This window comes from Nostoc sp. (assembly GCF_036917135.1).
Lineage (GTDB): Bacteria > Cyanobacteriota > Cyanobacteriia > Cyanobacteriales > Nostocaceae > Nostoc.
This window is the reverse complement of record NZ_JBALEA010000033.1, coordinates 1-57,671: the sequence shown is the minus strand read 5'-3', so window position 1 is coordinate 57,671 and position 57,671 is coordinate 1. Positions and strand designations below refer to the sequence as shown.

At 41.6% G+C, this 57,671-nt stretch carries 47 protein-coding genes (1 of these 47 running past the window's edge); 21 read left to right on the top strand and 26 right to left on the bottom strand.

The window, feature by feature from the left end:
* The 3 genes in view from V7K50_RS10025 to V7K50_RS10015 are tightly spaced (at most 53 nt apart) and all read left to right on the top strand, a layout consistent with a single transcriptional unit that may run on beyond the window.
* Positions 1-1,125 carry the 3' portion of an McrB family protein gene (locus tag V7K50_RS10025; protein WP_334959559.1) on the top strand. 453 nt of this gene lie to the left of the window's left edge, so the window shows 1,125 of its 1,578 coding nt (coding positions 454-1,578); its start codon lies beyond the left edge, outside the window; the stop codon is at positions 1,123-1,125.
* Entirely contained in the window at positions 1,116-2,315 is a 1,200-nt protein-coding gene (locus tag V7K50_RS10020; RefSeq protein WP_334959557.1) for an McrC family protein, read from the top strand. The genes V7K50_RS10025 and V7K50_RS10020 overlap by 10 nt, the downstream gene beginning before the upstream one ends.
* A gap of 53 nt (positions 2,316-2,368) precedes the next feature.
* Positions 2,369-2,521 (top strand): hypothetical protein, encoded by a 153-nt coding sequence (locus tag V7K50_RS10015; RefSeq protein ID WP_334802156.1) that lies wholly within the window; start codon positions 2,369-2,371, stop codon positions 2,519-2,521.
* Here V7K50_RS10015 and V7K50_RS10010 read toward each other — a convergent pair whose 3' ends face one another.
* Entirely contained in the window at positions 2,522-3,784 is a 1,263-nt protein-coding gene (locus V7K50_RS10010; RefSeq protein ID WP_334959555.1) for an FGGY-family carbohydrate kinase, read from the bottom strand.
* Positions 3,785-3,984: 200 nt separating this feature from the next.
* On the opposite strand from V7K50_RS10010, the gene psaM reads away from it, so the two are divergent.
* Both psaM and V7K50_RS10000 read left to right on the top strand, forming a co-directional pair.
* Positions 3,985-4,074 carry a photosystem I reaction center subunit XII gene (gene psaM, locus V7K50_RS10005; RefSeq protein WP_040630342.1) on the top strand — a complete coding sequence of 30 codons (90 nt, stop codon included), beginning with the start codon at positions 3,985-3,987 and terminating at the stop codon, positions 4,072-4,074.
* 251 nt (positions 4,075-4,325) lie between these two features.
* Entirely contained in the window at positions 4,326-4,736 is a 411-nt protein-coding gene (locus V7K50_RS10000; protein ID WP_334959554.1) for a hypothetical protein, read from the top strand.
* Between the two features lie 226 nt (positions 4,737-4,962).
* Here the strand turns inward: V7K50_RS10000 and V7K50_RS09995 are convergent, their stop codons facing one another.
* Positions 4,963-5,682, bottom strand: coding sequence for a tetratricopeptide repeat protein (locus V7K50_RS09995; protein ID WP_334959552.1), 720 nt, complete (start codon positions 5,680-5,682; stop codon positions 4,963-4,965).
* A 681-nt stretch (positions 5,683-6,363) separates the two neighbouring features.
* Here V7K50_RS09995 and V7K50_RS09990 point away from each other — a divergent pair.
* Positions 6,364-6,828 carry a hypothetical protein gene (locus V7K50_RS09990; RefSeq protein WP_334959550.1) on the top strand — a complete coding sequence of 155 codons (465 nt, stop codon included), beginning with the start codon at positions 6,364-6,366 and terminating at the stop codon, positions 6,826-6,828.
* Between the two features lie 6 nt (positions 6,829-6,834).
* Positions 6,835-7,392 (top strand): glutathione S-transferase family protein, encoded by a 558-nt coding sequence (locus V7K50_RS09985; RefSeq protein ID WP_334959549.1) that lies wholly within the window; start codon positions 6,835-6,837, stop codon positions 7,390-7,392.
* A 70-nt stretch (positions 7,393-7,462) separates the two neighbouring features.
* On the opposite strand, the gene V7K50_RS09980 is transcribed toward V7K50_RS09985, so the two are convergent.
* From V7K50_RS09980 to V7K50_RS09955, 6 genes are all read right to left on the bottom strand, one after another.
* Positions 7,463-7,954, bottom strand: a complete 492-nt coding sequence (locus V7K50_RS09980) for a YajQ family cyclic di-GMP-binding protein (RefSeq protein WP_292765941.1) — start codon at positions 7,952-7,954, stop codon at positions 7,463-7,465.
* 287 nt (positions 7,955-8,241) lie between these two features.
* The gene (locus V7K50_RS09975; RefSeq protein WP_334959547.1) at positions 8,242-8,640 is read right to left on the bottom strand and encodes an MAPEG family protein; all 399 of its coding nucleotides are present in this window, start codon (positions 8,638-8,640) and stop codon (positions 8,242-8,244) included.
* 102 nt (positions 8,641-8,742) lie between these two features.
* Positions 8,743-9,246 carry a DNA recombination-mediator protein A gene (locus V7K50_RS09970; RefSeq protein WP_100902618.1) on the bottom strand — a complete coding sequence of 168 codons (504 nt, stop codon included), beginning with the start codon at positions 9,244-9,246 and terminating at the stop codon, positions 8,743-8,745.
* 84 nt (positions 9,247-9,330) lie between these two features.
* The gene (locus tag V7K50_RS09965) at positions 9,331-10,233 is read right to left on the bottom strand and encodes a helix-turn-helix transcriptional regulator (RefSeq protein WP_334959545.1); all 903 of its coding nucleotides are present in this window, start codon (positions 10,231-10,233) and stop codon (positions 9,331-9,333) included.
* Positions 10,234-10,318: 85 nt separating this feature from the next.
* Complete coding sequence (locus tag V7K50_RS09960) at positions 10,319-11,413, bottom strand: phosphotransacetylase family protein (protein ID WP_334959543.1); 1,095 nt, start codon at positions 11,411-11,413, stop codon at positions 10,319-10,321.
* A gap of 748 nt (positions 11,414-12,161) precedes the next feature.
* Complete coding sequence (locus tag V7K50_RS09955) at positions 12,162-13,361, bottom strand: trypsin-like serine peptidase (RefSeq protein ID WP_334959541.1); 1,200 nt, start codon at positions 13,359-13,361, stop codon at positions 12,162-12,164.
* A 700-nt stretch (positions 13,362-14,061) separates the two neighbouring features.
* Between V7K50_RS09955 and V7K50_RS09950 the strand changes: the two genes are divergently transcribed.
* On the top strand, positions 14,062-15,294 hold the full coding sequence (locus V7K50_RS09950; RefSeq protein ID WP_334959539.1) for a DUF4336 domain-containing protein: 1,233 nt from the start codon (positions 14,062-14,064) through the stop codon (positions 15,292-15,294).
* Between the two features lie 292 nt (positions 15,295-15,586).
* Here the strand turns inward: V7K50_RS09950 and V7K50_RS09945 are convergent, their stop codons facing one another.
* Positions 15,587-16,234: a GNAT family N-acetyltransferase gene (locus tag V7K50_RS09945; protein WP_334959537.1), complete on the bottom strand. Its 648-nt coding sequence runs from the start codon at positions 16,232-16,234 to the stop codon at positions 15,587-15,589.
* Between the two features lie 75 nt (positions 16,235-16,309).
* On the opposite strand from V7K50_RS09945, the gene V7K50_RS09940 reads away from it, so the two are divergent.
* A complete protein-coding gene (locus tag V7K50_RS09940) occupies positions 16,310-16,789 on the top strand; it encodes a GNAT family N-acetyltransferase (RefSeq protein ID WP_334959535.1) in 480 nt (159 codons plus the stop codon).
* On the opposite strand, the gene V7K50_RS09935 is transcribed toward V7K50_RS09940, so the two are convergent.
* Positions 16,786-18,099 (bottom strand): GTPase family protein, encoded by a 1,314-nt coding sequence (locus V7K50_RS09935; RefSeq protein WP_334959533.1) that lies wholly within the window; start codon positions 18,097-18,099, stop codon positions 16,786-16,788. The genes V7K50_RS09940 and V7K50_RS09935 overlap by 4 nt on opposite strands.
* A 111-nt stretch (positions 18,100-18,210) precedes the next feature.
* Here V7K50_RS09935 and V7K50_RS09930 point away from each other — a divergent pair, with 111 nt between their 5' ends.
* Positions 18,211-18,831, top strand: a complete 621-nt coding sequence (locus V7K50_RS09930; protein WP_334959531.1) for a Uma2 family endonuclease — start codon at positions 18,211-18,213, stop codon at positions 18,829-18,831.
* 87 nt (positions 18,832-18,918) lie between these two features.
* Here the strand turns inward: V7K50_RS09930 and V7K50_RS09925 are convergent, their stop codons facing one another.
* The gene (locus V7K50_RS09925) at positions 18,919-21,540 is read right to left on the bottom strand and encodes a PAS domain-containing hybrid sensor histidine kinase/response regulator (RefSeq protein ID WP_334959529.1); all 2,622 of its coding nucleotides are present in this window, start codon (positions 21,538-21,540) and stop codon (positions 18,919-18,921) included.
* A gap of 265 nt (positions 21,541-21,805) precedes the next feature.
* Positions 21,806-22,507, bottom strand: a complete 702-nt coding sequence (locus V7K50_RS09920) for a rhomboid family intramembrane serine protease (protein ID WP_334959527.1) — start codon at positions 22,505-22,507, stop codon at positions 21,806-21,808.
* Between the two features lie 175 nt (positions 22,508-22,682).
* On the opposite strand from V7K50_RS09920, the gene V7K50_RS09915 reads away from it, so the two are divergent.
* From V7K50_RS09915 to V7K50_RS09900, 4 genes are all read left to right on the top strand, one after another.
* On the top strand, positions 22,683-22,940 hold the full coding sequence (locus V7K50_RS09915; protein ID WP_334959525.1) for a hypothetical protein: 258 nt from the start codon (positions 22,683-22,685) through the stop codon (positions 22,938-22,940).
* Between the two features lie 13 nt (positions 22,941-22,953).
* Entirely contained in the window at positions 22,954-25,083 is a 2,130-nt protein-coding gene (locus V7K50_RS09910) for a tetratricopeptide repeat protein (RefSeq protein WP_334959523.1), read from the top strand.
* A 630-nt stretch (positions 25,084-25,713) separates the two neighbouring features.
* A complete protein-coding gene (locus tag V7K50_RS09905) occupies positions 25,714-28,152 on the top strand; it encodes a hybrid sensor histidine kinase/response regulator (RefSeq protein WP_334959521.1) in 2,439 nt (812 codons plus the stop codon).
* A complete protein-coding gene (locus tag V7K50_RS09900; protein ID WP_334959519.1) occupies positions 28,149-29,444 on the top strand; it encodes a sensor histidine kinase in 1,296 nt (431 codons plus the stop codon). Before V7K50_RS09905 ends, V7K50_RS09900 begins: the two co-directional genes overlap by 4 nt.
* A gap of 67 nt (positions 29,445-29,511) precedes the next feature.
* On the opposite strand, the gene V7K50_RS09895 is transcribed toward V7K50_RS09900, so the two are convergent.
* On the bottom strand, positions 29,512-31,305 hold the full coding sequence (locus V7K50_RS09895) for a serine/threonine-protein kinase (protein WP_334959517.1): 1,794 nt from the start codon (positions 31,303-31,305) through the stop codon (positions 29,512-29,514).
* 370 nt (positions 31,306-31,675) lie between these two features.
* Complete coding sequence (locus V7K50_RS09890) at positions 31,676-33,229, bottom strand: YcjF family protein (RefSeq protein WP_334959515.1); 1,554 nt, start codon at positions 33,227-33,229, stop codon at positions 31,676-31,678.
* A 273-nt stretch (positions 33,230-33,502) separates the two neighbouring features.
* Between V7K50_RS09890 and V7K50_RS09885 the strand changes: the two genes are divergently transcribed.
* Entirely contained in the window at positions 33,503-34,939 is a 1,437-nt protein-coding gene (locus tag V7K50_RS09885; RefSeq protein ID WP_334959513.1) for a carotenoid oxygenase family protein, read from the top strand.
* Positions 34,940-35,092: 153 nt separating this feature from the next.
* Here the strand turns inward: V7K50_RS09885 and V7K50_RS09880 are convergent, their stop codons facing one another.
* Both V7K50_RS09880 and V7K50_RS09875 read right to left on the bottom strand, forming a co-directional pair.
* Positions 35,093-35,527, bottom strand: coding sequence for a hypothetical protein (locus tag V7K50_RS09880; RefSeq protein ID WP_334959511.1), 435 nt, complete (start codon positions 35,525-35,527; stop codon positions 35,093-35,095).
* The gene (locus V7K50_RS09875; protein ID WP_334959509.1) at positions 35,524-36,225 is read right to left on the bottom strand and encodes a DUF433 domain-containing protein; all 702 of its coding nucleotides are present in this window, start codon (positions 36,223-36,225) and stop codon (positions 35,524-35,526) included. The genes V7K50_RS09880 and V7K50_RS09875 overlap by 4 nt, the downstream gene beginning before the upstream one ends.
* 171 nt (positions 36,226-36,396) lie before the next feature.
* On the opposite strand from V7K50_RS09875, the gene V7K50_RS09870 reads away from it, so the two are divergent.
* Positions 36,397-37,254: a lysophospholipid acyltransferase family protein gene (locus tag V7K50_RS09870; RefSeq protein WP_334959507.1), complete on the top strand. Its 858-nt coding sequence runs from the start codon at positions 36,397-36,399 to the stop codon at positions 37,252-37,254.
* Positions 37,255-37,315: 61 nt separating this feature from the next.
* On the opposite strand, the gene V7K50_RS09865 is transcribed toward V7K50_RS09870, so the two are convergent.
* From V7K50_RS09865 to V7K50_RS09850, 4 genes are all read right to left on the bottom strand, one after another.
* Positions 37,316-37,576, bottom strand: coding sequence for a MoaD/ThiS family protein (locus V7K50_RS09865; RefSeq protein WP_334802132.1), 261 nt, complete (start codon positions 37,574-37,576; stop codon positions 37,316-37,318).
* Positions 37,577-37,718: 142 nt separating this feature from the next.
* Entirely contained in the window at positions 37,719-38,009 is a 291-nt protein-coding gene (gatC, locus tag V7K50_RS09860) for an Asp-tRNA(Asn)/Glu-tRNA(Gln) amidotransferase subunit GatC (protein WP_334959506.1), read from the bottom strand.
* A gap of 103 nt (positions 38,010-38,112) precedes the next feature.
* Entirely contained in the window at positions 38,113-38,634 is a 522-nt protein-coding gene (locus tag V7K50_RS09855; protein ID WP_334802130.1) for a photosystem I assembly protein Ycf3, read from the bottom strand.
* Between the two features lie 109 nt (positions 38,635-38,743).
* Entirely contained in the window at positions 38,744-39,445 is a 702-nt protein-coding gene (locus V7K50_RS09850; protein WP_334959505.1) for an SOS response-associated peptidase, read from the bottom strand.
* Between the two features lie 186 nt (positions 39,446-39,631).
* Here V7K50_RS09850 and V7K50_RS09845 point away from each other — a divergent pair, with 186 nt between their 5' ends.
* Positions 39,632-40,243, top strand: a complete 612-nt coding sequence (locus V7K50_RS09845) for a glutathione S-transferase family protein (protein ID WP_334959504.1) — start codon at positions 39,632-39,634, stop codon at positions 40,241-40,243.
* Positions 40,244-40,365: 122 nt separating this feature from the next.
* On the opposite strand, the gene V7K50_RS09840 is transcribed toward V7K50_RS09845, so the two are convergent.
* The 4 genes from V7K50_RS09840 to V7K50_RS09825 form a co-directional block, all read right to left on the bottom strand.
* Positions 40,366-40,593 (bottom strand): DUF167 domain-containing protein, encoded by a 228-nt coding sequence (locus V7K50_RS09840; protein ID WP_334959502.1) that lies wholly within the window; start codon positions 40,591-40,593, stop codon positions 40,366-40,368.
* Complete coding sequence (locus V7K50_RS09835; protein WP_334959500.1) at positions 40,571-40,987, bottom strand: ribosomal maturation YjgA family protein; 417 nt, start codon at positions 40,985-40,987, stop codon at positions 40,571-40,573. Before V7K50_RS09835 ends, V7K50_RS09840 begins: the two co-directional genes overlap by 23 nt.
* Before the next feature lie 93 nt (positions 40,988-41,080).
* Entirely contained in the window at positions 41,081-41,632 is a 552-nt protein-coding gene (locus V7K50_RS09830) for a DUF2231 domain-containing protein (RefSeq protein ID WP_334959498.1), read from the bottom strand.
* A gap of 33 nt (positions 41,633-41,665) precedes the next feature.
* Positions 41,666-42,406 (bottom strand): LmeA family phospholipid-binding protein, encoded by a 741-nt coding sequence (locus tag V7K50_RS09825; RefSeq protein WP_334959496.1) that lies wholly within the window; start codon positions 42,404-42,406, stop codon positions 41,666-41,668.
* A 582-nt stretch (positions 42,407-42,988) separates the two neighbouring features.
* Between V7K50_RS09825 and V7K50_RS09820 the strand changes: the two genes are divergently transcribed.
* The 4 genes from V7K50_RS09820 to V7K50_RS09805 all read left to right on the top strand — a co-directional run bounded on the left by V7K50_RS09820 (position 42,989) and on the right by V7K50_RS09805 (position 46,130).
* A complete protein-coding gene (locus V7K50_RS09820; RefSeq protein ID WP_334959494.1) occupies positions 42,989-43,555 on the top strand; it encodes an HD domain-containing protein in 567 nt (188 codons plus the stop codon).
* A 185-nt stretch (positions 43,556-43,740) separates the two neighbouring features.
* On the top strand, positions 43,741-44,277 hold the full coding sequence (locus V7K50_RS09815) for a hypothetical protein (RefSeq protein WP_334959492.1): 537 nt from the start codon (positions 43,741-43,743) through the stop codon (positions 44,275-44,277).
* Positions 44,278-44,313: 36 nt separating this feature from the next.
* Positions 44,314-45,150 carry a CheR family methyltransferase gene (locus V7K50_RS09810; RefSeq protein ID WP_334959490.1) on the top strand — a complete coding sequence of 279 codons (837 nt, stop codon included), beginning with the start codon at positions 44,314-44,316 and terminating at the stop codon, positions 45,148-45,150.
* Positions 45,151-45,350: 200 nt separating this feature from the next.
* Positions 45,351-46,130 (top strand): hypothetical protein, encoded by a 780-nt coding sequence (locus V7K50_RS09805; protein WP_334959488.1) that lies wholly within the window; start codon positions 45,351-45,353, stop codon positions 46,128-46,130.
* Between the two features lie 136 nt (positions 46,131-46,266).
* Here V7K50_RS09805 and truB read toward each other — a convergent pair whose 3' ends face one another.
* Entirely contained in the window at positions 46,267-47,151 is an 885-nt protein-coding gene (gene truB, locus V7K50_RS09800) for a tRNA pseudouridine(55) synthase TruB (RefSeq protein WP_334959486.1), read from the bottom strand.
* A gap of 415 nt (positions 47,152-47,566) precedes the next feature.
* Positions 47,567-57,671, bottom strand: a 10,105-nt coding sequence (locus V7K50_RS09795) for a tandem-95 repeat protein (RefSeq protein ID WP_334959484.1), incomplete at its 5' end; no start/stop codon positions are given.

Genomic DNA, 57,671 nt, shown 5'->3' with positions numbered 1-57,671 from the left:
GTCCTTAACAGCCTTCGACCAGATGAATTCCTTTTGCTCAACAATGAATTGCTGCGAGTAATCAACTATTTTGCTAATACAGACTATAAAGCAAGGCTGATAGATTATCCAGCAGCCAACAGTACAGGACACCAACTGATTAAAGAATTTGCTAAAGTGATGCGCCAACCAGGTGTACCAGCTTTGCGAGATAATGACCTGTTTGATATGTTCTCTCACTGGCTGGTAGAGGTGAAGAAATATGACTTCAGCAATTACAACCTCAAAAATACCACTTATTTGAGTAAAGAAATTAAGTTTCCAGAATATACTTTGTCTCAACTTACTGAAGAAATAGGTCTTAATGAAACAATACTAGAAAGCTGGATACGCACGATTAATCGTAAAGGTCAAGCAATTTTATATGGTTCACCTGGAACAGGAAAAACTTATCTTGCTGAAAAACTTGCCAAATATTTAATTGCAGACGGTGAAGGATTTTCAGAACTGGTTCAATTTCATCCAGCGTACTCTTATGAAGACTTTATTCAAGGTATTCGTCCCCAAAGCCAAAATGGAATATTAGCATATCCACTGGTTCCAGGAAGATTTTTGGAATTTTGTAAAAAAGCTGAGTATCGTAAAGATATTTGTGTTCTAATTATCGATGAAATAAATCGTGCAAATTTAGCTCAAGTTTTTGGTGAATTAATGTACTTGCTTGAGTATCGAGATAGAGAAATTCCATTAGCTGGCGGTAACAGGTTTCGCATCCCAAAAAATGTCCGCATTATTGGCACGATGAATACAGCAGATAGGTCTATTGCCAATATAGATCATGCGCTACGTCGCCGGTTTGCATTTATTGAACTTCGCCCAAATTATGATATCCTGCGACGTTATCACCTAAAAATAGGTTTTCCAGTAGAGGGATTAATTAAGATTTTACAGCAATTAAATCAGGCGATCGCAGATAAAAATTACGAAATTGGTATTTCATTCTTTTTAACAGACAACCTACGTGAAGATATAGAAGATATATGGCGTATGGAAATTGAGCCATATTTAGAAGAGTACTTTTTTAACAAACTAGAAAAAGTAGATGAGTTTCGCTGGGATGAAATAAAAAATCAACTATGGATCTAAACTCAGCAAAACCAAGAATTATTGAACTTACAGAATACGAAAATAAATCATTTCAGCGTGATGAAATACCCGATTCAGCCGGGGTTGAGTTATACGAGAAATACAAAACACAAGTAGATATAGAATTTCCTACCTATAAAACGAGAGAACATTGGAAACTGAAAGCTAAAGGATGGGTAGGTTACATTCCTGTAACTCCTGAATTGCATCTCAAAATAAATCCGAAAGTCCCTATCAAAAACCTCTTCGGAATGCTGGAATATGCCTACAATTTAAAAGGGTTTCGCTTTCTCGAAGGGATGATCGATTGTGAATCTCTAGAGGAATTTTATAATAATCTGGCTCAGATATTATCCCATCAAGTTTTAGAGCGATGCCGCAAAGGATTATATCGTACTTATTTGCCTAAAACACAGCAGTCTTCTTATGTGCGGGGAAGGCTAGATATGCGACAGGTCATTCAAAAGCCGTGGAATGTTAAACTTAAATGCGATTACGAAGAACATACGGCTGATATTAAAGAAAATCAAATCCTGGTATGGACACTTTATATCATTGGTCGTAGCAGTTTATGTTCAGAAAGAGTATCACCAACTGTACGAAAAGCTTATCACGCTCTACAAGGATTAGTAACGCTACAACCTTGTACCGCAGAAGATTGTATTACCAGACAGTACAATCGCCTCAATCCAGACTATGAACTATTACATCATTTATGTCGATTCTTTTTAGAAAATAGTAGTCCCAGTCATGAAAAGGGAAATTACAAAACCCTACCCTTTCTCGTCGAGATGGCACATCTATATGAGCTTTTTGTTGCAGAATGGCTTCAGAAAAACACCCCAGAAGGCTATTTTTTCAAACAGCAACATCCGATAGAAATTAGTCAGAATAGGCACTTCAGTATAGATATATTACTGTGTGATGCTGCTAGTGGTAAAACAATAGCAGTTTTAGATACAAAGTATAAAGCCCCAGAACAGCGAGGAAATACAGATATTCATCAAATGATCAGCTATGCCAACACAACAAAATGCAAGCAAGCCTTTTTGATATACCCCAAAGAATTGACACAGCCACTAGATATTAAAAGCGATCAAATCCGAGTCCACAGCCTCACTTTTTCCCTAGATGATAATCTCGATCGCGCAGGTCAAAACTTCTTAAAAAACCTTTTTATTTTCTTCTAATCTCCTCATAATTCATACCCCTAATTAGTAAAGGGGATAGATGACATTCGCTTGTGGCGAAGCACCCATCCCCGAATAGCTGCCCAGATGATCAACCTGGAATCTATAGTCCGGTATCTAATCATCCAAGTATCGTCCGAGATATATTGATTGTCACTGGGATAGATACTGATTTAGAAGATATCTACCAAAAGATGCGCTGTTGATTAATCCCTTCTTCCATCCCCCATAGCCAACAGCGCCGTCCCATAAGCAGCTTCTGTGTATACTGACGCTACTACAGGAACCTGCAAATGACGCGCCCTAATTTCTGTCCAAGTATGATTCGCCGCACCACCGCCAGCAGTATAAACACGACTCAACTTGTCTGCGCCCTTATGTTGTAATAATTCATAGCCTCGCGCTTCTATGCGGGCAATACTTTCTAACAATCCATGCAGAAATTCCACGGGGTTGTCTGGGCGTGGTTCCAATCGTGGGGGTAAATTGGGATCATTAACGGGAAAGCGATCGCCTACCTTCAACAACGGATAATAATCTAACTCGCTGGCTTTTGATCCATCAATCTCCCGGCTAAAGCTTTCTAACTCAGCCTTTGTGAAAAATTGCTTAAGTACTGCACCCCCAGTATTAGAAGCACCACCAGTCAGCCACAAATCACCCAGGCGATGGCTGTAAATCCCATATCTGGCATCTTCTACACGGGTACGACTTAACAACTTTAGTACCAACGTGGAACCAAGAGAAGTCACCGCTTCACCAGGTAATTTTGCCCCACTAGCGAGAAAAGCAGCAATACTATCAGTTGTACCAGCACATACCAGACAATCACCGCCCAAACCGAACTTATCCGCAATTTCAGGACGCAATTCGGCAATCGGAGTACCAGGAGTTAAAACTTTGGGTAGCTGAATCGGTATTTGCAGCAATTCTAGCCATTCTGGGTATTTTAACTCTTCCACGTCATAACCCAGCTTTAAAGCATTATGGTAATCGCTAATACCCAACTGTCCATGTAGGAGAAACGCCAGCCAATCTGCTTGATGCAGGAAATATTTAGCTTCACTAAAAGAGGATAATTGCCTCATCCACAAAAGTTTGGCGAGGCTGGAAGTGGCACTTAACACGGTATGATTGGCGGGAGCGATACTTCTCAAATGCTCTAGGACAGATGATCCCCGCCCATCGTTATACAGCAATGGTGCATCTGTTGGGTTGCCAGCAGCATCGACCAGTAAGACGGTGGAAGAAGTGCCATTAATGGCGATCGCTTTAATTTTTCGCCGCAACTTTTCAGGTATTTGTTCCACCAGCACAAACAAAGCCTCCTGCCAAATTTTGGGCGTAACGGCGGCTAGTGAGTCTTGGAAGGGATATCGTACCTCAGCTTGAATGTCAGAAGCTTCCTCGTCAATTACCACGCCGCGTGCGCCAGATGTGCCGAAGTCGATACCTAAATACAAATTCATAATTTTTATAAATTTTTTTAATGGAGAATAAATAAAGACTACTGACTAATAATTGCTTTTGTTGCATCTTGTAACAAGATATTCCCCAATTCTGGCAAAACAAGGAAAAGTAGTAAACGAACTGTTCAAAATCTATTCTGGTTAGGAGGTTTTCAGCCATGCCTATCTTAGATACTCTGTACATCGCTCAGATATCTTCCATCTCGGATACTCAAGTCTACATCGCTCTAGTTGTGGCGCTGATCCCAGGAGTTCTCGCTTGGCGGTTAGCCACAGAACTTTACAAATAACGCTCCGATGTGACACAGTTAAAAAGCTAATAATCCTGGCAGTACGGGGTGCAATTTCCAGAACTTGTGGTTTTATGCCATAAGTACCTAGAAACCTTGCACTTACGTAAGCCAGGTTATTTTTTAACTGGTACAACACTTGTAGCTATTTCAAAAAAATGAAGTAATATGACAGCTAAATCAAGCAGTAATTAGCACCAGAGGGCTTTTACAGTGCTTCCCTTCACTACGCGAGGTTATCTTTTAGCATCATGAACGCGATTAAACCATCCAGACCACCGTCACAACCTATACAAAAAAGCCGGGTCACTCCTCGACCAAAGCGGCATCTTCGTCAACGTTCTTACCAGGTGATGGCACTAGAAAGCACTGCCAAAATTGCGGTTAATCTTGTCATTACAGCCGTTTCCGCATCTGCTTTGGCGCAACTTTTGCCTTATCATTGGTTGCAGCAAGCAAAGTTGCAAGAAGTTAGTACTGAAGTCAAGCTGATGGAAGGGCATGTCAATGATTTGCAGACGGAATTTAGCCGTAACTTCGATCCGCAACAAGCTAAAATTATTAGACAACAACAAGGATATCGATTTGATCCGAGTCAGCGTCGGGTAGTGTTGATGAATCCAGATCGCCGAGAAGATGAACAAACAGACTCATCACCCTAAAATAAATGGCGAATTTGGGATTATTTAGGCTTGTTATGATTCTGGCTAAGTATAAACTGGGTGTTAATTTATATTATTGCTAATAAGTAATGGTTAATAGCTAATTTTTGAACAGCTATGTAGTTATCATCTATTAGTCATTAGCGATACAGCGTCACTAAACTCTAATTCAAAATTTAATCAATTATTTTGAATTTTGAATCCTCCAGAAGGACTAATCTACCAATTAGGACGCTGATTCAGACAGCAACTCATTGAGCCAATTTTCGAGTTGTAAACGCAAGCGATAACCAGTAATATCCTTACTGTTGTCAAGAGAGGGCAGTTGAGTGAGGGCGCGACGATAATCTGCGATCGCACAATTCCAGTCGCCCCAAAGATGGTAAGTTCTGCCGCGTTCACCCCAGATATGACCTTCTAGTTGACCGAAAAGCAGTGCTACCTCAAAATTCTCAATTGCCTCCTCATATTGCCCCAAATCACGCCAGGTAATGCCTCGGTTAATCCACGCCCGGATGTGGCAAGGATTTAAATTAATTGCTTGATCGTAGTCGGTAAGTGCTGTTGCTAAATCTCCACAAGCCGCGTAGTAATTTGCCCGATTATTGTAAGCGCTAGCCAAATTTGGATTTAGGTTGAGGGCGGTGTTGTAGTCGTAAAAAGCTTTTTGCCTTTCGCCACCTTGAAAATAAATTAGCCCCCGATTGTTGTAATCAACGGCATTCTGGGGGTGGCGGCAGATTAGTTGGGTTAAAAGTGCGATCGCTTCAGTATAATCTCCTTGTTGAGCTAACTTTAAAGCAAAAGAGCGTAAGTAGTTATTCCCTAAAGTAGATTCGCTGCGATCGTTTGTTCTCTGATCTTGAAGTTTATTTGTAGTATTTAGAACATACTTATATTGCTTACTTTGCTGGTCATCGTCAGCTAAAAATGAGTGAATATTCATCTTTTCCTGCCTGAAATCCCTGTTTTATAAAATAAAAGTCTAGTTTTTTACCGATAGTGGTTTTACCACTGTGTCTATTCTTGAGGTACTCATGGTTACTTGAAAGCCATCTCAAGACTGAATTTAAACTACTCACAGCAGTAGAAATCTACGCCCTAAATAAACAATTGCTCCTTAAACCTAATCATGGATACTTGATCTCGAAGGTGAATTCCAGAAATAGCAGATGTCAATCTCAAAGACTAGTTAAGTAGCGAGAGCGACAAATTGGTAGAATGCCAACAAGCCGTTCGTTAAAGAGGGGATGAGGGATTGGGGACACTTGTCTACGAGAGGCTGCGCCAACGACAAGCTCAGTGCATCGCTGGGGACTGGGGACTGCGGAAAATTCACTTTCCACTCTTCCTCCATGCCCAATACTTCGGCTTCTCTACGAGACGCTACGCGTAGCTTGCTTCCCCGTTCGCGTAGCGTCCCGTAGGGAAGGGGTACGCTCAGTACAAGTGCCCAATACCCGATACAACTCTTGGAGAGGCTGCGCCAACGGCTTCTCTACGAGACGCTACGCGAACGCGGTAGTTGAATCTCGACTTCGCTCGATTACCGCGTAGTCGAAACTCAGTACAAGTGCCCAATGCCCCATTCCCTAGATTAAATTTTTAAGTTCTGAGAAATTTCCCAATGACAACCGCAACTTCTTATCCCAATGCCCCTGATTTAGCAACCGATGATTACATTGTCATCGGCTTGGCAACCTGCTTCGTCAAAGAAGATGGAGAAGTTTATCAAATCGAAGTTATAGAACCAATTCCCTCTGCGGCTTTAGAAGCGCTGTTAAAGGGCATCCCTACCTCCTATAAGCTGGCTCATGCCACAACTTTGGGATCTTTGCTGGATGGCGATTCCCAACTGCTGCCAGATGGCTTTCCAGAGTCGGCTCAGTTTGGAGAGGAATTTGTGCCACGGTCATTTGCAGCAGCTCGTACCTACAAGCGTCGTGAATCTGCAAAATCTTTAATTCCCTTGGGTACAAACTACGGTGATTTTAAGTATTCCATTGAACGCAAGCGGGTGTTAAACGCCGCTAGAGTTGTTACCAAAGAAGACAATGTTAAACAGCATTCTCACACTCACAAAGTTCTTTAAGTAATTATGCTAAAACTTTACGGCGGCGCTCGTAGTCGAGCCTCAATTGTTCATTGGTATTTAGAGGAACTAGGAGTTTCCTACGAATTTGTCAAACTGGATATGCAGGCGGGTGAACACCTCAAGCCTGAATATTTGGCAATTAACCCATTTGGTAAAGTTCCAGCAATTGTTGATGGGGATTTTCAGCTTTGGGAATCTGGGGCAATTTTGCTGTATCTTGCTGATAAGTACGCTAAAACTCCACTTTCACTAGAGGAACGCGCTGTATTTTCCCAATGGGTATTGTTTGCCAATGCTACCCTCGCTACAGGGGTTTTTGTAGAAACAAATCGGGAACGAGAAATGCCCCGCTTGTTGACTCCGTTAAATGAAATTTTCAGTAAGCAACCTTTTTTACTGGGTAATGAGTTCACTGTTGTTGATGTGGCAGTGGGATCTATTCTGACTTACATTCCCATTATGCTAAAGCTAGACCTTAGTTCCTACCCAGAGGTGTTGAACTATATGAAGCAGTTATCTGAGCGTCCGGCATTTCAAAAAACTATTGGCGGAGGAGCTTAAAATAATTCGTAATTTGTAATTCGTAATTCGTAGTTCGTAGTTAAATTTTGAACTACGAATTACGAATCTTTTAACGATAATTTGTAAATTGTAAAGCAACTGGGTAGTCTTCTTGTTTCAGACGTTGCATGACTACTTGTAAGTCATCTTTAGATTTGGCAGAAACCCGCACAGCATCACCTTGAATTGAGGCTTGTACCTTTTTGAATTCGTCCCGAATCAATTTGGAAATTTGCTTGGCAATTTCCTGACTGATGCCTTTTTTGAGTTTGATTTCTTGACGCACCCGATTACCACTGGCTGATTCAACCTTGCCAAAATCAAATATTTTTTGGGATAGGTTACGCTTGGCAGCTTTTTCCCGGAGGATGTCGTGTATAGAATCTAGGGTAAACTCACTGTCAGTGCTAACGTTAATGCTTTCTTCGACTAACTCGACAGTAGTTTGAGTGTCTTTGAGGTCGTAACGACCTTTGATGTCTCGGATTACTTGATCGACAGCGTTAACTAACTCTTGTCGGTCAAAGTCGCTCACAATGTCAAAGGAAAAAGTAGAAGCCATAAAATATTTTGGATTTTAGATTTTAGATTTTAGATTGGGTATGGGGCATTGCATTGGGGCATTGGGCACTTGTACTGAGTTTCCACTACGCGGTAATCGAGCGAAGTCGAGATTCAACTACCGCAAAGCCGTTGGCGCAGCCTCTCCAAGAGTTGTATTGGGCATTATTATTTTCCTCTCTTTTGTCTCCCTCATTTCTTTCCCCAGTCCCTAGTCCCTAGTCCCCAGCGATGCACTGAGCTTGTCGTTGGCGCAGCCTCTCGTAGAGAAGTGTCCCCACTCCCCAATTAACTACTAGTTTGGATAATGCTCAAGAAAAAGAGAGTGCCAGAGCTAAAGATGCCAATGGCAAACATGAGCGATCGCAAAAGGGGTATATTCAAAATATAAAAAATTGAGTATAGCAAACGGGCTACCACAAAGGCGATCGCAGCTACTTGGGCTGTAAAAGAATTTACACCAGTTATGTATGCCATCAATGCGGCGGCGGCAAATATCATAAAGGCTTCAAAGGTGTTCTGATGCGCCCAAGTAGCCCGTTGTGCATAAGGTGGCAATTTATCTAACAGGGCGCGAGGAGTAGAAAGCATTTCAGGGCCAATACGCACACGGGCATAAGCTACCACCAAAAATGGCACATAAATTAGAACGACAGCAGCAGCGATGGAGTACAAAAAAATTATCATTACTTAATTAATCATTAGTTATTAGTCATCGGTCATCAGTCATCAGTCATCAGTCATTAGTCAAATACCAAAGACAAATGACAAAAGACAAATGACAAATGACTAATCAAAGTAGAAAAGCGTCACCACTTTTCTTTGTTCTTCTGCATCCTGACAAGTTTGTAACAGGGTGCGACTGTCGTGAAACGCAAAGCAAATTAGTTGCTGACAACGCGAGACGATCTCTTTGTTGCACAGGTAACTAGCTTCAGCAAGGGACAGAGTATCATTACTGGGATTTTCGACTAGATGCATTACCTGTTCTAGTTGCTGGCGTGATTCCAAAGGCTGGCGTTCCAGGCTTTGGGGTAGAATCACCGTCAACAAATTGGCATCAGCCCGGGTTGCTCCCTTGATGGCCGCGGAATTTGTACCTGTAGCACCAGAAGTAATGATTCGATTACCCGATAAAACTAGGGCATAAGTCATCATTTCAATCAGATTCTGATGCGTAATCGGTACATGACGAGAACCCAGTAAGGCGATTCTTTTAGAACCTGTTTGCTGGATTGTCGCCAGTTCTTGCGCTAATGTATCGAGGTTAATAAGGTCTGTTGATTGGCTCAAAGATGGAGAAAATCAGATTAAACGACCCAGATATTCTACCAAACAGCGTGTAGATACGAGGAAAACTTAAGTTAGACATTGCGACTAATTTTCGATTCTTTGGTTCAGTAACTCCATTACTTGGTAACACCAGGCTAGCCAATGTGTTTCATAACTAATGCCATTTAAGAGAGTCAAGTACTGAAATTTGCCTGTTTCTGGCAGTTCTTGCGGATTCTGAAAGTAAAGCTGTTCTAAGTTATGGTATGTAGACAATTTTTTTTGATGGGCTTTTTGGTGATGTTCTAGCTCTGCCAAGATAATTTGCTTAGGGACAATCGGACCGGCAAAAATTTTAACGAGTAAATCATCTTTAATTGGTGTGGGTTCACAAGGTTGAGCAATCCACTCTTTGAGGTGCTGTTCTCCCAAGTTTGTAACGCTGTAGAGCCTTTTATCTGGCCGTTCGGCTTGAAGAATCAACTCGGAACTGATCCATCCTTGATCTTCTAGCTTCGACAACTCCCGATAAATCTGCTGGTGACTTGCTGACCAGAAAAAGCCTACAGAGCCATCGAATCGTTTGGCTAAATCATACCCACTACAGGGTGCCTCAACCAGAGCCGCTAATATTGCGTGCGCTAATTTGCTACCCTCTGTTTTTGTCGGATTTCTACTTTGATCGGCTTTGTGAAGAAGTGTATTGCTGAATGGCAGTTGTTCGTTGAGCTTTGGCTTGAGTGCATAAATCAACTTGGCCTCAAGAGTTTTCAGAATGGAAGGATCTACGCATTGTAGCCAAGCTAACTTGACATTTCCCAAATCAATAATTTCTTTAAATCTATGATGTGATATCCAACGACGTGCAAGATCCCCAGTCCTGCCTATGTAGAGGATTTCCCCAGAATCAGAAATCGCAAAATAGATGGCTGGACAGTCAGGGAGATCAGCTTTTTTCTCCAATGGAAGGGAGGGTAGTTTTAGGGGATCAATTGCCGTTAAATCCATTTTCTCCTAGTTCCAGTGACTTCCATAGCCATCACTAGATTATGATGTATCTTGTTTGATTACACGAGTTATTACATCCATGAATCTAAGACAATGCGGCTGCGGGAGTTAAACCTAGTTTAGATAACAAGCGGTCAATGTCAAAATGCTCGGACATCAACTGGCGAATATACTGAACCTTAATCGGCTCGTGGACACGGACTTGACCAAAAGTGCGGTCAACAATTCCGACAGTAGTCAGGGTGTCTAAGTCAACAGACAAAATAGGGATTTCTAGCTCTTCAGCGCGACTGAGAATGAACGGTGGCGGTGGTAGTTGCCCGGTGAGAATTAAACATTGGGTAGAAGTTTCTAAAGCCGCTTGCTGAATTTCCACCCGATCGCCCCCTGTCACCACTGCCATATTTCGGCGTTTGCGGAAATATTTCACAGCTGAATTGACATTCATCGCTCCAATTGCCAGACTTTCCACCAACAAATCCATGCGATCGTTACGACAGAGAACATCAGCCTTTAACTGCTTGACTAGTTCGCCAACACTCACACTCCGAAGCAAATCGCTGCTTGGCAGCATTGCTAGCACCGGAATACCCTGCTGTTCCAAAAATGGGTGCAAGATAGTGTCAACCGCTTCTAGTTGGGTGACAGGGATATCATTGATCACAACTCCAATCAAGCGATCGCCTACACGCCGTTTTGCAGCCAATAGAGCCTCAACCGAAAGCAACGATTTATAGCGGCCTACTAACAGCACAGCAGCATCCAAGACTTCAGCCATTTGCAGCAAAGACAAGTCAAACAAATTGCCTTCCGACAAATCACCAGGACCCTCTAGTAATACCAAATCTCCTTGAGACTTATGTAAGTATTGCTGTATTAGGGACTGCTGATAATCGGTTTTGTCTTCCCCCTGCAAGCGCTTTTGCACATTTGGTTCATCCAAAGCCAGCATTGTAGGTGCAATGCGGTTTTCCGGCAAATTGAGGCTAAGAGCGATGAACTGGACATCTTCCTCGATTACGGTTCCGCTAGAGGAATTGAAACACGTACCGAGCGGTTTACCGTAGGTAATATCCAGACCTTTTTGCTGTAGCTGATGAGACAAACCCAGAACAGTTGCAGATTTACCGCTATAATTTTCCGTTGAGCCAATCAGCAAATATTTAGGGGATTTTGGCACACATGCACTCCTAATTTCAAAATTCAGAAGAACCCAGCTAGGTGTTTTCTAATTCTAGTTCCTTCTGGCAAAAGCCTCTCGCTCTCACAAATTAAGGTTTCCCAGAATTACCTTCTGAATAAGCAGGGGTAAGACAGGACAGAGGTTTTCTTTCCTTGTGTCGGCTCTGCTAGCCTGTACGTCTACTCTTCAAGCCTTGTCATTACCAACAACCAAACTAAGGGACTTGCAACTAAAAAAATATCCTATCGCTGTGTAAGCAGGGGGGCAGGGATCTCTTAGCAGGGGGACAAAGAAAATATTATCTGAGTAAGTAAGTGGGCGCAATAAAACCAAACTGCGTGAAGAAAAGTAAACAAGGCTCAAACTCTTTTTCCCCCAGCTAAGTGCCCCCTGCTCCCTGCTTTATCCCAACGATAATTATTTACGCCGACCTACTTAAATTGGATAATTTATTTTCTGGAAGTCCCTAAAAGCTTCATTGCTATGAGCCTAAGACTTAAGTTTCAGGCTTATAGCCTCAGTCCGTTCAAACGGACTCAATTAAGTGAGTTTGAGTTTGCTTGAATTGACTTTTGCTACGCAGCTATCTGTATCAATACTGCGTAGGTTAAGAATATTCGTAGGTTGGGTTGAGGCAATAGACATATCCGCGAATGAGTATCAAATCCTTGTAAAGCAAGCGTAAAAACCTAACTTTCGGATAAGTCTAATGCGTTACCCAACAAATATCTTCGCAAGAATCTGATTAACAGTTACCAGGATTCCAAGCACACGCTGTGTTCAATATAGAGGTGAATCGGCTGTCGAGAATCGAGCTGCCTTGGTAAAGAGGCCCGACAGCAGTGGGTCCGTATGAGGTAAGACCAACAATTTCGTTGAGACTTGTATCTGACCCATTAACTTGTCCATCAGCAGCAACACCAAAATTCTCCACCCAAGGTCCTCCACTAGACCCCTCTGACATATCGGAACCATATATAGCTGTGTTATTGCCTCCACTACCATAACTTCCTGCTGTAATCTGATGCATTTTTTCACCGCTGTCTAGATTACCTGGATATCCCAGCATAGTAACGTGATTCGGCAAAAGATCGAGAGTTTTAGTTCCGAAGTAGCCAACTACACTACCTATTGTCGTGCTAACTCCGTTAAATGACTGGTCTGAGAGTTCGATAATTGCATAGTCGGCAGCATTGGGTTCTGAACCACTACCTGTAATCCAAGTGTTTGTTGTAATAACATGGCTCCAAGACCACTGCCCATATGGGGCAGTACCATCTCTATAAGCAGGAATAAATACGAAGTTACTGTAGAAACCATTGTTCCCTCCACTTCCACTGTGAACGCAGTGACCTGCCGTTAGGATAAGTCTTGGTTTGATGACAGCCGCAGAACACAGAAAATCACCTTCGGAGTTGGAAAAGAAAAGTTTCCCTGATGCTACATACGGATAGGATAAATCTGCTGATAGAGGAACTAGCTCAGAACTGGTAAAACTGGCACTTTTTGTACCCTCATTGTCGGGCTGAATGCTGTTACTTTGGAATTTCCGCTTATTAGGTGTAAATAGCGGCTGTTGATTAATAGGTACTTTGACTCTTGGTGCTGCCCCAGAGCTTGCTTGTGACTTACCTATATGACCTATATCTTGAATTGTTACTCCTGTGACAACGCCCTGAGAGGATCTAGGCAAAGGTAAAGGTTTAGCTTTTCTCATTCTCTCAGGAGTCCAGAAAGTTTGCGTGGTATTAATGCTCTGAGCATTACTTTGGACTTCAGGCTCATTAGGTGTAAATAGGGGCTGTTGATTTATAGGTACTTTGACTGTTGGTGCTGCCCCAGAGCTTGCTTGTTCTGAATTTTCTGCAAACACAGATGTTTGCAAGATGGCTAGAGAAGCAGCCAAAAAAGAGACTTTTAACACAGCAATAGACTTTTGCCTCATAGTAGATTTGCCCTTACTCGCAGGTTAGTTGATATATCTGTAATTCAGGTACTGTAGGGGTTTTTATGCAAACTGTTGATTAAGTTTTTTTAAATTCACACTAGATTTGGTTAATTTTATTGTTATAGCAACCGCCAAGATGGTTAGGACAAACAGTATAATCAGTCAGAATGGAAGATGTTCTTCGTACAGCATCCTAACCAACCTGGCGGCTGCTATAGTTAATAATGTTCTTTTTGAATTCCCATACAAAACTTTCAATTGGGACTTGAATTAAACTCTTATTAGGTTCAAATATTCCTCAGTATTTCTCAATATATATGTACACAATCTTTTATGACAGTAGATACTAAGAGAATATAGAGGATTTATGTAAATAGCAATTTTAACACATTCCTTTGGATGGCATTTATTTTATTTATAGATAATAATTAAGCGTTATTAAATTATTGTTGGGTTAGGTAACAAAAAGTAATTGACTAAAAGTGTAAGTTTGCTCAGGTTTTAAAATTCTATATTTGCTCATGCTTTTTATCGTGAATAAACTGCATCAAAGATATTACGAATTACTAATTACGTTAGCGTAGCGGGGCGTAGCCCATTACGAATTGGTATTATTATCTCAATAATTTGCTAAACTCCAACTTTGGAGATAGCAAATAAAAACAATTTGAGCCGGGAATTTAGAGGGGGTCGCAGAGTGGCTGATGATGAACGCATAGTCAATACACAACAGATTGATCCAAAAGACTTTTTATGGAGATTATGGCCTGTTGTGCCACTCTACCCTTATGGCAGACGGCAGACAATCCGCAAAGAAGTTGTCAAGGGCACAATCTGGAATTTTGACCAGATTCAGGGCATTTTCTACGTTGTTGTGCCGATTCGTATGACTGTGGTTAAGCTGGAAACTGGGGGTCTTCTCGTCTACGCACCTGTTGCACCAACCCCAGAGTGCATCCGGCTTGTAAATGAGTTGGTGGCAAAACAGGGTAATGTTAAGTACATCATTTTGCCAACTATCTCTGGTATAGAACACAAAGTTTTTGTCGGTCCCTTCGCCAGATACTTTCCGACAGCACAGGTGTTTGTGGCTCCCCATCAGTGGAGTTTTCCGCTAAATCTCCCCCTCAGTTGGCTTGGTTTACCGCCAAAACGAACTCAAGTACTACCAGATGATAGTAGCAAAACACCCTTTGCTGATGAGTTTGATTATGCAATGCTCGGCCCCATCGCTCTTGGGACTGGTCGGTTTGCGGAAGTTGCTTTTTTCCACAAGCGATCGCATACTCTTTTAGTAACAGACTCAGTACTTTCGATCTCAGAAGATCCACCTGCGATCGTTCTTTTAGATCCATATCCCTTATTATTCCATGCCAAGGATCATGCTGCTGATATTGTTGCAGACATTGAGGTAAATCGCCGTAAAGGTTGGCAGCGCATCTGTTTATTTGCTTTGTACTTTCAACCAAGGGCACTAGATATACTGCAATGGCGTCAGGTGTTGGAAGATGCCATGAAAGCACCAGAACGCTCAAAGAAAGCTTATTTTGGATTGTACCCCTTTAAATGGCAGTCAGATTGGCAGCGATCGTTTGATGCTCTACGAGGGAATGGGCGTTTGTTTGTCGCACCAATTTTACAAACGTTGATTCTCAACCGCGCACCGCAAGAAACCATTGACTGGGCTGATAAAGTTGCAAGTTGGGACTTTCGGTGGATTATTCCCTGCCACTTTGATTCACCGATTCAAGCCGAACCGCAGCAGTTTCGCCAAGCTTTCTCTTTTTTGTCAAAGCAGCCTGCTGTGAGTGGAGGTTTATTAAGTAGTAGCAGCTACCTTTTGCCAGAGGAGGATTTTAAAGCACTTAGGCAAATCGATGCCGGTTTAAATAAGTTTGGCATTGTGCCAGCTGCAAAGGAGAAGGTGTAGGAGAATTTTTGATATAGCAGGGGACTGGGGACACTTCTCTACGAGAGGCTGCGCCAACGACAAGCTCAGTGCATCGCTGGGGACTGGGTTGAAAGTCTGTTTGTATATAGGTTTTATCATCAGTTAATGTCCTAACCTCCTTGTCCGTTGCTATAACTGCTGTGCTTCAGAAATTGCTATAGCAATCCTGAATTATTCATGAGAAAAAAGATCCCCGACAACTTTTACGAAGTCGGAGATCTGCGGGTTGCGATTCTCAGAAATCAAATATGATTGCTATATGAGTGCAAAACTAGCTGTTATTTAGTTCCATTAATGAAATATTTTCGTGGGAATAAAGCCATTTTTCAAAATTACTTTTACAGCGCGGCCATTCTTTATCTGTCATTGCAAACCAATCGGTATCTCTGTTTTTTCCCCGCACAAACATGTGTTGTCGAAAACGACCTTCATAAATGAATCCCATCCTTGTTGCAGTAGTTCGACTCGCATGATTGAGGGAATTACATTTCCACTCAACTCGACGATAAGAATGGCGATCAAAAAGATGTTGAAGTAGCAAAAACTGTGATTCTGTATTGATTTTACTTTTGTGGACTGCGGGAGTAAACCATACATGACCGATTTCAGCACGACCATGATTTGGTGCGATCGCTAGTAATGCCACACTACCCACCTGAGTATTTGTTAAGTTATCAAAGACTGTCCAAGTCAGAGGGTCGGATTGACTTACGATATTTTCTTCCATCCAGTCTTTCATTGTGGAAGGGCTATCAAATGGCCCGTAAAATAGATAATTCCATATAGCTTCTTTTTCAGAAGTGCCGTGTGAAGCTGCATACAAAGCATCCACATCTCTTTCTAAAATCAACGGCTTGAGTGTTACAAATTGACCCTTGAGTTGAATAAATTCCGGTGGCTGCCAAGTTCGGTTTTCCATGATTTTATTGTTTCCCACACACAGATAATCTCATATCACAGTGACAATACCTTGGCGTAACAGTGAATTAGAATTATGTCTCAAAATCTCGATCAACTCGTAATTTCTCCAGAAGATTACGAAAGCCTTGTATCAAACATCCTTACTAATCGGATGTATCAAGAGCTTACCTCTTTATATGGTGGTACGGCAGATGGAAAATTTCCCCCTCTTGACTTCAGCCAACCCAAATCTGTGTTTGTCATTGCTTGGATTCAAAGTCAGCCCATCGCTTGCGGTGCAGTTGTTCCACTTGCTGAGGAAATCGGCGAAATTAAACGGGTGTTTGTGGAATCGGCTTGGCGTGGACGAGGTGTGGCCAAGATAGTTCTGGCTGACTTAGAAAGACGCGCTCAGATTTTTGGTTATCGCAGTTTACGTGTGGAAACAGGCATTTATCAACCGCCGGCGATTCGGTTATATAAATCTGCGGGTTATCAACCCATAGCAGCCTATGGATGCTATGTGGGAAATCCAGTGAGTGTTTGCTTTGAGAAACAGATTTTTGAGTCTTAACGTTTGATTCCCTTAAACCGTTGTTGCGCCGACTGAAATGCTTCTTGCATCACTAACTGAATTTTTTGGGGATCGGGTTTCTTACCTCCCATTAAATCACCAAAGTAAACGCAAGCTGCTTCTCCTAGTGCCCAAGTATAGGCGGCTGCCCAAGAAGCAGCGATCGCACTCCCAAAACCTGGGATAAATTTAATTAACTCCCGTGCTATAGCTTGGGCTAAAAAACCACCTGCGATCGCACTTACAACGCCTCCCGCCTGAGATGGAGTAACTGTTTGCCCATATAATTTACCCAACAGACCCACCATTGATACTTGCAAGGCAGTGAGTACGGGCATTGTCGCAAATGGCAGAGGTACAGCCGCCAGGGTAGCAGACATAATCGCAAATGGCAAAATATAACGGCGTGCAGCATCTCGGTAAAGGTTGCCAATTTGCTTCCCAGCTTCTTCTCGATCCAATAGCTGATAAATCGCCTGTGCTTCGGCTTGTGGAAGCAGTTCTGCTAAGGAATCTCGCAGTGCTTCTAAGCCATAAAATACCGGAGTGTAGCCATCTTCTTCTAAGGTAAAGTCAATGAGTACAGAGCGGTCAGTTATTCCCGTGAAGGCTTGTTGGATTGCGGCAAATGCGCGGTTGACTTCCTCATAACCTGGCGGATAGGTGGGATGATCGACGGTATCAGCAGGATAAACTTCATGCAAGCACGTAACTACCAGCAGACAGGGAATGTCTGGATACTGCTGGCGCAACTGTTGAGCAATTTGTCGTAGAGTGTCAGTTGCAAAATCATTGATTTTAACAGTCAAAAGCAGGATTCTGGCGGAACGAGTTTCTTGTTGTAAATCGCCAACTAATTCCTGAATAATTGTTTGAGTATCTTGTTTAACATCACCCAGCCCGACAGTATCAGTAAAAATCAGTAACGGCAGGTCATTGGAAGGATAGGCATAGCGCTGGGTGTGTTGCGTGTGGGGGCGAAATCCCTGACCGACAATTTCGGCAGAAACTCCCGTCAATCCCCTGACAATTGAGCTTTTTCCGGCTTGGGGTTTACCAATCAACAGCGCTTCTGTGGTTGGCAGTTCCGCTTGAATTTTCTCTAAAATCTCTGTAACCTGAGTTTCGCTGACGCTAAACCATTCCACAACAGTCTGTGCCACCTGTTCTACGGGTAGGAGTTGCGTTAGAGTTGTTGTTGCTTTGTTCCAGACATCGCCAATGCGATTTTTCCAGGAATTATCGACCGACTTGGTAGTTGTTTCATCGGTCGGTTCACTCAATTGCTGAGAATCATCTTGCTCAGTCATTCCCATGAAAACGGTTAAGAGAATTCAATACATCCTGTCTATATTTATCCTACTGTCAAACTTGGTTTTCCTGAAGTTACAATCTAAGGAATTGGGAGCAGTAGACAATTTATGACTCAAGCCATACCCAAACTAGTAACCTTTGAAGATTTTGCAGCTTGGCGTTCCGAAGGCGGAAGGTACGAATTACATAATGGCGTGATTGTTGAAATGGCGCAACCATTGGGAGACCATGAAGACGTTGTTGGTTTTATCGCCAGAAAACTAACAATAGAATTTGACCGATTAAATTTACCTTATATAATCCCTAAAACTGCACTGGTAAAACCAACTAATTCGGAATCTGGTTACTCTCCAGATGTGCTATTACTCAATCGCGCTAATTTAGTGAATGAGCTGCTATGGAAAAAAGAATCAACTGTTAGCCTTGCAGCATCAATTCCCTTAGTAGTTGAGGTAGTTAGTAGCAACTGGGATGATGACTACTACACAAAACAGGGTAAGTATGAGAGTATTGGAATTCCTGAATACTGGGTTGTAGATTACCTCGGTCTAGGCGCTAAAAAATTCACTGGGAACCCCAAACAGCCAACTATATCGATTTATCAACTAATCGATGGTGAATACCAAGTTACTCAATTTAGAGGCGATGACCGCATTGTGTCACCTACTTTCCCCCAATTAAACCTGATTGCTCAACAGATTTTTCAAGCTGGTAGTCCCCAGGTGTAGCGACGATCGCACACAATTTTTGCAAGTTAATGGTTCTGAAAACCCTTGCTGCGTCTAAATATAACCAATTTTTAAGCATAATTTAGATCATTTAGGCTTAATCAAATTAGCGATCGCCTGCACCAATACATCTGGATCTACTGGTTTAGAAATATGCATTTGAAAACCGGCTGCTAGTGCTTGCTGTTGATTCATTTCACCTGCATAGGCTGTGAGAGCGATCGCTGGTACGCTTCCTCCTTGTTGGGGCGATCGCGATCGCACTTCCCGCATCAGCATATAACCGTCTGTCTTTGGCATTCCAATATCACTAATTAAAACATCTGGTACTGACTCAGACAGTGCTTGTAGCGCTTCCTGTGCTGATGCTACGGCGGTTACTTCTACACCATAGTCTTGCAAAATGAAGGTAATTAAATCTCTAATATCTGGTTCATCGTCTACCACCAAAACTTGAGTGTCCGAAAGCATCGAGGATTCAAGCGCACGAGGTAAAGACTGATTCTCCTCACGCCGAACCTGTTCACTTCTAACCAAAAGCGGTAGCTCAACAGTGAAGGTTGCACCCGATCCTTCTCCAAGACTTTCGGCTTGAACATTTCCCCCATGCATTTCGACAACCCGACGCACGATCGCTAATCCTAAACCTAATCCCCCAAATGTCCTTGTAGTTGTGCCATCAGCTTGGCGAAAGTAATCGAAGACATAAGGTAAAAAGTCTAGCGGAATTCCCTTACCTGTATCGTTGATCTGAATTTGCACCTGATTACCACCTTCCATGAGTCGAATTTCTACTCGTCCTCCTGTTGGTGTAAATTTTACCGCATTAGAAAGCAGGTTCCACACAACTTGCTGGAGCCGATTTGGGTCGCCCATAACTTGTCCCAAACTAGGATCAAATATGGTCTGAATTTGAATTGACTTGGCTTCTGCTGCTAGTTGTACGGTTTCTAGTGCTGCTTCAACTACCATTACCAAGTTCACTGGACAGACATTCAAGTTTAATTTTCCTTGGAGGATGCGAGACACATCCAACAAATCTTCAATTAGCTGGGTTTGTAACTTGGCGTTGCGTTCAATGGTTTCTAAGGCGTGGTTAGTAGTTTTTTCATCAAACTTGCGAGTCCGCAGCATTTTCGACCATCCCAAGACAGGGTTGAGTGGGGTTCGCAGTTCATGGGAGAGAACCGCCAGAAACTCATCTTTAATTTTATTGGCGATTTCGGCTTGTTTGCGTGCTGTCCTTTCGCAATCTAGTAGGCGATCGCATTCTTTCTCAGCCAATTTGCGATCGGTAATATCCAGTACAAAAGCAACACCTTTGTCTTGGGAGCCATTCAGCAAGGCTACCCCCAATACAATTGGTACTCGCTTTCCGTTGCGGTGGATGTACTCTTTCTCGTATATTTTGGAAATTCCTTTGGTTTGAACCTCTAAAATTGCACGCTCGTCTAAATCTTGATACTCAACCGGAGTAAGTTCTCTCCAATTAATTCTACCTAAAATGGCAAACTCATCACGAGTGTAGCCAGTTATTTGAAGAAAGGCATCATTGGCATCAATAACTAACCCATCCACATTCCAAAAAGCAACGCCAATTAGGTTCGATTCAAACAAACGCCGAAATCTGGCTTCACTTTCGCGTAATGATTTTTCTGCCCGTTTGTGTTCGGTAATATCACGACAAACAGTGATTACGCCTTCAATAGTTTGGTCAATATTGCGTAATGGGGAGAGAATGTATTCATAATAATGCAGCCCATCGGCAGTAATATATTTACACTCATCCTTAATCGGCTGCCCAGTTTTCATCACAGCTTTTCGTTGATGATCTACTTGTTCTATTAAGTCTGCTGGTAAATCTAATTCTGGCAAAGTTTTTCCGACAATATCTTGGGGTTTTAAACCTAGTATAGTCGCTCCATCACGACTCACGTATTGATAACAACCTTGGTGATTAAAGATGTATATGTGATCGACTGAAGCGGTGAGAATAGCATTTAAAATGTTTGCCTGTTCTTGGACTTGGGTTGTGAGATCACGAGTACTTTCTTCTGCCTGCTTGCACACAGTAGTTTCCATACAAACGCCGATCATTCGCACCCCTTGCCCGTGTTCGTCATAGATAAATTTTCCCTTGGCAGAAATCCAATGTACACTTTGGTCTGACCGAACTATCCGAAATTCATCATTGTAGTCAGTTTTTTCTGTCAAAGCGTGAGCGATCGCTTCCATGACAGATTGCTTATCTTCAGGATAAACGCACTTATGAAACGTCTCATAAGGGCCGTCTAAACTACTTGGGACTAGACCAAAAAGTGCTTCATAATTTCCAGACCAGATGACTTTATTGGTAACAACATTCCAATCCCACAAGCCCATCTGGGAAACATCTAGAGCTAGTCTCAGCCGTTCTTCACTCTCTCTGAAGACTACTTCTACTTGCTCTCGCTCGGCAATTTCTTGTTGGAGTTGCTTGAAAATTACTGCCGCATCTATTGGGAGATTGATAGCTGCCGATGTATCGTTTTGGATATGAGAATTTTCTACTTCTACTGACAGCTTTCCTTTTAGTTCTGTTAATTCTTCCTCAAGCGCTGCTTGTCTTTGCTGATAAGATATCTCTGATTGCTCAAACTCAGCGACACGCTGCCGTAGAAGTGTTAATTCATCAGTGAGTTGAAAGTTAATTTTATCAACACTTGACATCTTGTACACCGCTCATAACTTAAGAACATTAACTTCAAGAGTACGCATCCCCCAGTTTAATTAGTATAAATTTTTCATCTAAAAAATTAATCCATCAAAAGGCACATACAGCAGATTTCAGGTAAATGAAGTACATATATAAAACCCAAAACCTTGTAGAGACGTAGCAGTGCTACGTCTCTACGTGTATTCGATTAGAGGACAATCTGCTGTAAATAATTCAAAATATGATCACAGTAATTATTCTGGCTATTAATTATATTAGTTATCTCTTCAATTGCATGAAAGCTGCACCAATCAATAATCCCACAACCTGTCCCCAGAAGACAACACCCGATTGATTGACGCCAACAGGAGGAATATTTAAGCTGCCGATACCATAAAATAACTGTTGCACAAACCACCAAAATATATAGAAAAAGGCTGGGAGTTGGATGGGGATATACACGATTATTAGCGGCAAAATGGTGTCAATTTTAGCTTGAGGAAATTTGAGAATGTATGCTCCTAAAATAGCTGCGATCGCACCATTGCCCCCAATCAATGGTACTGTCAAACTTGGTTCTAGCACAATTTGTACTAACCCTGCGATCGCGCCAGTAGCCAGATAAAATCCGAGATAGCGTCCATGCCCGAGAATATTTTCGACAGTCTTCCCAAAAACCCACAAAAATAGCAGATTTCCTAATACTTGACTAAAACTGCCGTGCAGAAATATCGCAAAAAATAGTGAAAAAACTCGCCAAACTACAATTATCCAAGCAGCAGAGTTGTTGAAGAAGAGAGCATTTGTAACTGCTCCACTAATTTGGGCTGGAATCACACCCCAACTATTGATAAAATCACCTAGTTGGCCACTAAATTCTAGTTTAAGTTCCCATAAAAATATAGCTAGGTTAATGCCAATTAGCCAGTAATTAATAATTGGCTTACTCCAACAACGAATATTATCACTAATAGGAATCATATAGATTAGTCATTAGTCATTGGGCACTTGTACTGAGCGACTTGCCTTGAGCGAAGTCGAAAGGAGTCGAAGTATTGGGCATGGGGCACTTGTACTGAGTTTCGACACTTCGGCTACGCTCAGTGCATCGCTACGCTCAACTACCGCGTTCGCGTAGCGTCTCGTAGAGAAGTCGTTGGCGCAGCCTCTCCAAGAGTTGTATTGGGCATTGGGTACTTGTACTGAGTTTCGACACTTCGGCTACGCTCAGTGCATCGCTACGCTCAAGTACCGCGTTCGCGTAGCGTCTCGTAGAGAAGCCGTTGGCGCAGCCTCTCCAAGAGTTGTATTGGGCATTGCTTATTCTCCTCTTGCCTCCTCATCTCCCTCATCCCCCTCATCTCACCACTTCTTAACCTGTGGCAAGATTGAAATCAGATCGCATCGCACTTAACTAGGCAAACGAGATGCTAGGAAACACACTTGTAGGAAGATACCAAATTATTAGTAACTTGGGAGGTGGGGGTTTTGGTGAAACTTTTGTGGCTTGTGATACCCAATTGCCTGGTTCACCTTTATGTGTCGTTAAGAAACTCAAACTCCAGGCAACTGATCCGGTAACTTTGGAGACAGCTAGGCGTTTATTTGATACGGAAGCGCAAGTTCTCTATAAATTAGGAACTCACGATCGCATTCCCCAACTTTTAGCTTATTTTGAGGAAAATGCCGAATTCTATCTCGTACAGGAATTGATCGAAGGTCATGACCTGAGTCAAGAATTAACATCAGGTAAAACCTTAAGTCAAGAGCAAGTAATTGCACTTTTACAAGAACTTTTGACAATTTTAGAATTTGTCCATCAACAGAATGTAATTCATCGTGATGTCAATCCACGAAATATTCTGAGACGACAACCAGATGGCAAATTAATTTTAATTGATTTTGGTGCAGTTAAACAAATTGCGACTCAAGTTATTACTCCCCAAGGTCAAACTATCGCAACAGTAGCTATCGGGACGCCTGGATATATTCCTGGTGAACAAGCTCATGGTACACCAAAATTAAGCAGTGATATCTATGCTGCGGGAATAATTGCGATTCAAGCTCTCACTGGATTATCAGCAGAGGAAATAGTAAAAGATGCTGATACTAATGAAATTATCTGGCATAATCAAGCCACGGTCACGCCAGAATTCGCTCAATTCTTAGATAAAATGGTATGCTACGATTTTCGGCAACGCTATCCTTCGGCAACCGTAGCATTACAAGCGCTGAAAGAATTAACACAACCACCCGCCCAAACCATAGCGTTAACTCCAATTTCTCCACAAAAAAATATAAATAAACCTCAACCTAAAAAAGGTGTATTGGGTAAAGTTTTACTATCGATATTTTTGATTAGTCTTAGCGGAGTAGCATCAATATTTATTTGGAATCACATTAATTCCAAGAATGCCATAGAATTATCTAAACAAGGAAATACTTTTTTTGATTTGCAACGCTATCAAGACGCGCTAGAGGTATATGAAAAAGCCGTTGATATTCGACCAGATTATGCTCAAGGCTGGAATGGTCAAGGCAAAACCCTAAATAAGTTAAAAAAATACAAGGAATCTCTAGCGGCTTATGATAAAGCAATTCAAATTCAGCCAGATTATTTAGATGCTTGGATTGGAAGAGGTTTTGTATTGGGAAATTTACAGCAATATCAAGAAGCGATCGCGTCTTTTGACAAAGCCTTACAATTAAATAATAACAACTCAGAAGTCTGGAATGCTAAGGGTGAAGCTTTCAGTAATTTAAATCAATACGACCAAGCGATTAAATCTTATGAAAAGGCCATTGAACTCAAACCAGACAATTACGAAGCTTGGTACAAAAAAGGATTAGCCCTACAAAATTCTAAGCGATATGAAGAAGCGATCGCAGCATTTGAAAAAGTCGTTGATTTAAAACCAGATTACGAGCAAGCTTGGTATAATTTGGGGAATAATCGAGTTAATATGCAACGATACCAAGATGCATTCACAGCCTATGATAAAGCGGTGCAATACAAAGCTAATTATTATCAAGCTTGGTTATCAAGGGGTAATATTCTCATGAATTTAAGACGTTATCCAGACGCAATTGAATCTTTTAATCAAGTAATAAAATACAATCCCAGAAACTATCAAGCGTGGTATAACTTGGGTTGGTCGCTACATCAAAACCAACGCTATGAAGAAGCAATAAAAATTTATTATAAAGCAGCAACAATTAAGCAAAATGATTATCAACTCTGGTATAATCTAGGAAATTCACAATACATATTGCAGAAATACGAAGATGCGATCGCGTCTTATAATAAGGCAGTTCGTTATAAGCCAGACCATGCCGAAAGCTGGTATAGCAGAGGCAATGCCCTATTAAATTTGAAGCGCTATCAGGACGCGATCGCATCTTACGATCAAGCAATAAAATACAAGTCTAATTACCAACAAGCAATAGATGGCCGCAATCAAGCCCAAATTCAACTGCAAGGCGCAAAACCACAGCCTGTAATTGTACCAACTCTCCCATTTCCTAATCGCACTAATCCACCGCAGACGATGCCCTAATACATTAAAAGACTGAAAATAAAAAAATACTCAACTAATTAATTCTTGTGGGATGGACGACACGAGCGCCCGTAGCCAAAGGCACTAATGTTAAGCTGTTCCACATTTAAATTGCATAAGCTGGGCGGGCAGGATGCCCACCTCACAAGAGCTATATTTTACCCTGAGCGACTCGTGCCGAGCGGAGCCGAGGTAAGCCGAAGGGTTAACTCGATTATGCAAGTTAGATGTTTTTTAGCTTACCCGCCTCACAAGATTGGATAATTTATTTGTTGGAAGCCCCTAATAATTCGTAATTAGGAATTATTAATAACACTTGTTATAGCCAATAATTGGAATTATAGTTAATTTTCAAGAACACTTTGAGATAAAAACTTATAATTCATGGCATTACTATAAATTTCTGGTTTATTTTACCAAAAGCTGTGAGCATCGGTAATTTTTTGGGCAATCTAAAGATAACCTAGAACACCAATTCAGTAATCCTGAAAGAACCTCTCCTCCAACCTCTTGATCTTGGCGTCAGCCTGCCGTTAGGCAAGCCCAGAGGGGAGTTTGGCTCCCCCTTCCCTACTGAATCGATGTTCTAGAATTTCTTCTTACCGAACTATGTGATTAAGGAGCTAACCCTTGATACAACAAAACTCCAGCCTATCGACATCTGACAAAGAAAATCATCACTCACGAAATTTACTGATTCGATTTATTCTTGGTGGCACTACTCTTGTAGTCAGTATTTCTGCTTATTTCAGCTATCAAGCCACTAGAAATATGATGCTCAAAGATTTGAGACAGAGCGCTTTTTTAGAGGTACAGAGAGGGAGTGCTGAAATTGAAGAGTGGTTACATGTTCGGCAAGTGGAGGTACAAACCCTGGCGAATACTTCAACTGTACGTTCCTTAAACTGGTCTGTGGCAGAACCCTATTTAAAGGCAGAAGTTAAGCGGATCAATGAATTTTTCTTGTTCCAAATAGCTAACCCAGATGGTTCATATTCCAATACAAAAGTTGGTCGAGCAAATAAAAATATTCAGGATCGAGACTATTTTCAAAAAGCAATTGCGGGAAAGAGCAACATTTCCGATCCCTTCATTAGCCGTTCTACAGGAATTCCTTTAATTGCGATCTCCACCCCGATTTGGTCAAATTCTGCAAGCAGTAATTCACCGATCGGGGCTTTCCAGGGGAATGTGAGAGTCGATCACATTGCAGAGGTTGTCAACTCCCTGCACTACGGCACAAACAGCTATGCTTTCGCCCTCAATTCCCAAGGACAAGCGATCGTCCATCCTAACTCAACGTTAATGTCAACCGTAGAAAAACCTGCACCCAGCCTGGTGAAAATAGGCGATCGCAATTTAAATGCGATCGCCCAGAGGATGGTAAACAAGCAACAGGGAATTGAGTTAATGGAAATTGACGGCACTAAAAAGTATGTAGCTTATCTGCCGTTGCAAGGCGCTAATTGGTCTGTAGCTTTGGTAATTCCCCGCCAAAATATCGAATCTCGATTGCAATTCCTCGATTTAATCGCCTTAATTGTTGGTGGATTGACAGTCACTATGATTACGGTTTTATGGCAGGTGCAAGCATTTGAACAACGTGAACTTAAAAAATCTAAAGCTGCGGCTGATACAGCCAACCATGCTAAAAGCGAATTTTTAGCAAACATGAGTCATGAACTACGAACGCCCTTGAATGGCATTCTTGGTTGTGCCCAAATTTTGCTGCGTTCCCCAGCTTTACCTAATAAAGAGCAATACCACGTCAATATTATTGAACAATGCGGCTCTCATTTGCTGACTTTAATTAATGACATTTTGGATCTCTCCAAAATTGAAGCGAAAAAGCTAGAACTGCATCCTGATGATGTGCATTTCCCCTCCTTTCTCCAAGGAATTGTCGAAATCTGCCAGATTCGGGCAAAACAAAAGGGCATTTTGTTTGTCTATAAACCTGCGCTCAACTTGCCTACAGGGATTCATGTCGATGTGAAAAGATTGCGTCAGGTACTATTGAATCTGCTGGGAAATGCCATCAAATTTACAGATAAAGGTCAGGTTACTTTCAATATTGAAGTAATCGATCAACCTCCCAGCGATCGCCAGAAATATCGTCTTCGCTGTACCGTAGAAGACACGGGAATTGGTATAACTCCCGCAGAATTGAGCAAAATTTTCTTGCCATTTGAACAAGTAGGTGAGAAAAAGCGCCAAGCTGAAGGCACTGGGCTGGGTTTAGCTATTACTCAGCAGTTAGTACAGATGATGGGTAGCGATATTCACGTTCAGAGTCAGATCGGTCAGGGAAGTAGCTTTTCGTTTGAGTTGGAGATTCCCGAAGCGGCTGACTGGGTACAATCAGCGATGTCTACGACGGGCTACGCCTACGCATCATCAGAGGAACAAATCATTGGCTTTGAGGGTAGCCCCTACACCATCCTGATGGTTGACGATCGCTGGGAAAATCGCACAGTGATTACAAACTTACTACAACCACTGGGTTTTAATGTAGTTGAAGCCAACAACGGTAAAGAAGGTTTAGAAATAGCGATCGCCCTCAAGCCAGACTTAATCATCACAGATTTGCTGATGCCAGAAATGGATGGGTTTGAATTAATTAAACATCTGCGTCACACCCCAGAAATTAAAGATGTATTGATTATCGTCTCTTCCGCCAGTGTCTTTGAAGCCGACAAACATCGCAGTTTACAAGCTGGAGGTAACGCCTTCTTAAGCAAACCTATAAATGTAGATGAATTGTTGCATCAACTAGAAAAATATTTAAATTTGGTATGGATTTATAAGCAATCTCAGCCTGATAGAGAAAAAGCTCAAGAAGCAAGCGAACCTGCTCAATTAACCCCTCCTTCCCCCCAAATCTTGCAGGAACTAGTCACCTTAGCTAGTAAAGGTAACTTCAATGCCATTCTCAAGTGGGCTGATCAACTGGAAGAAACAGACACAACCTTCGCACCATTTGCTAACGAACTACGGCAACTAGCAAGGCAATTTGATGAAGATTTAATCCTCAATTTCTTGACTCAATATGCGGTGGAAACAGTATGAAAACGACTATTGAAGACCAAAATAATTCGATCAATCACATTCCTTCCAGGGGAATTGTTTTAGTCGTTGACGATAACCCTGCCAATTTACAAGTTTTATCCAGCTTTCTGGATCAGTCTAACTTTGAAGTTTGGGCAGCGCGTAGCGGTGAAAAAGCCCTTCAACGATTAGAAAATGATCATTTACCTGATTTAATCTTGCTCGATGTAATGATGCCGGGTATAGATGGTTTTGAAACCTGTAAACAGCTAAAAAGCAATCCTCGTGTTCAAGATATTCCAGTCATTTTTATGACAGCCCTTTCAGAAACTGCTGATAAAGTCAAAGGTTTGCAATTGGGAGCTGTAGACTACATTACCAAACCTTTTCAGCATGAAGAAGTCTTAGTGCGGATCGAAAATCACCTCAAGCTGAGAAATTTGACGAAAGCCTTAATCGCTAAAAATGCCGAATTACAACAGACTCAAACTCAACTTATTCAAGCAGAAAAGGTAGCAGCTTTAGGTCAAATCACAGCAGGAATTGCTCATGAAGTTAATAATCCCATTAATTTTATAGCTGGCAACTTAAATTTTGTTGAAAAGTATGTACAGGAGGTAGTTAGTTTACTGCATCTCTATCAAAAACATCTGCCCGAACCACCAGAGGAAGTTAAAACCGCGATTCAAAAAAGCGATCTCAACTTTTTGTTAGATGATTTATCTAAAATTATTCAATCCATGCAAGTTGGAACAGATCGCGTTACGGAAATTGTGTCATATTTGAACAACTTCTCGCGCCACAGAGAAGCTGGTAAGAAACTAGCTAACTTGCATCAAGGGTTAGAAAGTACATTACTTATTCTCGGACATCGCTTGAAACGAAATGCTCATCGCCCCACCATCCAATTAGTTAAAGAATATGGAGATTTGCCACTTATTGAGTGTTTTCCTGGCGAAATTAATCAGGTGTTTATGAATTTAATTTCTAATGCCATCGATGCAGTTGAAGAAAAATATAAAAATGAAGACTTTGATGCAATTTGTCAACATCCTGGTGTGATTAAAATTAAAACTGAGGCAATTGGAGAGCTAGTTATTTTAAGAGTTGCTGATAATGGCTCAGGTATAAAAAACACAGGATCAACAAAAATATTTGATGCTTTTTACACAACAAAACCTGTTGGTAAAGGAACAGGGCTTGGTCTATCTATTGCTTACCAAATTGTGGTTAATAATCATCATGGCAAGCTCACATACCATTCCAAGGCAGGTGAAGGGATAGAGTTTATCATTGAACTACCCATCCGATAAATCAGAATTTGCAAACTAATTGAAGAAGGGACTGGGGACTAGTCTACGCATTGAAAAATTGCTGTAACTACCGAATATTAACCTCTTGCAGGTAATTTACTCCCTGAAAAGATTCAAGCTTAGTAACTGATTTTTTAGGAATGAATGAATTTATTCTTTTTGCATAAGCTATCTTTTGATAGTCAGTCAGCACACGTTGTTTTTGAGTATACTCATTTAATTTGACTTGAGCTTGAGCATAAACTAGAGTATCTTGGGGAATATTTTTAAGCAATTTTACAGCCCGATCGAAATCACTAATAGATGCTTGTTTGTAAGCTTTCTGTAAAAAGTAAGCTGCTCTAATCTGCCGCTTGCGATTGTATTCAGCTAACTTGTCTTGAACTAAAGCACCCGCATGACTTTCTTGAGGAATTTGACGCAGATATTGTAATGCAGCCGAAAAATCTTTTTCAGAGGCTCTTTCGTAAGCTTTTGCTAATAAATCTTGCGTTTGTGCTTCAATATTGACGTATGCTTTCTGAACTAGTTTATTTGTTTTAGATTGCCAATATGAAATATTTGGAACTTTAGCAGCAGCATGAAGAACATCTGACCATCTGCTCTCATTAAAAGCTGTTTGTGCTATTTCATATTGCTGTGCAGCCACTTGCCATTGCCCTTGCCATTCTTCAATTGTCGCTTGGGCTTCTGGATAAATATTACTGTGGGAGGGAATTGATTTAGCGAGTGCGATCGCTTCTTGCAAATCCCCGGCTTGATATTCTTTGGTGGCTTTAGATAAAGTATCTGTTTCTGAGTATGCAGGCGAAGTATTAACTAAAGAATATATACCAAATCCCATCAATAAAGAATTAGCGGCCAGTCCTACTTTAATTCCTGTTAATAACGGGGATAATTTACCAGATGTAGGATTTTGATAATTCTCACCTTCAATGGCCGCTTCTGGGAAAAATTCCGAATCTTCCTCTAATATTTGTGATGGCTGAGTTTCCCAGATTATTTGTTTGAGTACCCGCAGCACCTCACCCACAGACTGAAAGCGATCTTGGTAATTGTAGCGGATCATTTGGCTGAGAACAGCAGCTAGATAATCGTTAACTGGCGTGTTTTGAGAACGCCAAAAAATTTCATTAGTATTAGGATCAACTTTTAATTGTAATGGTTCTAGCCCTGTTAAAGCCTGGATAGCAATCATACCCAAAGCATAAATATCACTGTTGGGCTGTGTTTGTCCAATAAATTGCTCTGGCGGTATGTAACCTAATGAAGTGACAGGAATTCTATCAATGCACAATTCTGCACATATCCCAAAATCGATAGACTGGATTGAGCCATAGTCAATCATAACTAACTTGCGTAGGGCTTTGCCCTTGCCGGAGGCATCGCTACTACGTCTGATCAAGTTTTCCGGTTTGATATCGCAATGGATTACGCCTTGAGAGTGAACAAATTCTAAAATACCTAAGACATCTATCAGAAATTCTACAACTTCTCTTTCAGTCCACAGACACCCGCACTGTTGATCAATGGGCAATTCCGCAGTCAGCGTATGTCCTTCAATATACTCTTGCACTAAATAAAATCGCTCGTCTTCTTCAAAACAGGCGATAAATTCAGGAATTTGCTCATGGCTTCCTAGAAGTTTGAGGGTTTGGGCTTCAGTCACAAACAGTAACCTCAACATGTCCAAGTAGCCGGATTCGGAACTGCTAACTTTGATCTGTTTAACAACACATTTGGGATTCTCTGGATAATCTACGTCTACAGCAATGTATGTTTGTCCAAATGCCCCTGCACCAAGGCTTTGAACGATTTGGTAACGCCCTTGTAGTAATTTACCGATTATGTGGTATGTCATGACCTGGTTACTCAGTAAGTCCTTTTATTTAGTTTTTCTGACATTCCCTGCTGTTTCCGGAATGCTTTAGAAATAAATAACCAAAGTTTTGATACCTGGAATACAAGTTGAATTTGTTAAGTATTATTACGTAATAAAAGATAATATTTTATTAAAATTCTTAATCTGTCTCAGAAGTTGTTTTAAAAGTGGTTGGCTGTGATTTTAGGCACTTAATGATCCCCCATTTTTAAGCAGGGAACCTGAATCAAAGTCCCTCCTCTAAGAGACTGAAAAAGAAAAAAACATCCCAAATTTTCTTGTGGGATGGGTGTCCGCACCCATCCCATATACAGGGCGAGCAGGATGCCCACCCCACAAGATGGATAATTTATCTATTGACTTCTTCATCGTGTTCAACTACTTCAGATTTATCTTGTAATGGCTTCACTACCCGTGCGATCGCTTCCTGAATAAAAGCTTTAATAAATTCATCTCTGCGATTAATTTGAAACTGTCGCTGTACAACTTCCGTCATTCCCCCATCACCCCAATCTTGATCGTGACGAAAATATTCAATAAAACTTTTACCAGCAATTCGCGTTAAATAAGCTGCTGTCACTCCTTGAATTGCTCTACCAATAATAAAGGTGGCAACATTGAGTTGCAACGCTGTAGATAATAATTGAATTGCTCCCTTAACAATGCCCAAACTCGCAATAGTTTTCGCTAAAGAAAGGGCTAACTCTCGTCCCCGTTCCATATTCAATTCACAGCCGTAGACTCTGCCAATTTCTACAACCATTTGAGCATTAACAGCAGCTGTTGCCAATAAGTCTACAACTGGTATCGGCGTAACTGATACTACACCAGCACCAATCCATTGAAACCGTTCGACGATTTTATCAGCTTGACGGCGACGCTGGCCATCAATGAGTTTTCGCGCCTCGTCTCCCAATCGCAGAGATTGCAAAAGAATATTATCCGCCACCAAATCTTCACCTTCGGCGCGTAAAACAGCAGCTGTGCGCCGCAACAAAGGCACAATATCCGGTTCTGGCTGGAAGGTTTCGCCAGTTTCTAGTTGTGCAGATTGGGGATTAGCTGCGATCGCTACCACATCATTAGTAGCAATAAATCCCCGTACCCGTTGACGCAATCTGGCGAGGATGGCTTCTTTATCTTCATCTGTATATAAATCAGTTTTGTTGAGAACTAGGAGCGATCGCTTCCCAATTTCTGCCAACCCCCGTAGTGGCTCATATTCTGAGCGTCGTAAATCATTATCCACGACAAATAACAGTAAATCTGCTTCCGTCGCCAATTCTCGCGCCATTTGTTCCCGTTCCGTTCCCGCCACCCCTGCTTCTAAAATTCCCGGCGTATCCGTAATTAAAATCTTGCGTTCTAATCCCTTCAACCGCAGACAATAGGTTTCTCCAACCTGGGTTGTACCCATTGGTGCATCCACCTGGCCAACCATGCGTCCCATAATCGCATTTACCAGGGAAGTTTTGCCAGCACTCCCGGTACCAAATACTACTACTTGAATTTCACCCCGTGCTAGGTTGGCTTCAATCTCTCGTGATTTACTTAATAAAGCCTGACGTGCTACTTCATCTTGAATTTGCCCTACCTGTTGCCGCACAGCCTGTAGAGTTGTAGAAGCAGCATCAGATTTAGCAGCAGGAATTTGTGCCGCAGTTGCTCGTTTCGGGTTGCGACGCGATCGCTTTTCCCCAGATCGAATCACTAATACGTAATAAACGAAAGCTGCAACCAAGGCTCCAATGAGGACAATCAGCAGCAACAGCAGCAAATTGCCTAGCAACGGCGAATAGGACAATTGCCAGTAGAGCCGTGATAGGGAATCAATTAGCCATAGGGCTAGCCCCAAAATGACGATCAGACCAACAATCAGCGTTACTATGCGTGACAGAGGCATGGCTGGGAAAGATTAGTAAGTATTCAGTAGGCAGATGCTTCTAATCTTAATAGTTCCAGCATTTTTTACCAGAGTAGTAAGAAGGAGCTTTTGTGAAACCAACAACGCTCACTCCATTTTTTGTGTCTTTAAAAAATTGCAACAATGTTAGGGCTTACACAAAACTACACGCGTTCTGGGGCAATTCATGAATTGCCCCTACTATTGTTAGCGTCAATCCTGAATGTCAGAATGCAATTGTGTACATCCATAATCTATTAGACAAAATTTAATATGCATACTATTACGAAAAAGTCAACGAAAAAAGCCTGGGCGAGTGCGATCGCAGAACCGGCAAAAGAATTTCCCCTTACTCAATTGTCAATTCTTTCTGGCAAAATCCCAGATGGCTTACGTGGCACACTTTACCGCAATGGTGCGGGAAGGCTAGAACGCAGTGGCCATAGTGTGGGGCACTGGTTTGATGGAGATGGGGCAATTCTCGCCGTCCATTTCACCGATGCAGGAGTTAGCGGAGTTTATCGCTATGTGCAAACAACAGAATATCAAGCTGAAACTCAAGCGGATAGGTTTCTTTATGGTGTCTATGGGATGCATCCACCAGGGCCAATCTGGAAGCGGTGGGGCCAACAGGTAAAGAATGCAGCTAATACTTCAGTGTTGGCTTTACCTGATAAACTGTTGGCTTTATGGGAAGCAAGCAATCCATACAGCCTTGATTTGCAAACTTTAGAAACCAAGGGATTGGATGATTTAGGTGCTTTGGATAACGGATTACCTTATTCTGCTCATTACAAGCGCGATTCCCAAACAGGCGAGATTTTTAACTTTGGAATCAGTATCGGAAGTTCTGTACAACTGAATCTCTACAAAAGCGATGCGACGGGCAAAATTATCCAAAAAACTGCTTTTAAGCTAGATCGCTATTCTATAGTGCATGATTTTGTTTTAACTCAAAGGTATCTGGTGTTTTTTATGCCACCGATGCGGCTGAAAATGCTGTCACTTTTGCTAGGTGTGACTACCTTTAGTGAATCTCTGTTCTGGGAACCTCAGCTAGGAACCCAGGTGTTAATTTTTGATCGGGAAAACTTATCCTTAGTTAGTCGTGGCGAAACCGATGCTTGGTTTAATTGGCATTTTGGCAATGGCTATGAAGATCAAGACGGCTCGGTAATTTTGGACATGGTACGATATTCAGATTTTCACCAAACTAATGAGTATCTCCGAGAATTCCCAAGTGGTGAGACGCCCACAGTAACTAAAGGAACATTGTGGCAAGTCCGCCTCAATCCCCAAACTGGCAAAGTGACAGCAATACAGGAAGTTATCAACCGCAAGTGTGAGTTTCCTGTAGTGCAGCGATGGCAAGTTGGGCAACCTTGGCGCTATACTTATCTTTCAATAATGCCCCAAAGAGGGGATACAGACAAAGAATCCTTTGGTGCGATCGCTCGCTTCGACTACAAAACCGAAACCCTCACCGAAGCAGACTTAGGAACAAACCGCTATCCTTCAGAACCCATCCACGCCCAAGATGCCCATAACCCTGAGCAAGGCTGGATTTTAACCGTTGTATACGATGGTAATTCTCATAGTAGTGAAGTTTGGGTATTTGATAGCGATCGCTTGGATGCAGAACCCGTTTGCAAACTAGGATTACCTAGCGTCATTCCCCACAGTTTCCACGGCACTTGGAACCCAGCTTGACAATTCCCAATTCACCTCATAAAAGTCCACGAAAAACCTAATCCCTTTGCCGACGCTTGAAGCTACGGTGTACACACAAATCTATAGCTAGTGTTGATCGCTAGCTATAGCAGAAATGGGTGACGGAGGGTAAGAGCGATCGCAACGATGATTTTATAAAAATCTCTTCAATTCTTCTATTAGCATCTGGTCATCTTTCCACATAGAGACCTTTCCATCTCGATAGATTTTGGCGATGAAGGGGGCAGGATGCTTGCGAATAAATCTTTGGATCGATCCGATCGCTTTTAAAAAAATCTCTGCCATCTCTTCCCCTGTGAGGTTTTGAGAGGCAAACGTAAACAACTTGATTTGAGCGCTTGCAACAGCAATTCTTTCTAAACAGTTATTAATGATTGCGCTATCTTTGGTCAGAACAACCCAGTCTCTTCTGCCAACTTCTGGTAACCAAGCTACATCTTGAGCATTATCGTCAAAGTGGTCATGATGAACTTCAATAGTAAGTCCTGCACTCTTAAGTGTTGATATAATGACTCTGCAACATAGGCATCGATCTATAAAAAAAGTGATGGACTGGGGTTGTCTCATGCAACAGCGAACTTCTCACAACGAATAGCTTCTTCTATCATGAGCCGATCGCAGTCATAATCATAAGCGAGATCGTCAATTGAGTCACCTGCTTGATAGCGTTCTGCTAACACGCGGGTAGCAATTCCTGTGCCAGCAATAACAAGGCGACCAAAAGCGATTCGGGAGTCCATGACGACGAATCGAGGGTTATCTTCCTCGTGAGAGCGAGTAAAGGGATAAAGTTTAATTGCAAGCCCAGTGTCATCGGGTTCAATTCGCTGAAGATGGGCATTCAAAGCGTCTTTCATTTCCGCTTGCCCACGTTTAGAGGCATTAACAAGAGAACCATATCGCTCGATGAAGAGATCAACACCATCAGTACGAAAGCGTTCACCTGCCAAGGGGTGGGATACTTGAAACTGCTCCTCAATGAAATCAAGGGCATCTCGCACCTTGCCTAGGTCAATTTCGTGATGTTTGCGAATTGCTCTTAATACGTGAACTTCAATTAGGTTGGTAAATGAGAGAAGTCGCGGTTTGAGGTTACGAATTGGGATAAGGGGTTTAAAGAAGTTGGAACCTTTTGTGATCGGATAGTGCCGCCCAACTGTCCAAGAGCGAATTGTGCCTGCTGGAATGTGTAAGTAACGAGCGGCATCACTAATGGAGTAGGTCGGAATGTCTCTAGGGTCAATTCCTCCGTAAAGCTCGGTCATAAGCGTGCCTACCAGAGATGTCTATTTTTATTATCGCAAATGATGGACTTTACTGATTATGCGATCGCCAACTTAAAATATTTAGATGAATCGGTTTTTGTGTATGGGGTGAACCAGGTTATACCTAAGAAAGGATTGTTTGAACTTTGCCGATCCTGTTAGAATGCATCGATGTCAAAAAAGCAACATTTCTTAAACAAAAAACCCGGTTGGTCTTTGGATGAGCGAGATCCAAAGTTCATAGAATCTCTGATGCCCGTGTTGAGCTTTTTCTATCACTACTATTTCCGAGTTAAAACTAGTGGCTGGGATAATATTCCACCCCAAGAAAAAGTCCTATTTGTCGGTTCGCACAATGGGGGACTCGCTGCGCCCGATATGGGAATGGTAATGTATGACTGGTTTCGACGATTTGGTGTTGAGCAACCCATTTATGGTTTGATGCATCCCAAAGCTTGGCAAGTTAGCCCACCACTAGCGCAGCTGGCCGCCAAGGCTGGAGCAATCATCGCTCATCCGAAAATGGCTTACACTGCCTTGCACTCTGGAGCTAGTGTACTAGTTTATCCAGGTGGAGCCGAAGATGTCTTTCGACCGCATTATTTACGTAACAAAATCTACTTTGCGGGGCGACGAGGATTTATCAAGTTAGCGTTACGGGAAAATGTGCCCATTGTGCCTGTAATTTCCTGGGGCGCTCACGATACGCTGATTGTGATCGCTGACTGCTATAAAATTGTGCAGCAACTCCACGAGTGGGGGATGCCTTGGCTATTGGGGATTGATCCAGAAGTTTTTCCGATTTATCTCGGACTACCTTGGGGATTAGCAATTGGTCCGTTGCCCAATATTCCATTACCTGTGTCTATGTACACGCGGGTTTGTCAGCCAATTGTATTTGAACGCTACGGCCCTGAAGCAGCCAGCGATCGCTACTATGTCAATGAATGTTATGAATTAGTTGTTAGTCAGATGCAGCAAGAGTTAGATGACTTAGTGAAGCTAACTGCTAATGCCAATTCTCTTTGAGTAGTGATGAGTTAGAAGTTTTGAATCTTTAACTCCTAACTCCTAACTCCTAACTATTTTGCTAGCCGCCGCTAACTGGTGGAATTAACACTACTTCATCGCCATCTTGTAGTAGAGTATCTGGTTCAACAAATATGAGATTAATCCCAAAACGGGTGACATCACGCCATTGGGAGAGTTCAGGGTGTTCAACTATGAGGCGATCGCATACTGCTTTAACTGGCATACTATTAGGAAATTCTAGCACCAGTTCCGAAACCCTAAAGGCTTCTTGATAAGCAGCGAACAATTTCACGGTAACGGTGATTGCAGATTTAGACATACAACATACTTTGGCATTACCAGCAAGTGGTTTAATACTTGACCAGCAACCTTAACTCTTGGGGTTGATTATACATTATTAACTACATGATTTCATCTCATGTCCAAATAATTTAGTTAATGATTTTCACAGTCACTTTTGACTATTCAGCATTGAGGATTTTTGGTACTTTGAAAAATTCGCCTTCCTGTTCAGGCGCATTGTCGAGAATGCTTTGTCGGTCAGGATAGGGTTGCAATTCATCTTCTCGTGTGATATTGCTAACATCAATTGCCCGTGTTGTTGGGGGCACATTAGTGACATCAAGCTCATTTAGTTGTTCGATATAGTCCAGAATACTTCCCAACTGCGTAGTGAATTGTTCCTCTTCTTCTGGAGTCAATTCTAAACGAGCAAGATTAGCTACTCTGTGAACTTGTTCTTGGTCAATCATATTTTTTTACTTAGGAGTGAGAATTTAGGATCTTTAGGGGCAATTCACGAATTGCCCCTACGTGAAAGTGAGGGTTTCGGCTATTGTTTGCGTAAGTCCGGTTCTAGAAGAATACGTCAATTTGCGATCGCCCAGTGGTTTTCAGCCAGTTTTGGGCTTCGATGTAGTTATTGGGAGCCATGCGAATAGCTCGAATCCAATAATCTGCGGCTTGGTCAAAAAGTGCTTCGCCAGCCTCGTTATCTCCAGCTTCTTTTTCCTTTTCGCCTTGGTAGTGGTAAATCACGGCGATGTTATTCAAGGCTTGGGGTAGGCGTGGGTTGAACTCAATTGCCTGGTGATACAATTCTAAAGCCTTGTTGTGGTCGCCATTGCTGGCATAGATTAGCCCCATATTGTAGAAAATATAGCCGCGATCGTTAGTATCTTCCTCTAGTGTTAGAGCTTCTTCATAGTATTCCAATGCTTCAGCATATTCCCCTTCTGCTTGGGCTGACATCCCATCTCGATAATAAACAAACGCTTCTTTAGCTTTTTTGTTGGTTGGCAGGATCTTCAGAATGATATCCGCCATCACTGTAAAGGATTTGTCAACAAAATTATCGTTTTTTTGCGTTCTTGGCATATTTGTCTCTGGGTATTGGGGATTGGGGATTGGGGACTGGGGACTGGGGGCAATAAATAATCAATAGTTTTGCTCCCTCATCTCCCCAATCCTCTAGTTCACTCAATAGCTAATTTAACTGATTTACGGGGGCATTCTTCTCACTGAGGGGTATGATACATTGCGGACTCTTATGCCGAGAGTTGTTTACCAAGGTGCTAACTGGATAGGCAATCATTGCTGACGCTGGATAGGGACTCAATAGCTGCTGTAAGGTTTGGGGCGTTTGCACTTGGCAATCAAGCCATAAATCGTAATCTTGTGGTTTTAAAATCACTGGCATCCGCTCGTGGATAGGTTGGAGTAATTCGTTAGCTGCCGTTGTCAAAATTGTACAAGAGATTATTTCTTCATTAGCAGGCGAGCGCCATCTCTCCCACAAACCTGCAAAGCCAAAAGGTTCCCCATCTTGGAGACGAAAATAAAATGGCTGCTTTTTACCTTGTTGCCGTTGCCACTCATAAAAACCATCAGCTAGCACTAAACAGCGTCGATGCTTAAAAGCCGAACGAAAAGCGGGTTTTTCGGCAACAGTTTCTGCCCTAGCGTTAATCAGCTTTGCCCCCATTGCCGCATCTTTTGCCCATGACGGAATTAACCCCCAATGTAACCGCTTCAATTCACGCTTTTCGCTTTCGGGATTTTGTAACACTGTAGCCACCATTTGCGTAGGTGCAATGTTATATTCTGCTGCTAAATCCGCAACTGGTTCAACATTAAAAACTTGAGCTAAACTTGCTGCCGACTGTTTTAGAGTAAATCTTCCACACATACTTTTATCCTCAACCAATTACTAAATTAAACAAATAAATAATCCTTTTTTTTATTTTCTCAGATGATTTTCTGTAGTGTTCCGAAGCTAAATATATAAAAAAATATCCGGTTTTAGGAAAATATTTTGGTAAGATATTGTATTTTGAAGCTTCACTTATCAATATATTCCTAACTGGATTTTAACATGGAACTACTGCGCCTGTACGATTTTTTACCTTCTGGCAATGGTTATAAGATACGTCTTTTATTGACACAACTAGGTATGCCTTTTGAGATGATAGAGCTTAACATCTTGAAAGGGGAGACTCGAACACCAGAATTTCTAAGTAAAAATCCCAACGGGAAGATACCTGTTCTGGAAATCGAGCCAGGGAAATACTTAGCAGAATCAAATGCCATATTGGTGTATCTGAGTGAAGGTACAGAGTTTTTACCTTATGACCGCTTTTTACGAGCGCAGGTGCTGCAATGGTTGTGTTTTGAACAATATAGCCATGAGCCTTTTATTGCTACATCAAGATTTTGGATTTCTATTTTAGGTAAAACTCAAGAATGTAGTGAAGCTATTAAGCAAAAACGTGAACCAGGCTATACAGCACTTAACTTGATGGAACAACACTTAACTTCTCACACTTTTTTTGTTGGAGAACACTACACAATTGCTGATATCGGCTTGTTCGCTTACACTCATGTAGCTGATGAAGGTGGGTTTGATTTGTCACAATTTCCTGCTATCCAAGCTTGGATAGAAAGAGTCAAAACTCAACCAAGGTATATCAGTATTACACAAGTCTAAAAATTAGATTTTGTGAGTTTCTGTCTTTAGTTTATTGACTTTCATAGAGGATGTATTAAGGAGGATCTAGCCTCAGATTTAGGAAGAGGCACAGTCTTATTACAAGGTGTTATATGTATAAACTAGATATCTCTATCAATTTCTATCAGCTTTTGCCGAGAGGACAAACCTGACTTAATTCTGATATAAGATTTGGGTACATCAAATTTATCTGCTAGTAGTTTAATTAACTCTTCGTTAGCCTTACCATCAACTGGGGGCGATTTTAAATACACAGTCAAACTGCCATCAGTTTGTTCTTCAATTTTTTGCTGTTTTGAATTAGGTTTAACTTTGACTTTTTTTTGCATAACCTATTTTGTGTAATTGTCGCAGCCACAACCAGCCTAAAACACAACCCAATGCATAATGAGGAAAATCCCACCAAACAAAGGTAGTACCAAGTAACAATTTACCTATGAAGGTGGCGCGAATCTCCTCTAATAGTGGCGGATGCCAAAGTTGCAAGAATTCTATTATACAGGTGATGACAAAAACCCATATAGGAATTTGGATTAGCGCCGTCCGACTTCTGAAAAAGCCAAATGCGAACAGACACCAAAATATTTCGTAAAGTACATCTGCTCCGTAGTCATTAAACCACTGATTAGCAGGGCCATTATAATACTTAAACAAAAAGCCCATCGGTACAACGATGAGCGCAGAAAGAATAATAAATATTGTTTGGTTACGGTTTCGGTACATTTTCTGAAAGCTTAGAGACTAAGCAAAATTTTAGCCTCTGATACTCGTTTCTCAATAATTCGTAATATTGAATGTTAATTACGAATTATTTGCTTATGGATATCTTCTGCTACCTGCACCCACAACACCAATTTTGTGGCGATAGGAGAGTTCGGCACCAAACCAGCCGGAAAGACTAACCAGCGTACCGACAATGAGTGATAGTAATAGTCCCCAAGGTACTATTCGTGATTCAGCGTCGCCTAAACGTAGGAGAAAATTAACTAGCGTTAAAACTAATAGAGAAACGTTAAGTATCAAATGCGCCCAACCTGCGGTGCGCTTGCGAACTCGTTCAATTTTCAAAAAGTCAGTGAGTCCGATGGCTGCTGCAAGGAGTCCCCCAGCTAATCCGAGGCCGATTAACCATAGGGAAGCCCTAGCCCAAAAGAAATCATGAGTTAACCAGTAGCCAATATCACTTCCCAAGGCGGCGGCTAAAAAGGCTATGGGAAAGATCACACTCAAGGGGTGTAGGGGATGTCCTGCGATCGCAACTGTGCTTGGTACGCCGGTATCACGATACTCACTGTCATTGCTTTCAATAACTGGTGGAATATTTGGGAAAGGTGTTGAACTTGTTTGGCTTGTTTCTGTAGTTTCCATTATTAGTATCCTGAATTTATTAGAGTCCTATTTTTAATCGGAAGGAATTTGTTCAACATAAGCTTCAGCTTGTAGGGTTAGTTTACCTACTTCTACTTTTAGCTGTTTAACTTGTAAACTAATTCCTTCTAAATCAAAGTTACTCAAATTTAAAATTTCGCTAGTTTGATCTATCAAAGATTTTGTCAACTCTGGCGATATTTCCTCACTTTCGCCATACTCGACATTTTGCAAAGCAACAGTTTTTCCATTGGCACTGATCCAGGGCACGGCGGAAAAAGCAACTTGCTGATTTTCACCTGTTTCTACTACTTTGAGGTTGGCATTTAGTGCGACCTTTCCATCGCCAGGTAGTCGAAAGTTTACATTTTGAGGCTCAATAGTCCTCAGTTCACCGTTAATGTGGATTTTTTGACTTTGCAGTTGCGCTCGCACATATTCTGAGTTGAAGGCGCGATTGATATCAGCTTCGGTTAACACAACCTGTGCATTAGCTTCAGTAGGTTTAGTAAGTTCAATTTTGCCAAAAGCCACACTCAGAGGATTAATGGCGACATTAGTCATTTGCATTTCCAATTCCTCCATGCGGAGGTCTTTCTGCATAACTAAACCTTCACCTTCAATTGTAACTGCATCCACCTCTCCCTGAACCAGTTTTAGCGGATCGGTTTTGATGTTTACATCTAAATTATCTACTTCATCTAATTGGCTAGATAATCCTATCTCTGCCGCTTTATTTAGAGCTTGCTCTCCTAATCCAGGACTGTCTGGCATTATTAAATTAACCCCTGCTTTCAATAGCATATCCTTAACTTAATTTAAGTTAATAAATTAGGATCAAATTTTTATCTATCTGGCGATGGATAGAGGTTTAAATATTGTCTATCTAAAAGTAGAATTACATTATTTATAAATCATCTAGATTTTTGTTTTTTTATCCCAATACAGTTCAGTTAAGGCTAAAACTTTTTGCCAAAGTCAATTTTTTAACGAACCGCATTCGCGCAGCGTCTCGTAAGAGTTGGACGCAAAAAGAAGAAAGAAATGCTTAACCCAAGCGTATTGTTTCTTATCCATCTTTTAAAGACGTAGATACAGAATATAGGACTATGATTTGATTTCTGAAAAAATCAAAGTTCGCCGCTATTTAAAAATCGTATTTTGATTTAGCGTATCGTTAGATCAAATTGGTATAAAGTGCCTAGGCGTATCTAGCCATAGGCATAACTTTTAGAATAATTTTTTCAAAGGCAACCTAAACCCAGGTAGAATATGTTCACCGCTTAATATTGCCGTAGCTGGATATTGAGTAATTTAACTCTTCTGGCGATAAACTAAAGATTGCTGATTTTTGCTATGCTTTCAGAACGCTTTACCGCAGCCCTCACCTACGCTACCCAACTGCACGCCAACCAAGTTCGTAAAGGTTCGGGTGTTCCCTACGTTGCCCATTTATTAGGTGTCGCCAGTATTGCTTTAGAATACGGTGCAAATGAAGATGAAGCGATCGCAGCCCTCTTACATGATGCCATCGAAGACCAAGGTGGCGCAACCACACGGGAAGAAATCCGCCGCCGCTTTGGTGACAATGTAACGGCAATTGTAGATGGTTGTACCGACGCTGATACAATTCCCAAACCCCCTTGGCGACAGCGCAAGGAGGCATACATTGCTCATATTTCTACTGCTTCCCCATCAGTTCTGCTGGTGTCATCGGCAGATAAACTTTACAACGCCCAGTCTATTCTCAAAGATTATCGCGTTTTGGGGGACTCACTCTGGGAACGTTTTCACGGGCGTAAAGAAGGTACTCTTTGGTATTATCGGGCGCTTGTGGATGCCTTCAGAAAAACTAGAACCACTGTAATCATTGAAGAATTAGAACGAGTAGTTGCACAAATTGAGGTATTAGCATCTCAATAAAAATTTTATTTCCCCAGAAGTAGATAAAAGATTCATATTGAACTAGACAAATAGCCTTTTTACAGACACGATATAGTCATGTCTCTCACGAAAAAACTTTCGCTTTTAGGTTCTCTCTCTAGATAAAAAATCTTTCTCTCGGTAGATAGGTGTACTGACATTATTCTGGCTGCTATGTTACCAATATGACGATAGTAAGAAAAAACACCCTAAATACAACCCCAAGTCCTTCAATAAGTCCTCCAGAAAACTTGGCTGAAAAGTATAGGGAAGCAGAGCGGATGCGTGATGTTCTGCTTTTACTGCAAAACTTAATTAACAGTGAAGAAGCCACTGTGAAACTAATTCTGGATTGTCTTTATGATGTTGGTTCAGTCAATCTGATCAATCAAAAGCTTCCCTTGAAGCCCCTAAACAGGTTGATGAAATTAATTGCCAGAATGTCCAAACCAGTTTTTAGAACCTTAGCTTTTAATTGGTTTAAGAAAAACTGTCCCAAACTGATTACTGATTGGCTACAGACGAAAGTCTCTTTTGAAAATCCCCCAAATACACCAGAGCAAGTAGCGATCGAAGTTGTACAACTGGAACCATACACTATACCACAAAGAGAAAACCTGAGCCAAGAGATTAAAAATCTGCGATCGCAAGTCAGATGGCTAGCAGCGATTTCAGTAATAGCGATCGCTATTTTAGGAGTAACAGCCACTCGCTTAAACTAAATTCCATGAATTATGAATTATGAATTATGAATTAATATGCTTTTGCCCAAACCAGCCTTGGAGGATATTGAAATACATCTGCTTTTAGAAGGGGTGTATCAGTACTACGGTTATGATTTTCGCAATTATGCTCCTTCCTCACTCAAGCGGCGCATTCAGAGTTTCATGGACTTAGAGGGGTTAGCAAATGTTTCTGCATTGCAAGAGCAGTTACTCCATAACCGTGCCTATTTGGAACGATTTTTGCTGGCTCTGACGGTGAATGTAACATCAATGTTTCGTGATCCTAGCTTTTATAATACCTTCAGAAATCAAGTTATTCCCTTCTTGCAAACCTATCCCTTTATTCGCATCTGGCACGCTGGATGCTCAACTGGGGAAGAAGTCTACTCAATGGCGATTTTACTACAAGAAGAAGGACTTTACCACCGTTGCCGCATTTATGCCACTGATACAAATGAGAAGGTATTACAAAATGCTAAAAGTGGTATTTTCTCATTGAAATTGATGCAAGAATATACTCAGCTCTATCTGAAAGCGGGCGGGAAGAAGTCTTTTTCAGAATATTATACAGCAGCTTATGATAATGCTATATTTCGAGCATCCCTAAGAGAAAATATTGTGTTCGCACAGCATAATTTAGCAACTGACGGTTCTTTTAATGAGTTTAATGTCATCCTTTGTCGTAACGTCCTAATCTATTTCAATCAGATACTTCAAAAGCGGGTACACGAACTGTTTTATAATAGCCTTTGCACCTTTGGTATATTGGGTTTAGGAAGACAAGAATCTATCCGGTTCACCTCTTATGAGCAGTCCTATGAGGAGATAATCAAAGGGGAGAAAATATATAAGAAAATTGCGGGTGGCTGAAGATAGTTTTCTGAATGGGAACTGAATCAGAAATTATGAATTATCGTACAATAACCAATGCCAATGCCCCGAAAAATTAGGCATAAAACTGCGCCAATTGTCAAAAGACAGTCTGTCAAACATTTTTTATTGTGTTTAGAAGATAAATTTAGCGATCGCTTAAGGTAAATTACACATTAAAGTCTTAAAGGAGATTGTCGATGCAACTTCTCGAATGTCCTCCTGTTGCAGTCATTGCTGGAGAAAATGCGGTTCACGTTTCTCAACTGCCTTCTACGTGGCAAGACATTGCTAGAGGAACCGCGAGTATCGGACTTTCCCATCCCCAGAGCTATGTTGAGATGGCGCAGTTGTTCCTATACAAATTAGAATATGGTGATGTTGACTTATTTAGCGATCGCCCCCAACTAGCTCACTTGATCCCATCATTTTCCCAGCTATTTGCACAACTGGCATGGGAAACCCTAGAGTTTTTTGGGCAAGATTTTCTCAAACACAGCTATCCGAACTTTGCAGAAATTCTCCGTGATGTCGAGTCAAAGGGGACAGAGTATGCTAACGAAGTAAAAGTAGCTCGCATTGGCATAGATTTGTTTAACGAGTTTGGTTATGAACTACCTGCCAGCTTTTATCATGTACATTTAGCACCAATTTACCGCGATCATGTTTTTGAAGAACGTGCCTTACGATTTGATCAGCGCGATATCGAACACAAACGCGCTTGGGATGCCATACTCCATGCAGGTAAAGTGTTTGCTATTCAAATGAAGGTGCAAAGTATTGCCTCTAAATATGGCTTTACTTATCAGCATGGCTGCGGTTGCAACTCTCACCTATCTTCCGTTGATGTATCTCGTGGAGCATTTGAATATGAATTGAGTCCCGAAAAGCGTCAGCGCTGGATTCGCAGTTTCTTATGGACTGCTTGGTATGAGTATGCGTTTTTTGCGATCGTACCAAATACGAGTTATTTGGTTTAAGGGACTGACAAGAAATAAATTATCCATTTTGTGGGGTGGGCAACATCAGCGCTCTAAATCTGGGACGGGTGGGGACACCCATCCCACAAAAAATTTGGGATGTTTTTTTATTTGTCAGTCCATTAGGACAACAGTTTCAAGAAACTGGTTCAAAAACCATTTGAGGAATCAACACTTGATCTTGTAATTGTCCAATACCTAAAAAGCGAGTCTCTTCTTCATAAACTCGCACTATTCCAGTCACATCAGAATTTAGAGAAACTCGCTGACCTTGACACCATTTTGGAGCAGATATTGCTGGTAAACTAACAGACAACAAATGTTGTAAAGCTGCATCAGGGGCTAGAGGTTGAAAAGTCCCGTCTTGCAGTTTAGCTTCTAAGTCGGTGAAAGTGAGACTATCTGTTAAATCAAAACCACTGCTTGCAGTGCGGATCAAAGCTGCAAGAGTGCCACCAGTTTCTAAGATTGCACCTAAGTCACGAGCGATCGCTCTAATATATGTACCAGATCCACAGGCGATCGCCACATCCAATTCGGGGAAATCTCCTTCTCTCCAGTCCAAAATTTCTGTGTGAAAAATTTCCACTGTCCGCACTGGAACTTCCACTATTTCACCTTTACGTGCTAAATCGTAGAGGCGTTTACCATCCACTTGAATGGCACTATAACTCGGTGGTATTTGCTGAATTTTCCCTTGAAATTGTGCCAGTGCAGTTTTCACCTCTGCCAAACTCAATCCAGGACAAGGTTGAGAATTAATAATTTCACCTTCTAAATCATCCGTTGTAGTTCGCACACCCAGGCGGATAGTAGCCTTGTAAGCTTTGCTTTCTGGCAGATATTGCAATAATCTAGTGGCTTTACCAAGTGCGATCGGTAAAACCCCTGTAGCGGCTGGATCTAAGGTTCCCGCGTGTCCTACACGTTTGAGGCGCAACAATTTTCGCACCCGCGCTACGCAGTCGTGGGAAGTCCAGCCAAATGGTTTGTTTAAGTTGAGAAAACCTTGAAATAACACAAAATCAACACTTACAGCTTCTAAACTCTATTAAATACTTATTTAACGCTCAAAGCATTAATATTTAGCAATCTAGTAGTCCACCAGATCAACAATGCACATTAGAGGTTGTTTGAAAAGTAGTTAGCTGTGATTTTAGGCACTTGGAGATCCCCCCTAACCTGCCTTAAAAAGGGGGGGAACCGGAATCAAAGTCCCCCTTTTTAAGGCAGGTTAGGGGGATCTCCAAGGGTTAGGCATATACAAAAAACTTTTCAAACAACCTCTTAAACCAAGTTTATACTCGTGAAAAACCGTTGCAATCATTTGGGATTTAAATACGAAAACCCCCCTTTTTTAGGGAGGTTATGAGTAACTACAAAGTTTAAAACGTGCTATTATTCATCATTAACGTATAAGTCATGATGTAAAAAGGTCATAGCAAGGTAACATCTTGGTTAACAGAAAAGTTACTGTTGGTGACGTTATCTAAAGTCGCAATCTGTTGATTGTTGAAGAACAAGGTATAGGTGCTGTAGTTGAAATTGAACTGCTGTAAAGTAACTCCTGTTCCAAAACTCGAAGCGCTAATCAAAATTTTGTCCCCTTCTAGCCTATTAAAGTCTTTAATACGGTCGGTTTGTTTATCTGAACCGTAAAAGATGAAGTCATCTGCATCCAGCCCTCCTACAAGAACATCATTACCAGCACTACCAGTAAGAGTATCCTTGCCATCGCCGCCATCTAAGGTATCGTCACCAACATAACCACTAAGATTATCGTCACCATACTCGCCATAAACGACATCGTTACCCCTACCACCGTCTAACGTATCGTTGAAGAATCCACCATAGAGAGTGTCGTCACCATCATAGCCGAAAAGTACATTATTACCACCCCGACCATCTAAAATATTATTAGCCTTATCTCCGTATAGGGTGTCGTTGCCACTAGAGCCGATGAGATTTTCAATCGAAATTAACTTTTCTGTAAAGCCTGAGAAGGTAGCTTGTGAATTAATCAGATCGCCTAGAATCCCCCCATTTACATAATAATTCGACGATACAAAATCGGCGGTATCATTGCCATCACCACCGTAAAGAGTATCATTACCGCTTCCACCAGAGAGTAAGTCATTACCAGCGCCACCATTTAAAACATTATTAGCACTATCTCCTAATAGGGTGTCGTTGCCACTAGAGCCGATGAGATTTTGAATCGCAAATAACTGGTGTGTAAAGCTTGAGAAAGTAACTTGTCTAGTTGACAAATCGCCTTTAATCCCACCAGCACCAGTCCAAAAACTATAGTCGGCAGTATCATTGCCATCATATCCACCGTATGCACCATATAGAGTATCATTACCGCTCCCACCAGAGAGTGTGTCATTACCAGCGCCACCTACGAGTTCGTCATTGCCAGCACCACCATTTAAAACATTATTCGCGCTATCTCCTAATAGGAAGTCGTCACCACTAGAGCCGATAAGATTTTCAATCGAAATTAATTTGTCTGTAAAGCTTAAGTAAGTAACTTGTCCAGTTGACAAATTGCCACTAATCCCATCATTCGAGAAACTAAAGTCGGCGGTATCATTGCCCCCACCACCATCAAGAGTATCATTCCCGTTTCTACCAGAGAGTAAGTCATTACCAGCGCCACCATTTAAAACATTGTCAGCACTATTTCCTAATAAAGTGTCATTGCCACTAGAGCCGATGAGATTTTCAATCGAAATTAACTTGTGTGTGGAGCTTGAGAAAGTAATTTGTCCAGTTGACAAATCGCATTTAATCCCACTAGTCACAAAACTAAAGTCGGCGGTATCATTGCCCGAACCACCATCAAGGGTATCATTACCGCTTCCACCAGAGAGAAAGTCATTGCCAACACCGCCGAAGAGTAAGTCATTGCCAGCACCGCCATTTAGGGTATCGTTATCCTGGCTACCGTCGTATGTTTGGCTCTGTGTACCGTCGTCTTCGCCGTAGAGAGTATCGGTGCCATCTCCACCGTCAAGGGAATCATTACCTTGCTGACCGAAAAGAAGGTCGTTGCCAGTACCGCCATCGAGGGTGTCACTATCCTTATAACCATTCAGATAGTCGTTACCGTCTCCACCGTAGAGCTTATCGTTACCCTCGCCACCATAAAGGGTATCGATGCCAACATCACCGTAAAGAGTATCGTTGCCAACATCACCATAAAGGGTATCGATGCCAGCACCACCAGAGAGATAGTCATTGCCAACACCGCCGAAGAGTAAGTCATTGCCAGCACCGCCATTTAGGGTATCGTTATTCTGGCTACCGTCGTATGTTTGGCTCTGTGTACCGTCGTCTTCGCCGTAGAGAGTATCGTTGCCATCTCCACCGTCAAGGGAATCATTACCTTGCTGACCGAAAAGAAGGTCGTCGCCAGCGCCACCATCGAGGGTGTCACTATCCTTATAACCATTCAGATAGTCGTTGCCGTCCCCACCGTAGAGCTTATCGTTACCCTCGCCACCATAAAGGGTATCGTTGCCACCACCACCATAAAGGGTATCGTTACCAACTCCGCCATCTAGGAGATCAGTATCACTGTAGTTGAACTCGTAGCTCTTTGTAGTATTAGACCAGCCGTAGATGATATCATTACCAGCCGAACCATAGATAGTATCGTTGCCATAGCCACCTTCAAGGGTATCGTTACCTATACCACCATCTATAAAATCATTTCCCCCCTTGTAGGTTTCTTTACTGTCACCATCACCGTTGATATAATCGTCTCCTGCCCACCCATAAAGCATGTCATCTTGGTTCTGTCCCCATATAACGTCATTGCCATCACCACCAAAGATAGTATCCTTACCATCACCACCAGCGAGCCGATCATTGCCGCTACCTCCATCAATTAAATCATCATTGAGGTGACCATGTAGCGAATCATCACCTCCATTGCCAAAGAGAACATCTTTGTTGTCATTACCATCACATGTGTCATTACCATTTCCACCATTAAACTGAATTGGATCGCTTTGACCGAAGCCGAATTGATCCTTAAAGTAATTAACGGCAGCATTCATTAAATTTGAACCTGCCTCAACAAGATAATTACCCACACTTGAGATTGTAGCGAGACCATCCTTGACTAAATCTGTTATGTACCCTGGTAATGAGCCAACCACACCCCAGGCAGCATTTGTCACCAAAGAGCCAATATCAGTAAAATCTTTCAGGGATACGGAAACAAGACTAATATGTTGACTAAGTACATCAAAATCAATACTGGCATTGATATTGTTAACATCAGTACCAACATTTACACTAACGGATAAGCCAATATTCCCAAAGTCTCCTGCACTTACACCTAAAAAATTGCCTTTAAGACTGAAACCATTAGCGTTGAGGCTCAATGAACCATTGGCTAGCTCTCTTCCAGCGATGTTAATCTTCGCACTACCAGAAGCACCACTCTTGTTTACAACAACATTATTGAATTCAACAGACAATAAAGAGCTAATGCCCAGTTGTGCATGATTAATGTTGAAACCATTTTTATCGAGGGTGAAATCACCATCCGCGAGAGTTTGATTAAATAGCTTTATCTCGCCAGAACCACTGGCTTTCAAGTTAGCAAGATCGAACTCCAGACTAGGAACACTAATACTAAGGACATTAGGTATACCCAGTAAAACCTTCTCAATAGTTACCTTAGTAGGAGTAATAGTGAATTTTGCTTGAGCAATCTTCTGACCAAAAACTTCTATACGACCATCACCTTTAAGATACCGCTCACTTAAAGTGAACTTCAGGTCTAAATTTAATTCATTGTCATCTACCCCACTAATCTTCAAGAAAGTTAAATCAATTTCAGGAATTTTTAATGATCCGTGAGTATTAATCAGATATTTATCACTGCTGAAAGTCAGAAACGCTGGTTTATTCCAGGCTGTTAGTTTAGCATTAATCGCAAATCCTTCCTCTAAGAATTCATCGGCAATTTTTATAGGGAAGGGAATAAACTGCACTAAGGGATCGGGTGTGCCATCTCCATTACTATCAATGGATTCGATACTTAATTTAATAAACTTACCCAAAAAGTTTAAAGCATCTCGAACCAAATCAGTGTTGCTAGTTTTTTCTATCAAAGTAATAGAGGGAATCAGAGCGTGCACAAATAAATCCACTAAATCCACATACCTAACTGCGTTAATGGTGGTTAAAGTTAAAGCCACTTTCTTAGGGTCGTGAATATCGAAATAAAATGCTGTCTTGATGTTTATATCGTGGTATTTTAAATCCCCTTTGAAGGAAAAGTTATCAAAGAAAGGAGGCAAATAACTCCCACCAACCCGAAGAGCTATTTGGCTAACTTTTGTATCTTTCAGTCCAAAGGGATCACTCCAAACTTGATCCGATTTGAGATTAAAAGACACTGACAAAGATGTTGGATTTAAGAATAATCCGGCAGAAAATAATAACTCTGGTTCACTGTCTTGGGTAGGATCATAGTTTGTCATTTTCATATCACTGCTAATCCTAAAAGTTGGATCTATTAAGTTGCTGGTGATATCAAATCCCAAACTAAGATTATTGAGATTGGCAGTAAAATTACCAAACTTCATGGAGTAAGATCCACCGAACTTAGAAATAGCAGTAAAACTGATTAATCCAGGAAGGAAGCCAATATTAGCCTTTATAAGACCAATGCCTAAGACCTCGTGAATAAAATTCCCAATCTGAGTATCAACATTACCAAAATCAAGATCGCCGATAAAGTTCAATCCTTTGATTAATTTAATATTACCAAACAATAGATCATTGAGGTAATATGTTCCAGTGCTAAGAATAAGTTCGGGGTTTTGTATATTAAAGGAATTGAGAATAGGAATGTCAGCAACCCAATCACCAAGTTCTCTTAGTTGATAGTGAAAGGTAATCTTGGTTTTATCTAAGGTAAATTGTACTTCCTCTTGATTTAGTAATCCATTCAGATTCAGTTCCGTTTGGTTCTGATTATTCTTTTTTAAAAGATTCAATCTTAATCGAGACAGTGTGATATTAGAATCAGCAAAAATTTCCTTCGTAATCTTATCAATGACTGTATCGATAAAAGGAACCGCACCATCAAGACTGAAAAAATTGACCAAATCTAAATTAAACTCGTTTATAAAACTTAGTGATATCCCTTGCTCAGATAATAACAAATCACCAATACCGAGAGAAAAGAGTTTAGTTTGGGTATCTCCTACCAATTCGGTTAATAGACGCAGGGAATAATCGAAATGAATGTTGGGAATTAAAACTTGATATGTGCGCTTATTATCTGTTACACCTACTATTAGGCTGGGACTATTGAAACTGAAAGATTTTGTAGCACTTCCTAATCCTAGTGTATTAATTAAGTTTTTAAATTCTAGTTCTCCTGAGTATTCTAGTTTTACTCGGTCACCTTGCTGCGTGGCTTTTATCTTGCTTGTATCTGTTTTAGCAAGGTCATTAAATATTTTGACAAATGCTGGTATGTTTGGATCTTCTAAACCCATGTATACCAATGCGACATTAATAGTACGAGTGACAGTATTACTGTTCTTCGTACCATCATTAACCGTAAAGCTAACAGTACGATAATTGATATTAGGGTTGTTGCTGGTATTACTGTAGGCTATCTGTGTGAGCGCGGTTTTATAGTTAGCAAGAGTAGCACTACCAGTGAGGGTAATTGTTCCTGTAGCAGGATCGAAAACACCTGGTTTAATCTCTTTAGGTAATGTGCCAAGAACTGAGAGAATGTCTTGATCTTTTTGATAGTTACCAGTAATGGAGATAGTTGCACTGGTGATATTAGTATTATCAACATCGCTAATCTCTAAACCAGTAGAACTAATCTTGGTTTCTATTTTATTTTTTGTATAAGCAAGGCTACCGGATGCGGCTGCACTTAATACAGGTGCGTCGTTAACAGCCCTAACATTAATAGTACGAGTGACAGCCTTACTGTTAGTCTTACCATCATTAACCATAAAGCTGATAGTGCGATCCTTGATATTAGGGTCTTCGCTGGTATTACTGTAGGCTATCTGTGCGAGTGCGGTGGTATAGTTGGCAAAACTAGCACTACCAGTGAGAGTAATTGTTCCTGTAGTAGCGTTGAATGCACCTGCTGTAATCTCTGTAGGTAATGTGCCAAGAACTGAGAGAATATCTTGACCTTTTTGATAGTTAGCAGTAATGGAAATAGTTGCACTGCTGATATTAGTATTATCAACATCAGTAATCCCTAAACCAGCAGGACTAATTAAGATAGCTGCGGCGTTTTCTGTGTAAGCAAGACTATCTGATGCGGCTGCAACTAATACAGGTGCATCGTTAACAGCCGTAACATTAATAGCACGAGTGACAGCATTACTGTTAGTAGTACCATCATTAACCGTAAAACTGACAGTACGAGCATCGATATTAGGGTTTTCGCTGGTATTACTGTAGGCTATCTGTGCGAGTGCGGTGGTATAGTTGACAAAACTAGCACTACCAGTGAGAGTAATTGTTCCTGTAGTAGCATTGAATGCACCTGCTGTAATCCCTGGAGGTAATGTGCCAAGAATTGAGAGAATATCTTGACCGTTTTGATAGTTACCAGTAATGGAAATAGTTGCACTGGTGATATTAGTATTATCAACATCGGTAATCCCTAAACCAGTAGAACTAATCTTAGTAGCTGCGGCATTTTCTATATAAGCAAGGCTACCGGATGCAGTTGCACCTAGTACAGGTGCGTCGTTAACAGCCGTAACACTAATAGTACGAGTGCTAGTATTACTGTTAGTCTTACCATCATTAACCGTAAAGCTAACAGTACGAGCGAGGATATTAGGGCTTTCGCTGGTATTACTGTAGGCTATCTGTGCGAGTGCGGTGGTATAGTTGGCAAAACTAGCACTACCAGTGAGAGTAATTGTTCCTGTAGTAGCGTTGAATGCACCTGCTGTAATCTCTGTAGGTAATGTGCCAAGAACTGAGAGAATATCTTGACCTTTTTGATAGTTAGCAGTAATGGAAATAGTTGCACTGCTGATATTAGTATTATCAACATCAGTAATCCCTAAACCAGCAGGACTAATTAAGATAGCTGCGGCGTTTTCTGTGTAAGCAAGACTATCTGATGCGGCTGCAACTAATACAGGTGCATCGTTAACAGCCGTAACATTAATAGCACGAGTGACAGCATTACTGTTAGTAGTACCATCATTAACCGTAAAACTGACAGTACGAGCATCGATATTAGGGTTTTCGCTGGTATTACTGTAGGCTATCTGTGCGAGTGCGGTGGTATAGTTGACAAAACTAGCACTACCAGTGAGAGTAATTGTTCCTGTAGTAGCATTGAATGCACCTGCTGTAATCCCTGGAGGTAATGTGCCAAGAATTGAGAGAATATCTTGACCGTTTTGATAGTTACCAGTAATGGAAATAGTTGCACTGGTGATATTAGTATTATCAACATCGGTAATCCCTAAACCAGTAGAACTAATCTTAGTAGCTGCGGCATTTTCTATATAAGCAAGGCTACCGGATGCAGTTGCACCTAGTACAGGTGCGTCGTTAACAGCCGTAACACTAATAGTACGAGTGCTAGTATTACTGTTAGTCTTACCATCATTAACCGTAAAGCTAACAGTACGAGCGAGGATATTAGGGCTTTCGCTGGTATTACTGTAGGCTATCTGTGCGAGTGCAGTTGTATAGTTGTCAAAACTAGCACTACCAGTGAGAGTAACTGTTCCTGTAGTAGCGTTGAATGCACCTGCTGTAATCCCTGTAGGTAATGTGCCAAGAACCGAGAGAATGTCTTGACCTTTTTGATAGTTACCAGTAATGGAAATAGTTGCACTGGTGATATTAGTATTATCAACATCGGTAATCCCTAAACCAGCAGGACTAATTAAGGTAGCTGCGGCATTTTCTGTGTAAGCAAGACTATCTGATGCGGCTGCACCTAATACAGGTGCATCGTTAACAGCCGTAACATTAATAGTACGAGTGACAGCATTACTGTTAGTCGTACCATCATTAACCGTAAAGCTAACAGTACGAGCATTGATATTAGGGTTGTCGCTGGTATTACTGTAGACTATCTGTGCAAGTGCGGTGGTATAGTTGGCAAAACTAGCACTACCAGTGAGAGTAATTGTTCCTGTAGTAGTATCGAACTCACCTATTGTAATCTCTGTAGGTAATGTCCCAAGAACTGAGAGAATATCTTCACCGTTTTGATAGTTACCAGTAATGGAAATAATTGCACTGGTGATATTAGTATTATCAAAATCGGTAATCCCTAAACCAGTAGAACTAATCTTGGTAGCTGCGGCATTTTCTATGTAAGCAAGGCTACCAGATGCAGCTGCACCTAATACGGGTGCGTCGTTAACAGCCGCTAGGCTAAAGGGGACACTTGTAGCTGTAGTGCCACCTTTGCCATCAATGACGTTGTAGTTAAGAGTTACGAACCCGTTGTAGTTAGCATTGGGCTTAAAGGTGTAAATTCCGTTACCATTGTCAACTACACTACCATTGGTAGCACTGATCTTAGATACGGAAAGAGTATCACCCTCAACATCGGTGAAGCCTTCTAATAGGCTAGTGGCAGTGATGGTGTAAGCGGTATCTTCTGTACCATTACTGAGAGTGACTGCTGTTCCTGTTAATGTTGGTGCATCATTGACCGCCGCTAGGTTAAAAGTGCGGGTTGCGGCTGTAATGCCACCTTCGCCATCGGTGACGTTGTAATTGAGACTAACTTCACCGTTGTAGTTGGCATTGGGTTTAAAGGTGTAAGTTCCGTTATCATTGTCAGCCACACTGCCATTGCTAGCACTGAGGTTAGATACGGAAAGGGTATTACCCTCAACATCAGTGAAGCCTTGTAATAGCTTAGTGGCACTGATGGTGTAAGCGGTATCTTCTGTACCATTACTGAGGATTGCCGGTTTCCCTGTTAATGTGGGTGCGTCATTGATAGCCGCTAGGCTAAAAGTACTAGTTGCGGCTGTAATACCACCATTACCATCAATGACGTTATACTTAAGAGTTACCAACCCATTGTAGTTAGCATTGGCATTAAAGGCGTAAGTTCCGTTACCATTGTCAGCCACACTGCCATTGCTAGCACTGAGGTTAGCGATAGAAAGTGTATCACCGTCAACATCGGTGAAACCTTGTAATAGGCTAGTGGCACTGATAGTGTAAACAGTATCTTCTGTACCATTGCTGAGGGTGGGTGCTGTTCCTGTTAATGTGGGTGGATCATTTACCGCCGTAACGTTAATAGTACGAGTGACAGTATTGCTGTTAGTAGTACCATCATTAACCGTAAAGCTGACAGTACGAGCATCGATATTAGGGTTTTCGCTGGTATTACTGTAGGCTATCCGTGCAAGTGCGGTTGTATAGTTGGCGCGAGTAGCACTACCAGTGAGAGTAATTGTTCCTGTAGTAGTATCGAACGCACCTACTGTAATTCCTGTAGGTAATGTGCCAATAACTGAGAGAATGTCTTCACCGTTTTGATAGTTACCAGTAATGGAAATAGTTGCACTAGTAACATTCGGATTATCAACATCGGTAATTTGTAAACCAGTAGAACTAATCTTGGTAGCTGCGGCATTTTCTCTGTAAGCAAGGCTACCAGATGCGGCTGCACCTAATACAGGCGCCTCATTTACTTGTACTTCTGTTACGCTAAAGGTGCTAGTTGCAGCTGTAGTACCACCATTGCCATCAGTGACGTTGTAGTTAAGATTTACCAACCCATCGTAGTTGGCATTGGGGTTAAAGGTGTAAGTTCCGTTAGCATTGTCAGTCAAACTACCATTGCTAGCAGTGAGGTTAGATACGGAAAGTGTATCACCGTCAACATCGGTGAAGCCTTCTAAAAGGCTGATGGCACTGATGGTGTAAGGTTTGTCTTTTCTACCATTACTGAGGCTGGTGGGTGTTTCTGTGAGAGTGGGTGCATCATTTATAGCCGCTAGGCTAAAAGTGCCAGTTGCGGTTGTACTACCACCATTGCCATCGGTGACGTTGTAGTTAAGAGTTACCAACCCGTTGTAGTTGGCATTAGGGTTAAAGGTGTAAGTTCCATTGCCATTGTTAATTACAGTGCCATTGCTAGCAGTGAGGTTAGCGATGGAAGGGCTATCACCGTCAACATCTGTGAACCCTTGTAAGAGGCTGGTGGCAGTAATGGTGTAAGCGGTATCTTCTGTACCATTAGTCAGGGTGGCTGCTGTTCCTGTTAATGCGGGTGCGTCGTTGACAGCCGTTAAGCTAAAGGTACTAGTTGCAGGGGTAGTGCCACCTTTGCCATCGGTGACGTTGTAGTTCAGAGTTGCCAACCCGTTGTAGTTGGCATTGGGGTTAAAAGTATAAGTTCCGTTGCCATTGTTGACGACAGTGCCATTGTTAGCAGTTAATCCAGAAACGGAAAGGGTATCACCGTCAACATCTGTGAACCCTTGTAAAAGGCTGGTGGCAGTGATGCTGTAAGCGGTATCTTCT

What these genes read in the sequence shown, in the direction of transcription:
- V7K50_RS10020 (WP_334959557.1), top strand. Translation starts at nt 1,116, where the DNA reads ATGGATCTAAACTCAGCAAAACCAAGAATTATTGAACTTACAGAATAC.
- V7K50_RS10010 (WP_334959555.1), bottom strand. Translation starts at nt 3,784, where the DNA reads ATGAATTTGTATTTAGGTATCGACTTCGGCACATCTGGCGCACGCGGC.
- V7K50_RS10000 (WP_334959554.1), top strand. Translation starts at nt 4,326, where the DNA reads ATGAACGCGATTAAACCATCCAGACCACCGTCACAACCTATACAAAAA.
- V7K50_RS09995 (WP_334959552.1), bottom strand. Translation starts at nt 5,682, where the DNA reads ATGAATATTCACTCATTTTTAGCTGACGATGACCAGCAAAGTAAGCAA.
- V7K50_RS09990 (WP_334959550.1), top strand. Translation starts at nt 6,364, where the DNA reads ATGACAACCGCAACTTCTTATCCCAATGCCCCTGATTTAGCAACCGAT.
- V7K50_RS09985 (WP_334959549.1), top strand. Translation starts at nt 6,835, where the DNA reads ATGCTAAAACTTTACGGCGGCGCTCGTAGTCGAGCCTCAATTGTTCAT.
- V7K50_RS09980 (WP_292765941.1), bottom strand. Translation starts at nt 7,954, where the DNA reads ATGGCTTCTACTTTTTCCTTTGACATTGTGAGCGACTTTGACCGACAA.
- V7K50_RS09975 (WP_334959547.1), bottom strand. Translation starts at nt 8,640, where the DNA reads ATGATAATTTTTTTGTACTCCATCGCTGCTGCTGTCGTTCTAATTTAT.
- V7K50_RS09965 (WP_334959545.1), bottom strand. Translation starts at nt 10,233, where the DNA reads ATGGATTTAACGGCAATTGATCCCCTAAAACTACCCTCCCTTCCATTG.
- V7K50_RS09955 (WP_334959541.1), bottom strand. Translation starts at nt 13,361, where the DNA reads ATGAGGCAAAAGTCTATTGCTGTGTTAAAAGTCTCTTTTTTGGCTGCT.
- V7K50_RS09945 (WP_334959537.1), bottom strand. Translation starts at nt 16,234, where the DNA reads ATGGAAAACCGAACTTGGCAGCCACCGGAATTTATTCAACTCAAGGGT.
- V7K50_RS09940 (WP_334959535.1), top strand. Translation starts at nt 16,310, where the DNA reads ATGTCTCAAAATCTCGATCAACTCGTAATTTCTCCAGAAGATTACGAA.
- V7K50_RS09935 (WP_334959533.1), bottom strand. Translation starts at nt 18,099, where the DNA reads ATGACTGAGCAAGATGATTCTCAGCAATTGAGTGAACCGACCGATGAA.
- V7K50_RS09930 (WP_334959531.1), top strand. Translation starts at nt 18,211, where the DNA reads ATGACTCAAGCCATACCCAAACTAGTAACCTTTGAAGATTTTGCAGCT.
- V7K50_RS09925 (WP_334959529.1), bottom strand. Translation starts at nt 21,540, where the DNA reads ATGTCAAGTGTTGATAAAATTAACTTTCAACTCACTGATGAATTAACA.
- V7K50_RS09920 (WP_334959527.1), bottom strand. Translation starts at nt 22,507, where the DNA reads ATGATTCCTATTAGTGATAATATTCGTTGTTGGAGTAAGCCAATTATT.
- V7K50_RS09910 (WP_334959523.1), top strand. Translation starts at nt 22,954, where the DNA reads ATGCTAGGAAACACACTTGTAGGAAGATACCAAATTATTAGTAACTTG.
- V7K50_RS09900 (WP_334959519.1), top strand. Translation starts at nt 28,149, where the DNA reads ATGAAAACGACTATTGAAGACCAAAATAATTCGATCAATCACATTCCT.
- V7K50_RS09895 (WP_334959517.1), bottom strand. Translation starts at nt 31,305, where the DNA reads ATGACATACCACATAATCGGTAAATTACTACAAGGGCGTTACCAAATC.
- V7K50_RS09890 (WP_334959515.1), bottom strand. Translation starts at nt 33,229, where the DNA reads ATGCCTCTGTCACGCATAGTAACGCTGATTGTTGGTCTGATCGTCATT.
- V7K50_RS09885 (WP_334959513.1), top strand. Translation starts at nt 33,503, where the DNA reads ATGCATACTATTACGAAAAAGTCAACGAAAAAAGCCTGGGCGAGTGCG.
- V7K50_RS09880 (WP_334959511.1), bottom strand. Translation starts at nt 35,527, where the DNA reads ATGAGACAACCCCAGTCCATCACTTTTTTTATAGATCGATGCCTATGT.
- V7K50_RS09875 (WP_334959509.1), bottom strand. Translation starts at nt 36,225, where the DNA reads ATGACCGAGCTTTACGGAGGAATTGACCCTAGAGACATTCCGACCTAC.
- V7K50_RS09870 (WP_334959507.1), top strand. Translation starts at nt 36,397, where the DNA reads ATGTCAAAAAAGCAACATTTCTTAAACAAAAAACCCGGTTGGTCTTTG.
- V7K50_RS09865 (WP_334802132.1), bottom strand. Translation starts at nt 37,576, where the DNA reads ATGTCTAAATCTGCAATCACCGTTACCGTGAAATTGTTCGCTGCTTAT.
- gatC (WP_334959506.1), bottom strand. Translation starts at nt 38,009, where the DNA reads ATGATTGACCAAGAACAAGTTCACAGAGTAGCTAATCTTGCTCGTTTA.
- V7K50_RS09855 (WP_334802130.1), bottom strand. Translation starts at nt 38,634, where the DNA reads ATGCCAAGAACGCAAAAAAACGATAATTTTGTTGACAAATCCTTTACA.
- V7K50_RS09850 (WP_334959505.1), bottom strand. Translation starts at nt 39,445, where the DNA reads ATGTGTGGAAGATTTACTCTAAAACAGTCGGCAGCAAGTTTAGCTCAA.
- V7K50_RS09845 (WP_334959504.1), top strand. Translation starts at nt 39,632, where the DNA reads ATGGAACTACTGCGCCTGTACGATTTTTTACCTTCTGGCAATGGTTAT.
- V7K50_RS09840 (WP_334959502.1), bottom strand. Translation starts at nt 40,593, where the DNA reads ATGCAAAAAAAAGTCAAAGTTAAACCTAATTCAAAACAGCAAAAAATT.
- V7K50_RS09835 (WP_334959500.1), bottom strand. Translation starts at nt 40,987, where the DNA reads ATGTACCGAAACCGTAACCAAACAATATTTATTATTCTTTCTGCGCTC.
- V7K50_RS09830 (WP_334959498.1), bottom strand. Translation starts at nt 41,632, where the DNA reads ATGGAAACTACAGAAACAAGCCAAACAAGTTCAACACCTTTCCCAAAT.
- V7K50_RS09825 (WP_334959496.1), bottom strand. Translation starts at nt 42,406, where the DNA reads ATGCCAGACAGTCCTGGATTAGGAGAGCAAGCTCTAAATAAAGCGGCA.
- V7K50_RS09820 (WP_334959494.1), top strand. Translation starts at nt 42,989, where the DNA reads ATGCTTTCAGAACGCTTTACCGCAGCCCTCACCTACGCTACCCAACTG.
- V7K50_RS09815 (WP_334959492.1), top strand. Translation starts at nt 43,741, where the DNA reads ATGACGATAGTAAGAAAAAACACCCTAAATACAACCCCAAGTCCTTCA.
- V7K50_RS09810 (WP_334959490.1), top strand. Translation starts at nt 44,314, where the DNA reads ATGCTTTTGCCCAAACCAGCCTTGGAGGATATTGAAATACATCTGCTT.
- V7K50_RS09805 (WP_334959488.1), top strand. Translation starts at nt 45,351, where the DNA reads ATGCAACTTCTCGAATGTCCTCCTGTTGCAGTCATTGCTGGAGAAAAT.